The organism is Thermomicrobiales bacterium (assembly GCA_037045155.1).
GTDB lineage: Bacteria > Chloroflexota > Chloroflexia > Thermomicrobiales > CFX8 > JAMLIA01.
In genome coordinates, this window is record JBAOIG010000003.1 from 977,959 (window position 1) to 1,035,629 (window position 57,671).

General features: G+C 62.7%; 41 protein-coding genes and 5 tRNA genes (2 of these 46 only partly in view). 17 read left to right on the forward strand and 29 right to left on the reverse strand.

Going from position 1 to position 57,671, the window contains the following annotated elements:
* On the reverse strand, nucleotides 1-648 hold the 5' portion of the coding sequence (glp, locus tag V9F06_07855; GenBank protein MEI2617532.1) for a gephyrin-like molybdotransferase Glp. The gene continues 597 nt to the left of window position 1, outside the view; only the first 648 of its 1,245 coding nucleotides appear in the window; its start codon is at nucleotides 646-648; its stop codon lies off the left edge, out of view.
* Nucleotides 649-674: 26 nt separating this feature from the next.
* Entirely contained in the window at nucleotides 675-1,610 is a 936-nt protein-coding gene (mdh, locus tag V9F06_07860) for a malate dehydrogenase (protein MEI2617533.1), read from the reverse strand.
* Nucleotides 1,611-1,779: 169 nt separating this feature from the next.
* On the opposite strand from mdh, the gene V9F06_07865 reads away from it, so the two are divergent.
* The 4 genes from V9F06_07865 (at nucleotide 1,780) to V9F06_07880 (ending at nucleotide 4,322) form a co-directional block, all read left to right on the forward strand.
* Nucleotides 1,780-1,864 (forward strand) — tRNA-Leu (locus tag V9F06_07865).
* 22 nt (nucleotides 1,865-1,886) lie between these two features.
* Nucleotides 1,887-1,959: transfer RNA gene (locus tag V9F06_07870), tRNA-Val, on the forward strand.
* A 33-nt stretch (nucleotides 1,960-1,992) separates the two neighbouring features.
* Nucleotides 1,993-2,068 (forward strand) — tRNA-Phe (locus V9F06_07875).
* Nucleotides 2,069-2,234: 166 nt separating this feature from the next.
* Nucleotides 2,235-4,322 (forward strand): sodium-translocating pyrophosphatase, encoded by a 2,088-nt coding sequence (locus V9F06_07880; GenBank protein ID MEI2617534.1) that lies wholly within the window; start codon nucleotides 2,235-2,237, stop codon nucleotides 4,320-4,322.
* Between the two features lie 87 nt (nucleotides 4,323-4,409).
* Here V9F06_07880 and V9F06_07885 read toward each other — a convergent pair whose 3' ends face one another.
* Nucleotides 4,410-5,111 (reverse strand): hypothetical protein, encoded by a 702-nt coding sequence (locus V9F06_07885; protein MEI2617535.1) that lies wholly within the window; start codon nucleotides 5,109-5,111, stop codon nucleotides 4,410-4,412.
* A 174-nt stretch (nucleotides 5,112-5,285) separates the two neighbouring features.
* Here V9F06_07885 and V9F06_07890 point away from each other — a divergent pair.
* Together V9F06_07890 and V9F06_07895 are read left to right on the forward strand one after the other, a co-directional pair.
* Nucleotides 5,286-5,360 (forward strand) — tRNA-Gly (locus V9F06_07890).
* A 42-nt stretch (nucleotides 5,361-5,402) separates the two neighbouring features.
* Nucleotides 5,403-5,485: transfer RNA gene (locus tag V9F06_07895), tRNA-Leu, on the forward strand.
* Between the two features lie 84 nt (nucleotides 5,486-5,569).
* On the opposite strand, the gene V9F06_07900 is transcribed toward V9F06_07895, so the two are convergent.
* The gene (locus V9F06_07900) at nucleotides 5,570-5,899 is read right to left on the reverse strand and encodes a hypothetical protein (protein ID MEI2617536.1); all 330 of its coding nucleotides are present in this window, start codon (nucleotides 5,897-5,899) and stop codon (nucleotides 5,570-5,572) included.
* 207 nt (nucleotides 5,900-6,106) lie between these two features.
* On the opposite strand from V9F06_07900, the gene V9F06_07905 reads away from it, so the two are divergent.
* Complete coding sequence (locus V9F06_07905; protein MEI2617537.1) at nucleotides 6,107-7,255, forward strand: Xaa-Pro peptidase family protein; 1,149 nt, start codon at nucleotides 6,107-6,109, stop codon at nucleotides 7,253-7,255.
* A 177-nt stretch (nucleotides 7,256-7,432) separates the two neighbouring features.
* Here the strand turns inward: V9F06_07905 and V9F06_07910 are convergent, their stop codons facing one another.
* From V9F06_07910 to V9F06_07975, 14 genes are all read right to left on the reverse strand, one after another.
* The gene (locus V9F06_07910; GenBank protein ID MEI2617538.1) at nucleotides 7,433-7,696 is read right to left on the reverse strand and encodes a hypothetical protein; all 264 of its coding nucleotides are present in this window, start codon (nucleotides 7,694-7,696) and stop codon (nucleotides 7,433-7,435) included.
* Nucleotides 7,697-7,816: 120 nt separating this feature from the next.
* Nucleotides 7,817-10,219 carry a CARDB domain-containing protein gene (locus V9F06_07915; GenBank protein ID MEI2617539.1) on the reverse strand — a complete coding sequence of 801 codons (2,403 nt, stop codon included), beginning with the start codon at nucleotides 10,217-10,219 and terminating at the stop codon, nucleotides 7,817-7,819.
* Nucleotides 10,220-10,508: 289 nt separating this feature from the next.
* Nucleotides 10,509-11,873, reverse strand: coding sequence for a hypothetical protein (locus V9F06_07920; protein MEI2617540.1), 1,365 nt, complete (start codon nucleotides 11,871-11,873; stop codon nucleotides 10,509-10,511).
* Nucleotides 11,874-12,011: 138 nt separating this feature from the next.
* Nucleotides 12,012-14,024, reverse strand: a complete 2,013-nt coding sequence (locus V9F06_07925; GenBank protein MEI2617541.1) for a hypothetical protein — start codon at nucleotides 14,022-14,024, stop codon at nucleotides 12,012-12,014.
* A gap of 219 nt (nucleotides 14,025-14,243) precedes the next feature.
* A complete protein-coding gene (locus V9F06_07930) occupies nucleotides 14,244-15,527 on the reverse strand; it encodes a nucleotide disphospho-sugar-binding domain-containing protein (GenBank protein MEI2617542.1) in 1,284 nt (427 codons plus the stop codon).
* Between the two features lie 86 nt (nucleotides 15,528-15,613).
* Complete coding sequence (locus V9F06_07935) at nucleotides 15,614-16,924, reverse strand: glycosyltransferase (protein ID MEI2617543.1); 1,311 nt, start codon at nucleotides 16,922-16,924, stop codon at nucleotides 15,614-15,616.
* Nucleotides 16,925-16,994: 70 nt separating this feature from the next.
* Nucleotides 16,995-17,909, reverse strand: a complete 915-nt coding sequence (locus V9F06_07940; protein MEI2617544.1) for an SDR family oxidoreductase — start codon at nucleotides 17,907-17,909, stop codon at nucleotides 16,995-16,997.
* A gap of 3 nt (nucleotides 17,910-17,912) precedes the next feature.
* Nucleotides 17,913-18,776, reverse strand: a complete 864-nt coding sequence (locus tag V9F06_07945) for an alpha/beta hydrolase (protein MEI2617545.1) — start codon at nucleotides 18,774-18,776, stop codon at nucleotides 17,913-17,915.
* 20 nt (nucleotides 18,777-18,796) lie between these two features.
* The gene (locus V9F06_07950) at nucleotides 18,797-20,404 is read right to left on the reverse strand and encodes an alkaline phosphatase family protein (GenBank protein MEI2617546.1); all 1,608 of its coding nucleotides are present in this window, start codon (nucleotides 20,402-20,404) and stop codon (nucleotides 18,797-18,799) included.
* A gap of 2 nt (nucleotides 20,405-20,406) precedes the next feature.
* Nucleotides 20,407-20,709, reverse strand: coding sequence for a hypothetical protein (locus V9F06_07955; protein ID MEI2617547.1), 303 nt, complete (start codon nucleotides 20,707-20,709; stop codon nucleotides 20,407-20,409).
* A gap of 70 nt (nucleotides 20,710-20,779) precedes the next feature.
* Nucleotides 20,780-21,616: a 4'-phosphopantetheinyl transferase superfamily protein gene (locus V9F06_07960; protein ID MEI2617548.1), complete on the reverse strand. Its 837-nt coding sequence runs from the start codon at nucleotides 21,614-21,616 to the stop codon at nucleotides 20,780-20,782.
* Entirely contained in the window at nucleotides 21,582-22,727 is a 1,146-nt protein-coding gene (locus V9F06_07965; GenBank protein MEI2617549.1) for a polyketide synthase dehydratase domain-containing protein, read from the reverse strand. Before V9F06_07965 ends, V9F06_07960 begins: the two co-directional genes overlap by 35 nt.
* Nucleotides 22,728-22,902: 175 nt before the next feature.
* Nucleotides 22,903-25,761, reverse strand: coding sequence for a beta-ketoacyl synthase N-terminal-like domain-containing protein (locus V9F06_07970; GenBank protein MEI2617550.1), 2,859 nt, complete (start codon nucleotides 25,759-25,761; stop codon nucleotides 22,903-22,905).
* 55 nt (nucleotides 25,762-25,816) lie between these two features.
* Nucleotides 25,817-34,135, reverse strand: coding sequence for an SDR family NAD(P)-dependent oxidoreductase (locus V9F06_07975; protein MEI2617551.1), 8,319 nt, complete (start codon nucleotides 34,133-34,135; stop codon nucleotides 25,817-25,819).
* A gap of 499 nt (nucleotides 34,136-34,634) precedes the next feature.
* Here V9F06_07975 and V9F06_07980 point away from each other — a divergent pair, with 499 nt between their 5' ends.
* From V9F06_07980 to V9F06_07990, 3 genes are all read left to right on the forward strand, one after another.
* Nucleotides 34,635-36,020, forward strand: a complete 1,386-nt coding sequence (locus tag V9F06_07980) for an alkaline phosphatase family protein (GenBank protein ID MEI2617552.1) — start codon at nucleotides 34,635-34,637, stop codon at nucleotides 36,018-36,020.
* A 200-nt stretch (nucleotides 36,021-36,220) separates the two neighbouring features.
* Complete coding sequence (locus V9F06_07985; GenBank protein ID MEI2617553.1) at nucleotides 36,221-37,408, forward strand: hypothetical protein; 1,188 nt, start codon at nucleotides 36,221-36,223, stop codon at nucleotides 37,406-37,408.
* Between the two features lie 312 nt (nucleotides 37,409-37,720).
* Nucleotides 37,721-39,496 (forward strand): bifunctional sulfate adenylyltransferase/adenylylsulfate kinase, encoded by a 1,776-nt coding sequence (locus tag V9F06_07990; GenBank protein MEI2617554.1) that lies wholly within the window; start codon nucleotides 37,721-37,723, stop codon nucleotides 39,494-39,496.
* An 18-nt stretch (nucleotides 39,497-39,514) separates the two neighbouring features.
* On the opposite strand, the gene V9F06_07995 is transcribed toward V9F06_07990, so the two are convergent.
* Complete coding sequence (locus V9F06_07995; protein ID MEI2617555.1) at nucleotides 39,515-41,194, reverse strand: ABC-F family ATP-binding cassette domain-containing protein; 1,680 nt, start codon at nucleotides 41,192-41,194, stop codon at nucleotides 39,515-39,517.
* A 691-nt stretch (nucleotides 41,195-41,885) separates the two neighbouring features.
* Between V9F06_07995 and recN the strand changes: the two genes are divergently transcribed.
* Nucleotides 41,886-43,652 carry a DNA repair protein RecN gene (recN, locus tag V9F06_08000; protein ID MEI2617556.1) on the forward strand — a complete coding sequence of 589 codons (1,767 nt, stop codon included), beginning with the start codon at nucleotides 41,886-41,888 and terminating at the stop codon, nucleotides 43,650-43,652.
* Between the two features lie 59 nt (nucleotides 43,653-43,711).
* A complete protein-coding gene (locus V9F06_08005) occupies nucleotides 43,712-44,014 on the forward strand; it encodes a YbaB/EbfC family nucleoid-associated protein (protein ID MEI2617557.1) in 303 nt (100 codons plus the stop codon).
* A gap of 11 nt (nucleotides 44,015-44,025) precedes the next feature.
* Here the strand turns inward: V9F06_08005 and V9F06_08010 are convergent, their stop codons facing one another.
* Nucleotides 44,026-44,619 (reverse strand): hypothetical protein, encoded by a 594-nt coding sequence (locus tag V9F06_08010; protein ID MEI2617558.1) that lies wholly within the window; start codon nucleotides 44,617-44,619, stop codon nucleotides 44,026-44,028.
* Between the two features lie 112 nt (nucleotides 44,620-44,731).
* Between V9F06_08010 and V9F06_08015 the strand changes: the two genes are divergently transcribed.
* Nucleotides 44,732-44,998 carry a DUF951 domain-containing protein gene (locus tag V9F06_08015; protein MEI2617559.1) on the forward strand — a complete coding sequence of 89 codons (267 nt, stop codon included), beginning with the start codon at nucleotides 44,732-44,734 and terminating at the stop codon, nucleotides 44,996-44,998.
* Nucleotides 44,995-46,347, forward strand: a complete 1,353-nt coding sequence (locus tag V9F06_08020; GenBank protein ID MEI2617560.1) for an MFS transporter — start codon at nucleotides 44,995-44,997, stop codon at nucleotides 46,345-46,347. The genes V9F06_08015 and V9F06_08020 overlap by 4 nt, the downstream gene beginning before the upstream one ends.
* Before the next feature lie 8 nt (nucleotides 46,348-46,355).
* On the opposite strand, the gene pyrB is transcribed toward V9F06_08020, so the two are convergent.
* Together pyrB and V9F06_08030 are read right to left on the reverse strand one after the other, a co-directional pair.
* On the reverse strand, nucleotides 46,356-47,291 hold the full coding sequence (gene pyrB, locus V9F06_08025) for an aspartate carbamoyltransferase (GenBank protein ID MEI2617561.1): 936 nt from the start codon (nucleotides 47,289-47,291) through the stop codon (nucleotides 46,356-46,358).
* Between the two features lie 66 nt (nucleotides 47,292-47,357).
* On the reverse strand, nucleotides 47,358-48,773 hold the full coding sequence (locus V9F06_08030) for a hypothetical protein (protein MEI2617562.1): 1,416 nt from the start codon (nucleotides 48,771-48,773) through the stop codon (nucleotides 47,358-47,360).
* 249 nt (nucleotides 48,774-49,022) lie between these two features.
* Here V9F06_08030 and V9F06_08035 point away from each other — a divergent pair, with 249 nt between their 5' ends.
* The 3 genes from V9F06_08035 to V9F06_08045 all read left to right on the forward strand — a co-directional run bounded on the left by V9F06_08035 (nucleotide 49,023) and on the right by V9F06_08045 (nucleotide 52,004).
* Nucleotides 49,023-50,171, forward strand: coding sequence for a site-2 protease family protein (locus tag V9F06_08035; protein MEI2617563.1), 1,149 nt, complete (start codon nucleotides 49,023-49,025; stop codon nucleotides 50,169-50,171).
* A 143-nt stretch (nucleotides 50,172-50,314) separates the two neighbouring features.
* The gene (locus tag V9F06_08040) at nucleotides 50,315-50,788 is read left to right on the forward strand and encodes an Rrf2 family transcriptional regulator (GenBank protein MEI2617564.1); all 474 of its coding nucleotides are present in this window, start codon (nucleotides 50,315-50,317) and stop codon (nucleotides 50,786-50,788) included.
* Nucleotides 50,789-50,831: 43 nt separating this feature from the next.
* Nucleotides 50,832-52,004, forward strand: a complete 1,173-nt coding sequence (locus V9F06_08045; protein ID MEI2617565.1) for a cysteine desulfurase family protein — start codon at nucleotides 50,832-50,834, stop codon at nucleotides 52,002-52,004.
* Here V9F06_08045 and scpB read toward each other — a convergent pair.
* The 7 genes from scpB to V9F06_08080 all read right to left on the reverse strand — a co-directional run.
* A complete protein-coding gene (gene scpB / locus V9F06_08050) occupies nucleotides 51,994-52,572 on the reverse strand; it encodes an SMC-Scp complex subunit ScpB (GenBank protein MEI2617566.1) in 579 nt (192 codons plus the stop codon). The genes V9F06_08045 and scpB overlap by 11 nt on opposite strands.
* Nucleotides 52,565-53,314 carry a ScpA family protein gene (locus V9F06_08055; GenBank protein ID MEI2617567.1) on the reverse strand — a complete coding sequence of 250 codons (750 nt, stop codon included), beginning with the start codon at nucleotides 53,312-53,314 and terminating at the stop codon, nucleotides 52,565-52,567. Before V9F06_08055 ends, scpB begins: the two co-directional genes overlap by 8 nt.
* Nucleotides 53,311-53,880 carry an HDIG domain-containing metalloprotein gene (locus V9F06_08060; protein MEI2617568.1) on the reverse strand — a complete coding sequence of 190 codons (570 nt, stop codon included), beginning with the start codon at nucleotides 53,878-53,880 and terminating at the stop codon, nucleotides 53,311-53,313. The genes V9F06_08055 and V9F06_08060 overlap by 4 nt, the downstream gene beginning before the upstream one ends.
* The gene (locus V9F06_08065) at nucleotides 53,877-54,527 is read right to left on the reverse strand and encodes a site-2 protease family protein (GenBank protein MEI2617569.1); all 651 of its coding nucleotides are present in this window, start codon (nucleotides 54,525-54,527) and stop codon (nucleotides 53,877-53,879) included. Before V9F06_08065 ends, V9F06_08060 begins: the two co-directional genes overlap by 4 nt.
* 118 nt (nucleotides 54,528-54,645) lie before the next feature.
* Complete coding sequence (locus V9F06_08070) at nucleotides 54,646-55,701, reverse strand: dipeptide ABC transporter ATP-binding protein (protein MEI2617570.1); 1,056 nt, start codon at nucleotides 55,699-55,701, stop codon at nucleotides 54,646-54,648.
* Nucleotides 55,701-56,696, reverse strand: coding sequence for an ABC transporter ATP-binding protein (locus V9F06_08075; protein MEI2617571.1), 996 nt, complete (start codon nucleotides 56,694-56,696; stop codon nucleotides 55,701-55,703). The genes V9F06_08070 and V9F06_08075 overlap by 1 nt, the downstream gene beginning before the upstream one ends.
* 271 nt (nucleotides 56,697-56,967) lie before the next feature.
* Nucleotides 56,968-57,671 carry the 3' portion of a branched-chain amino acid transaminase gene (locus V9F06_08080; GenBank protein ID MEI2617572.1) on the reverse strand. Its footprint extends 223 nt past the window's final position, so the window shows 704 of its 927 coding nt (coding positions 224-927); its start codon lies off the right edge, out of view; its stop codon occupies nucleotides 56,968-56,970.

Here is a 57,671-nt window from a genome sequence, read left to right on the forward strand (position 1 = left end):
CGCCAGCATAGGAGCATTGGAGTTCCAGATGGAGCCCGGCGTGAGAGACCCTCCCACCTCAACCACCTCGTTGCCGGTGGACAGGATCGCAACGCTTGGCCGGCGTCGCGCCATCACATGGGAGATGCCAGCAGAGGCCAGGCTGCCGATCATTGCCGGCGTCACCTCGGCGCCCGCGCCGGCCACGATCGCCCCTGCTGGGATATCCTCCCCGGCCAGCCGGATATTGTCGCCGGCGCGGACCGATCGCGACAGATCGATCCAGTCGCCATGCTCGTGGACATCCTCGAAGCGGACAACCGCGTCCGCATCACGGGGCGTTGGCGCCCCGGTGGTGATGCGGATGGCCTCGCCTGCCGCCATCGGAGGATCGATCGACTGGCCAGCAGCGATCCGACCGACGACGCGCAGCGTCACCGGTGGAGCGACGGTGTCACCCGAACGAATCGCATACCCGTCCATCGCTGAATTGCGAAAAGGCGGCGCGGCGTTCCGTGCGCGGACATCTGCGGCGAGCGCGCGGCCCAGCCCGTCGAGCAGCGGGATGTCATCACCCGGAAGCGGCGAGAAGAACGCGAGAATCCGCGCCAACGCCTCGTCGACGCCAATCGCAGCCTCGTGATTCCGCTGCGTTCGCTCCCGGGTCATGCGACTCCAGACCTCGTAATCGCGCGCTAGAGGCTCTTCATCGCCTCGACAAGCCCGCGGACTGCGTTGGCCGAGCTCTGCAACGCAGCCTGTTCGGCCTCGCTGAGCGTCAACTCGATGATCTGCTCGACACCGCAAGCGCCAAGCTTCACCGGGACACCGACGTACAGCCCATCGACGCCGTATTCGCCCTCCAGGAGGACAGAACACGGGAGCACGCGCTTCTTGTCGAGCATGATGGCGTCCACCATCTCCGCTGCCGAGTTACCGGGCGCGTAGAACGCGGAACCCGTCTTGAGCAGGGAGACGATCTCCGCGCCACCACTGGCCGTCCGCGCGGAAAGGGCGGTGATGCGTTCCTCCGACAGCAGCTCGGTGATCGGAATACCGGAGACCGTCGTGTAGCGCGGCAGTGGAACCATGGTGTCGCCATGTCCGCCGAGGACGAGAGCCTGCACATCCTCAACCGAGACGCCGAGCTCCATCGCCACGAAGGTGCGATAGCGAGCCGAATCAAGCACGCCAGCCATGCCGATCACGCGCTCCTTCGGGAAGCCCGCCGCGTCAAATGCCGCATGACACATCGCGTCGAGGGGATTGGAGACGACGATGATGACAGTATCGGGAGATGCCGCTACAACCTGTTCCGTGACGCTGCGAACGATGCCCATATTCGTCCGCAGGAGGTCATCGCGGCTCATCCCGGGCTTGCGGGCGATGCCGCTAGTGATAACGACAACATCGGAGCCGGCCGTCTCGTCGTAGGAGTTCGCGCCGGTGACAGTCGAGTCGTACCCGACCACCGGGCCGGCCTGCATCAGGTCTAGCGACTTGCCCTGCGGCATGCCCTCGACGATGTCGACGACGACGATGTTCGCGTAATCGCGTTTGGCCAGCTCCTGGGCGACGACGCCGCCGACCATGCCAGCGCCGACAACTGTGACCTTACCGCGTCCTCGCATAGTGCCCACATCCCTCCACAGGTGATTCGTCGCACGGGCGTGGCCCTGGACAGTTGGACAGGCCACGCACATGCATGATAGCATCGGCGCCGCGCCGGTTCGGAATGGCTTGTGCGGTATCCCGGCGTCACGGTATACTCTCCCGTGCTCGCACTCGGAGAGCAAGCTTGCCCAGGTGGCGGAACAGGCAGACGCGCTAGCTTGAGGGGCTAGTGCCCGTTAAGGGCGTGGGGGTTCAAATCCCTTCCTGGGCACCGATAGATCATCAGGTTGTGAGGGCGATTAACTCAGCTGGAAGAGTGCCACGTTTACACCGTGGATGTCAGAGGTTCGAGCCCTCTATCGCCCACCGTTGGGTGAAACAGGTACAATCCACCAACATGCCGAGGTAGCTCAGTCGGTAGAGCATACGACTGAAAATCGTAGTGTCGGCGGTTCGATCCCGCCCCTCGGCACCACCAGAGACGCGGGAGGCCACAATGGCCTCCCGCTCTTCGTTGCTTCCTTGCGCATGATCCATCGCACAACTCGCTGACAGCCCCCCGACCGAATCTGTATACTGGCCGAGGCCTGCGAAATTGGGGGCGGGTTCTTGGTGCGTTCAAGCGGGGGGTTACCAAACGCGTGACAACTGTTGAGTGGGGGTTATTAGCGGCGACCGTTGCCTCGGTGGCCGCGATTGTGTACGGGCTGATTCTTGCCCGATCGGTTCTCAGCCGGCCTGCTGGCAATGCGCGCATGCAGGAAATCGCAAAGGCGATCCAGGAGGGCGCTGAGGCGTACATGCGCCGTCAGTACACACTGGTTCTGCCCGTCGCGATCGTGATCGCAGTCGCGCTTGGCCTCGCGATCAACTGGACGACGGCAATCGGGTTTCTGATCGGGGCGAGCGCCTCCGCTGCTGCCGGCTTCATCGGCATGAGCGTCGCCGTCCGCGCCAACGTCCGCACCGCCGAAGCGGCGCGCACCGGCCTCGGCCCGGCGCTATCCACCGCATTCCAGGGTGGCACTGTCACCGGCCTGTTCGTCGCCGGGCTTGGTCTCGGCTCAGTGACCGTCTTCTACTGGATCACACGCGACGTCAACTCGTTGATCGGACTCGGCTTTGGTGGCTCGCTGATCTCGGTCTTTGCCCGAATCGGTGGTGGCATCTACACCAAAGCGGCCGATGTCGGCGCTGACCTCGTCGGCAAGGTCGAGGCCGGCATCCCCGAGGACGATCCGCGTAACCCCGCCGTCATCGCGGACAACGTCGGCGACAACGTCGGCGACTGCGCCGGCATGGCGGCCGACCTGTTCGAGACCTACGCCGTTACCGCGATCGCGGCGATGCTGCTTGGCGATCTCGTCTTCGCCAACGCCGCCCCGGCAGTCCACGACAAGGCCGTGGTCTTCCCGCTGGTCCTCGGCGCGGCGTCGATCTTCGCGTCGATTATCGGCACGATGTTCGTCCGCACCCGCGAGGGCGGCTCGATCATGGGCGCGCTTTACAAGGGTCTTATCGCCGCCGGTGTGCTGGCAATCATCGCCTTCTGGCCGATTACATCCTGGCTGCTGGGCGACAACGGCGTGATCACCGACGACGCGATCTCGATCTTTCGGCTCGACATCGCGATGTCGGCAACCTGGAAGATCTTCTTCGCCGCTGTGATCGGCATCCTCGTCACAGCCGGCGTCGTCGTCATCACCGAGTACTTCACCTCGACACGCTTCAAGCCGGTGCAGGGTATTGCCGAGGCATCGGAGACGGGCCATGGCACCAACATCATCGCCGGCCTCGCGCTATCGATGAAGTCGACCGCGCCGGCCATCCTCGTCATCGCGTTCGCGATCTATGCCGCCTACGAGTTGGCTTATTCGTCGACTGACCCAACCACGGGCCTCTACGGCATCGCCGTCGCGGCAATGGCGATGCTCTCGATGGCCGGGATCATCGTCGCGATCGACTCGTTCGGGCCGATCACCGACAACGCGGGCGGTATCGCCGAGATGGCTGAGATGCCGGACAACGTCCGTGGTGTCACCGACCCTCTCGATGCCGTCGGCAACACCACGAAGGCGATCACGAAGGCCTACGCTATCGGCTCGGCCGGCCTTGCGGCGCTAGTGCTGTTCGCCTCGTTCTTCCTGGAGCTCCCCGCGGCCGACCGTGTATTTGACCTGTCGAACCCGAGCGTGCTGATCGGTCTGCTCATCGGCGCGGCCCTGCCGTATCTGTTCGGCGCACTGCTGATGGAGTCGGTCGGACGGGCTGGCAGCGCGGTCGTCGTCGAGGTTCGCCGCCAGTTCAAGGAGCTGCCCGGCATTCTGGAGGGCACCCAGCGACCGGAGTATGGCCACGCGGTAGACATCGTCACCCGCGCCGCGCTGCGCGAGATGATCCTGCCGGCGCTCCTGCCCGTCTTCACCCCGTTCATCGTCGGACTGCTGCTCGGCAAGCAGGCCGTTGGTGGCATGCTGATCGGCTCGATCCTGACCGGCCTCTTCGTCGCGATCTCGATGACAACCGGCGGCGCAGCCTGGGACAATGCCAAGAAGTACATCGAGCTCGGCTTCTACGGCGGCAAGAACTCCCTGGCCCACCAGGCTTCTGTTACCGGCGACACGGTCGGCGATCCTTACAAGGACACAGCCGGCCCAGCCATCAACCCGATGATCAAGATCGTCAACATCGTCGCGCTGCTGATGATCGCCATTCTCAACTGGAGCTAGACACTCAAGCAACACGACGAATCGAAAGGGGCGCGCCGGTTGGCGAGCCCCCTTTCGATTCGTAATAGAAACCAGTCGGTTCGTGATTCAGGCGCCCGTGTGCTGCTTGTCCTCACGGTTAGCAGAACGCTCGCGAAGGATGCGATACATCTCCGGCTCCTCACGAGGTTCGCGACCGATCGTCAGCCGGTAAATGAGCGAGACGACAATCGATGCCGGCCCCCAGAGGATGGCGAAGGCGCTGAAAATCAGAATCGCCATCACCGCGTAGAACATGGCGAACCAGATGAGCGTCATCAGCACTTCGCTCACCACGCTCCAGTCCACTCCACGATCCGACAACGGTCCGACAAGCTCGAACCGCATCCGGAAGCTGTTCAGCGCGAAGAACATTACGACACCGGCCGGCGTCACCACCACCGGGATCAGGTAACCCCGCGCATAACGAGCGTAGAGGTATGCCGTGCCAAGGATCATCAGCCCCAACAGGATCCAGGTCACCATCCGGACCGCGTCGGGCGGCGGGGGCAACAGGTAGGGATCGCTGCGCCAGCGCTCCTTCTGGTTCACGAGAAAGCCCAGCAGTTGCCGCCAGTTGTCGACGACCGTTACCCAGAGCAGAAACACGCCGACGGTGCCGATCGCCGTTCGGGACGCTATCCGCGCCCACGGAGTCTTGTCGAACCACATCCACCGCAATGTCGAGGTGTTTCGCCGCCAGCCGAACCACAGCATCACCAGCACGGTGAGCAAGATCGGATAGTCACTCGCCAGGAACCTGAACATCACCGTGTCCCGCATCCGTCCATTTCCGGCGATTCGCCGGCCCACCCCGCATTCAATGTATTGGAGTGTACACCCGGCAAATCCTCGCGGGAGCCTCGCCTGTCGACGACAGTGCTTCGTCGTGGTCTTGACGACTGCCTCGCCCGCTCGGTACAATCGTGCCGCACAGACGAAGACGCGGAAGTGGCTCAGTGGTAGAGCATCTCCTTGCCAAGGAGAAGGTCGCGAGTTCGAATCTCGTCTTCCGCTCCAGGACGGGCCGAAAGGCCCGTTTTTCTTTCCAGTCGCGCTGCCGCGGAAATGGCGGAATGGCAGACGCTGCGGTCTTAAACATCGCTGGGCTTACGCCCGTGCGGGTTCGACTCCCGCTTTCCGCACTCTTCTTTTCGTCGAGAGTTCAGGTTCACAGGCGGCATCACAAGCCGTTCTGCTTCCCGGCCTCGGCTGCTTGCCACGCTGATTCATCGAACACGCGGGATGGCGATCACCTCCACAGCAGCGCGATCTCGGAACTCCTCCAAATGGCGTCGCATCGCGTCGAGTTGTGAGTTCCGGAGGCAACGTGTGGCAATCTGCCACTCCGCGTCGGTCAGGTCACCGTAGACGAGGACCATATTCAAGGCGCCGACGTGTGCAGCAGCCTCGGTCTGGAACTCGTTGGCGCCACCTGGGTGGCGAACGACGTAGCCGTCACCGTCCCGCTTCCCGCGCCAACTGCCGAAGCCGATAACGTTGACTCGCGTGTTGAGATCGCGATCCAATTGTTCGCCGAGTCGCCGTCTTGTCATCATGTCCACAGTTCACTGAAGAGTCGATTCACTTGACTAAGCGGGTCGGTATACGACCGCCCCGCCGCAAATCCAGTGTATGCGTTTCGTCGCTTTCGTCGCTGTCGGTCCGGCCCCTCGATCGAAGCCAGCCCATTCCGCATACCGTCGCATCGCCCTACACTACTCAGCAACCGAACGTATCAGCGACGTGAACGGAGGTCATCACACATGCTCGACGTGACGACTGCGAGGCGCGGCACATTGACCAACATCGAACGACTCACAAGCACCATCGCGAACGGGCCATACGACGCGGTTCTTGTTATGTCTCCTGAAAACGTTCCCTACTACAGCGGCTTCTACAACATGGATCTTCGATCGATTCCGGAGCGCGTGCATCTCGTCATCTGGCCGCGCGACGGAGAACCAGCGTTTGTCGTGACCGAGCGGCGAGCAGAGGCGCTCCAGCCTGGCGACACGTTCCTGTCGGACATCGTCCCCTACCAGGGCGAAGAGCTCGACTCGATGCGGGCAGTCGCCAACACGCTGGCGCGTATGCGCGTCACCTCCGGCCGCGTCGGGATCGAAGGACGCTTCTTTCCAGCCAATCACCTCCGCGAGCTACAGCGATTAGCGCCGGACGTCGAGTTCGTGGACGCGTTCGCGTATCTGGAGTCACCGAGGGCGATCAAGACGCCGGCCGAACGCGACCTGCTGGTTCAGCTTGCGCATTGGACGACGACCGCAATCGACACGGCCTTCGCCGCCGCCCAGGTGGGCGATAGCGAGCGGTCGATTTCCGCCCGGATGCAGCATGAGCTGCTCCGCAACGGAGCGGACATGATCGCCCTGCCCGTGTTCGCCGCCGGCCCGCGCGCCGGGCTGTTCCATCCGCTGGCGACTGACATGCCGGTCGAAGCGGGAATGATGGTAATGACCGACTTCGGTGGCTGGAAGGACGGCTACTTTTCGGACATCGCTCGAACCGCCGTTATGGGCCGCGCGACGGATCGGCAGCGCGACCTTTACGCGCGGATTAGCGACGTGAAGCACGCCGTGGTTGAGTTCATCAAGCCAGGGATGCCCGCGTCGGAGGTCGCGAGATTCGCGCGAGCGGCGTACGCGGCTCGGAATCTGGAGTTCAAGTGGTCGATCGTGGGCCACAGCGTCGGGCTCGGAATCCATGAGTCGCCCCAGATTTATCCCTGGGTGGACGACCCGATCCTGCCGGGGATGGTCATGATGATCGAGCTGGGATATCACGATCATCCACGCGATAGTATCCATGTCGAAGACATGGTCGAGATCACCGACCGGGGCGCCGAGTATCGCACCGACTTCAGTCGGCACGAGACAATCTGGGAGCTCGGCGTCTGATCGGGTCGGGAATAGTGCTGCTGGCAGGCAGACGCGTGCCGGGCGATCCAGGGGGGTGCTTGCCCCTGGGGCCCGGACACGCGTCAACCGGTCGTCTGGCCGGCCGGTTTGCGCTCGGAAGCGCACAGCCAGCCGGCGGTCGGCGTCGCTCGGCGCAACCAGGAGTCCACGTAGTCGCTATGGAAACGCTTCGGTCTTGCTGACGGCCCGATGGTCGAATGCGTCGAAAGCTCGAGCCGCCTGATCGACGCTGATGCCTTCACGCTCGAGATACCACCACCAGCCGCTGCATTCGTACTCAAGAAAGTAGCGACCGTCGGGGGCGAAAAACAGGCCGATCCTCACGACGCCGTCAATGAACGGCTCGACCGTCGAAGCGATCAGGCGGGGCGTGCTGCCGACGATCGGATCGCTCGTTGGACGTGCCTGACGTCTGGTCATTGATTCCTCCGCTTCATCATTGAATCGCTCGGCCCGCCCGGGGTGCGGTATCTGGAATGAGTGTGGTCCGGAGACTATTCCAGCCTCCGGACCACACAGGATAGCGGTAGGGGTAGGTAGTTACTGACTCGGAAGCTGCGCGATGCTACGGAAGTGATCGAGCACCATCTGAGTGTCGAATGGGAGCGTTGTCGTCGTTGCTGCCATGCCGGTCGGCATGTTCGTGCTGATCACGGTGACCGTGAAGTTCGCAGTAAAGCACGACGCACCACAATCGGACTCGCCCTGCTCCCCAGGTATCGAGATGGATCCAAGGGTCAGGTAGTCAGGCGGGAAGGTGACATTGAACGCGAACCCCATGATCTCACCGGGCAGGGGGATGCCAACAACGTCATCATTCTCGTACGCGCCGAACGCGAACACGAGCGGCGTGAACTCCTGAAGAGTCACGGTGATCGATCGGTTAAGGTTCAAGGTGTCGCCATCGTCCACCGCATCGTTGCTGAATACCTGGCACTGGACACCATTGATGGTTTGGCCAGCGAACCCGCAGCTGCCATTGGGGTCGAGGACGGCGAAGACCATCGGATCCCACTCGGCGTTGCCATCAATCCCGTCCTCACCCGCGTGGGAGACGTTGACGGAGTTAAGCGTCACCTTGAGGGTCGATTGTTGCGGGACGACTGTCACCGTCTTGTCCTGCGTGTTGTTCGCTTCGGCGCCCGGACCCGGCTCGACGACGGTATTGAAGACGTCGACGATCGCGCGACTGGTATAGGTGTCGGTCACGTAGTACGTGCCCTTCAGGGTCACGGTCCGCGACTCACCTGGGTTCAGGCCGTTAATGAACTCCAGCGGGCCGAATGCGTCAGTGTTCGAGAGCAGCCACTGGACGGCGAAGTCGTTGGCGGGCCACGGCCCATTATTCTTGACGGTTATCGACGCCGTCGCCTCGACTCCACGCACCGGGGATGCCGGATTGATCGTGAAGCCAGTGATGATCAGATCAATCGGCGCAGGCTGAACCGTCACGTTCAGAATCTTGAGGTTGTTGTTCTCGGCCGGCCCGAACTTGTTGCTCTCAGCGATGTTGTTGAATGCGTCCACATTCCCGAGTAGCCGAACGTTCCCGGAGACCGGGTAGGTGTACTGGAACGACACAGTCGTGGTTGCGCCGGCCGCCAGTCCGTTGACCTGCTTGGAAATCGTCTGCGGGCCAGGCGTGAACAGGAACAGCGAATCCGGGTTCAGCTCGACCATGAAGTTGCCGGCCGGTGTATTCCCCAGGTTCTTGACCGTGAGGTTGACCGTCGCTGGTTGTCCCTGCGTCGGCGATCCGGGGGAGATCGTCATGTTCGTGATCGTCAGGTCGATGTAGTTCGGCCCGACTGTCACGGTGACCGGCTTGGCGTTGTTGTCCTCCTTCATCTCCCAGACAAGCTTCGTGCTATCGACGGTGACTGTCCCGTCGAACTTGCCGGGGAGCCAGTACACGTAGTTGAACGTCACATTCGTCGACGCGCCCTCGGCGAGGCCGTTCACCTGAATCGACACTGGCGAAACGAGCCACCACGGCTGCCATTGCACACGGAATGGTCCGGCGTCGGCGTGGCCGATGTTCTTCACGGTCACCGTTGCGGTGGCGATCTGGCCCGGCACTGGAGCAGCCGGGTTAATCGTGAAGTTTGTCGAGACCAGGTCCGGCAGCGCCGGGTCGACAACGACCGATTTTGCGAACGTGTTATTGGTCTCGTCGGTCTCGAACACCCAACCGCCTGAATCGACGGTTGCCCAACCATCGAAGGTCGCGGCCCACCAATAGGTGTAGCTGAACGTCACGGTCGTTGTCGCTCCAGCGCCCAGGGCGTTGACCTGAGTCGTTAACGGTGACTCCATGAGCCATGGGTACCACTGGAGCTGGAACGGACCGGCATCAGTATTCCCGTTGTTGACAATCGTGATCGTTGTCGTAACGGGGCGGCCGGCGACCGGGATCGGTGGATTGGAGGACGGATTCACCGCCGATACCACCGTGATGTCGGTGATCTGGAGATCGATCGTCGCGGGCTCGACGCTCACCGGGAGAATTTCGAGATTGTTCATCTCGTTGGTCTCGTTGACCGCATTCCCGGTGTCGACGTTGACGATCGTCATGAAGTTCCCCGAGTTGGGGAACGCATACACCAGATCGACGACCATCGTCGCGTTCGCGTTCAGGTTGGCCACGGATGTCGATGGCCCGGCCGGCGCGAACTGGTCTGATTGCCACTGCACGACGAAGGCCTGCGCGGCGCAAGTACCTACGTTCTGAATGGTGATGTGGACTGTCGCGTTCTGGTTCTGAATGGGTTGGTATGGATCTGTCGACATCGCGATGATCCGAAGATCCGCGCAAGGCGTCGCCACCGCGGCCACTGGAGACACGGTCCCGAACACCAGTGAGAGGAGAACAACGACAACAGCAAGACGGCGGAGCAACGCTGCGTGCACCGACCCTACCCGTTCTACTCGGGATGCCCGCACGCAGGACGCAACGCAAATCCGGCGGACACTACCGAGCTACCGTAGAAAGACGTTAAGTACGACGATGGCGTTGTCGGTTTCGACCACCGGAAACGCTCACGTGACACAATTGCCTCGAGACGATCCCACTGTAACGACGACCCGCGCGAATGTCAATAGGGTCGCGTCGCGAGTGGTTACATGCGTTTACCGGGGTCCACGTCGGGCGCTCGATGTGGCAGCCGCGGGGTGAAACGACCGCGCAGACGTCTCTGTGCAAGGTGTCAGCGACACTAAATGCCGCAGGGATTCATTCGTCAGACCGAGCCGGGGTTTCGCCTGGACTCTCCGGCAACGCGTTACGTCGAGCGTCCTGGCTGTTCCCGTCTCCACACACAACGTCGATCTGATCCATGAACAGCCCCAGGAAGCTTCTGGCAGCATCGTCGTCGAACAGCACGTGTCGATATCTGAGTGACAGGCACATGCGGTTGCGGAACCGAACGACACCGATCCCAAGTCCCGGCGGCATCGACGCAGGTGTCGATCCCCACAGCTCGACGATCGAGCCGGCGGTTCCAAGGCTATCGAAACCACGTAGCCGGCCAACGTTCGACATCAACGCGGCCACCTGTCTCCGACGTCGGATGCGGGGCTGGCTGAGCAACAGGATGAAGAATGGGTCCAGGCGTCGCAGCCACGACGGACGGCCACGAAACGCCGCTGCGCTGTACTTTCGCAGGAGCTGGGTCTGGTCACAGACAACGTCCATCAGCACGGTGGGATTCACTCGTTGCTCGGCCGTCGTTTGCACGACGCCATGGCCGACGACGTTGGCAACGACCTCGTGCAGCCACGCCGCAGGACGCAGATTGACCGGCATCAGCACCATCACCCGCTCGGCGGATTCGTGCTGGCGTTGGTTCCACTCGGCGATCGCGAGGTGCAACGCAGCAACGAGGACATCGTTCACCGTGATCGTCGAGCGATGCTCGTGGAGCAACCGCAGGTCGAACGCATCGACGTCACGCGAGGCGTAGCACATCCCGTAGCCGGGCTCGACCGTCGGGCGTAACGGACAAACCAATGTCGGAAGGTCATTCCAGCGGGTCACCGGAGCCGACGGGTCAGCGTTCGCCGCCTGATCTTCCTCCGGATCAAACCTCAGCTCGCGAGCCGCGAGCGGGTCAACGTCCGGGACCGGATCTGCTGCCCCCTCGTAGTGACGCACCACCGACCGGAAGAATCGGATTCCACCCATGCCATCGGCCATCGCGTGGTTCCAGGCGTAGAGCAGCGAATCACCGCCCGGCCGCCGGACGAGTAGCAACCGGATCGCGGGTGGTTCACAGAGATCAATGAGCTGGCTGGTGAACGCGGCTCGAAGCGCGGAAAGATGCTCGTCATTGTCAGCGTCGGTTACCTGGATGACCTTGCCTGGATCGATCTGGCCGGGTGCGCGAAGCTCCCACATCGGTGGGCGCAATACCCGACGGCCCGCTGCTCGTCGAGCGCGTGCCATCGGGTGCGTCGCCACCGCTGCCGCAACTGCGTTCGTGAGCTTCGACACGTCGATCGAGCCCGACACACGAATCTCGATGCAGGCGTTCTGCGGCTGATCCAGCCGATTTCCGAAAGCGAGGATTTCCTCAGTGACGGTGAATGGGAAACGCACGTCGTATGCTCTCGTACTGTTCCGAACCTGTTCCGTCGATCATCCGGCGGATGCGCGGATCAGCCGGATGTGTCGGAGGGGCGTGGGAACATAGTGCCGTCCCCACGCCTCGCCAGTTGATTGACGCCTCAGGTCAACTCAGTGACAGGTGCTCGCTCCGTAGCTCACCTGCCGGCCCAGGCGCATGATAATATCCCCAAGGTCCTCTCGCGTCGTCTCACTCGTGATATTGACTCCCGAACCCGACGTTGCGTACACCTGCTGCTGCAGGTCGTCGAGGGACTTGGCAGCCACGTTGCAAAAATTCTTCGAGGCGGCCCACTCGGCGCGCTTCAGCGTCGCGAGCAGCGTCTGACTTCCGTCAGGCGCCACATCGCCCCGCGCGGCCGCGTCGGAGATGCTGGACCGAACCATCGCGAACGTCACCGCCTGGCTGGCAGTCTGGGACGATGTCGTGTTCGATGGATCCGACGCTGTGCCGGACGCCGACTCAGCGACGATCTGATACGCATACTGATTGCCGGCCGCCGCTGTTGTATCCGTGAAATGCGTGTCCGAGGTTGTCCCGATTTCGGTGAATTGACCCGGGACAAGCACCGCGTTCGTGCTATCGCCGGTCGCGACCGCCGGCGGCGGGAAGTCAGGAACGAATCCCCGGTTGCGCGTCACCGTGCGATCGAAGGCGAAGCCCGGGGTCGACGTATACCCGGCTCGCAAGACCCGATAGTTGGCGGCGCCATCGACCGCGTCCCATGACACGACATTCTTGCCATCGACGACCTCGGTCAGCACCCGGCTCGGAGACTGCAATGTGCCGTCTGTCGTCGTCGCCTGGTCGTTGGCTCTCCCGCCTCGCGTCTGCCGCCACGGGAACGGTGTCCGGCAGAAGCCGAACGAACTCCCCTGCCAGATCGCGGTGCCCTGGCCGTGGTTCGCGCTTCCGACAAACCCGCCGGCCGGTGTGTTCTGCATCGTGCGCGCGCCGAAGTTGTAGGTTCCATCGCCGAACGCATTCATCGTCACCAGGTTCCAGTACTGACCATCGCAGCTACTGTAAATGTCGAACCCGAACTGCCAGGACAACAGCGTATTGAAGATCGGCACATCGCGGAACGACCAGCTCCAGTCGTTCGTCCCGACATAGAGCGCCCCGCCCATGTCTTCCATACGCCAGAAGTGCGCGTTGAACACATTCCCGTAGCCATCGGGAAGGCCGCTGATCGGGTAGACCGTCTTTCCGCTCGAAAGCGTCCGGCTATTGCCGACCACGAGCTGCCACGAGTCATCGGAGGCAATTCGGATCAGCTCCGACCCGGGGAAGACGGTCGAGTACCAACCGCTCGCGCCGACATACAGACGATCACGGAACACGTGCATCGACACCACCGACGTGATTGCCTGCCCCCGTCCGGCGCCGTTGGTCACGATCGGCGTGAAGCTGAAGGCCGAGCCCGGCGTCGAAAGGCTCGCTTTCCAGACTCCGTACCCGGACGTGGCCGACCCGGTGCCGATATACAGCGCGTTATTGAACGTCTCGAGCTCGAAGACGCTGAGGTCCGACGGGCTGACCTGCGTATAGGTCGGACTGCTCCCCAACGGGTCCTGTATCTCGAGGACCGCGCCATCACCGGTGTAGCTCTGGCTCGCTGTCGCGAACAATCGTCCTTGCATGACGATTATGCCGCGATATCCGATGACATCGTATGCGCCATATGACGTGTGAATCTGTCCCGGCGCTCCAGGGACTGCGGTGAACGTTTCACCATCCGTCGACTTGAGGAATCGTGGCGGCGCGGTGGTCAGAAGCTCGGGGATGTATTCCCCGGCAGTCACATCGCCGACAACCAGGGTGTCGTTAATAACCGCCATTCCCCGGTAGCCGATATCGCGAGCAATCTGCTTTCCGGGCGCACGCGGGTTGTCAACTGTTTCCGACTTGTAGACCAGCTTCCATGCGTGTGTTCCTGGCGTGAACTGCCAGATCTCCGCTCGGAGGTCGAGATCGTACTTGTCGGCCGCGCAAGTCAGGTCCGGCGCGGGGTGCTCCGGATACAGCCCATACCCGGGATAGTAGTAGTCGAGCAGCGCGTTTTCGACGCATAGTGGGTTGGCGGCTGTGCCAACGTACAGCTTGCCCTTGAACCATGTCATGGACCAGGAGTAAGCGTTCTCCTTGTTTCCGAAACCTCCGGTAGAGACTTCGGAGACGCCCGGGCGGGCGGCCAGACTCGTGAAAACCTGGACCAAGGACAGCAGCGCAAGCACCAATAATGTGCCGACAATCCTGCGCCGGGACGTCTTAGAACTACGTAGCTTCATGTGTCCCCCACGATCTCTCGATCCACAACCCGATCGACGCTACCTTCTCGCTCACGCTTGAGCCACCATACGCTCGATAAGCTGTGCAGCGCCGGGCGGGCCCGGAGCCGCGTTCAATTCCCTCGCAATTCTTCTGGCATTTTCTCGATAGCCCGAGTCAGATAACACTTGTTCCACTGCTTCGCGTAATCCTTCGGGTGTGCATTTGCGCGGCAATAACCGCACTCCCGCGCCGGCCTCGATCACCCGACGGGCATTATCGGGCTTGTCCCAGGTAGTCGGAACGATGACCAGCGGCACTCCGGCCCGCATGGCGCTCATGACAGTCCCATTGCCCCCCGTCGTTACGAGGGCTGAACAGCGTGGAAGGAGAGTATCATGATTTGCCCACTCCGCGACATGGAGATTCGGCGCCAGATTGTCCCCGCCAGGGACCGCCCGCTCGCGTCCGGCCGTCACGATCACCTGCATCGGCCGGCCAGCGAGGCCCTCGATCGCTGCCCGCAAGACGAACGGGTCTTGATAGTGGGACGTGCCCTCGGTGACATGAACCCATGGCTCATCGGTCGGCACCGTATCGAGCCAGGCTTCGCCATCGACCCTTGCAGGCGGGTGCCACATGAATGGCCCAAGGTAATGGACGGTCGCCGGCAGGTCGTGCCGGTCGTAGTCGAACTCTGGCACGTTCCCGACGAGATACAGCGGCAAACGACCGCCGAATTCGTTGACCGAACATCCGAGTGGCGAAAGCCCATGCTGGGCTCGAAACAAGTCAATGCGTCGTCGGAGGCCGGTCGCCACGAAATCTGTCGAGTGATTCATGACACTCGCAAGCAGACGTGACGCGGACGATCGAGGCGGCGCCATCCCGAACCCCCAGACAGGGGCGTCGGGGCCAGGAATCATCGATCCCATCGACGACACTAACGCAACCGGAATCGGCGTAGCCTCCCACAGGACGACCACCGGACCCCACATCGAAAGGTCGGTGACAATCGCGTCCGCCGGCCACACGTCCAGGATCGCCTGTAAGTCTGCGACCTGCTCCGGGATCGACTCTACAATCCAGTTGCGGAACGCCTGATGGCCGACCCGCAGCGACTGGCGCCGACCTCCGGCGCGCTCCTCCAACTCGTGAATCCGCTCCCAGCGTTCAGAGCGCACAGCCTTGAATGGGAAGAAACGGATTCCCGCCGCTTCCACCACGTCACGAGATTCCTCTGCGGTGTAGAGCGCCACCTCACAACCACGCTCTCGCAACGCCAGCGCGATGCTCATGTGGGGAAAGACATGACCAGGAAATGGCCAGCAGGTGAGGAGAATCCTGGCGCTCATTCCGACTCCAATCGCAGACGCAGTGTGTGCAGTCTTGCCCGAATCATCGCTGACGAAATCCACTTCTACCGATCACGTTACGAGATTCAATTGGCCATTGTTACCGCGGCAGGCGCAAGCTCCTCGAGCAGCTCTGCGGCATGCGCCGGCCCGGGGGCAGCGGCCAGTCGTTGAGCCAGGCTCAGCGCGTTGGCCCGATACCGAGGCTTGCTGATCACCTCTCCCACTGCCGCTCTGAGGCCTGCTGGAGTGCAGCGCTTTGCCGGGAGACGGATACCGACACCCGCGTCGACAATTCGCCGGGCGTTATCGGGCTTATCCCATGTTGTCGGGACAACCACGAGCGGGACACCGGCTCGCAGCGCACTCATCAACGTGCCCGCCCCCCCGGTCGTCACCATTGCGGCACAACGCGGGAGCAACGTATCGTGGTTGATCCAGTCCGCGGTGTGAATGTTCTGGGCGAGGTCGCCGAGGTTGAGGTCGGCGATCGACCGTTGCCGACCACTCGTCAGAATGACCTCCATCGGCAGCCCCGCCAGGCCCTGCGCCGCCGCTCGGAGGACAAATGGGTCGCCATAGCTCAGCGTGCTCTCGGTCACGTGAACCCACGGTCGTTCGGTGGGGATCGTCCCCAGCCACTCGGGATCCGTCGATATCGCGGGTGGATGCCAAACCATTGGGCCGAGATAGTGGACGCTGGCCGGCAGGTCCTTGCGGTTATAGTCGAGCTCGGGCAGGCTGCCGATGAGATAGAGTGGCAGCCTGCCGGTGAAGCGATTCATGGATGTGTCGAGCGCCGGAAGGCCGTAGTTCGCGCGGATCTCGTTCACGCGCGCTCGCAGCCGGCGGCCGGCGATCTCCGTCATACCATTGATCGCTCCGGCCACAAGGCGCGCTCCCGCTGTCCGGGGCGGCGCCATCCCAAATCCCGCCGGCGGCGCGTCTGCGCCCGGCGTCAGGCAGCCCAACAGCGTCGACATGATCGCCACCGGGGTCCTGCCGGATTCCGACAGCACGAGGATCGGGCCCCACATCGCTGTCTCGCTGACGATCACATCCGGTCGCCAGTCCGCGATGATCGGCTCAAGGTCGGCGAGCTGATCCGGTATCGTCTCAACCAGCCAGTCGCGGAAAATCTGCAGGACATTGCCAGCCTCCGGCCTGCCGGACGGCGCGGCGGTGTCCATCGAGATCATGCTCTTGGTCGCCCGTGCTTCGGAAACACGCTCAAATGGAAAACAGGTGAAGCCCGAAGCCTCGACGAGCGGCTGTGCCGTTGAGCCGGTATAGAACGCGACATCGTGACCTCGCTCGCCGAGCGCAAGCGCAAGGCTCATGAACGGGCTGATGTGTCCAGCAAATGGCCAGCAGGCCAGCAGGAACTTCGCCATCATCTTGCCTCTCGATCACCTGCACGCGTTAGCAACGAAAATCCCTCACAACCAGGCATCTCGTCAACACAGGCTATGAATCCGAGCCCGTCGCCACCACTGCCTTCGCATCCATCGTTTCCTTTTCGATCCGTTTGATTAGCCCTCCGAAGTAGACGCGCTCGAAGAATGGTTCCGGCAGCAACCGTCGGAGCTTGACAACGGCGGAGGCGGGGCGTCCGACGATGTACCGCATCTTTGGCTTCTCCGCAGTCAGCGCCAGATGGATAGTCTTCGCAACATCAATCGCCTTCGTTCGCGAGCGGGCGACGACCTCATCGGACATCACTTCACTCACCTGGAACATCCGGTAGTACGGACTCTCCCGATCAAACGCGCCGGCCGCGAGGCCACGGTGCGTTGTCCAGCGAGTGGTGTCGATGATGCCCGGCTCGACGAGAATAGACTGCAGACCGAACGGGGCAATCTCCATCGCGAGCGCCTCGCCGAAGCCTTCGAGCGCGAACTTGCTAGCGCAGTACATCGACACGCCGAACGACGACACACGCCCGCCAACCGACGAGATTGTGATGACCCGCCCACGACCTGCTTCTCGCATGTGCGGCAGTGCGGCCTTCGTCACCGCGATGGTTCCGAATACATTCGCGTCGAAGACCCGCCGGATCTCGTCGTCTGCCAGGTCTTCGAGGCAGCCACGGAGACCGATTCCAGCGTTGTTGACCAGACCGAAGATCGAGCCAGATTCGCGGACAATTTGCTCGATCGCCGCATCGATGCTCTCCTGGATGGTGACATCGAGCTCGAGTATCTCGACGTGGACTCCCCGGGCAGCAGCAGCCGCGCGCACTTTCGGCTCGGACACGATGTCCCGCACCGTCGCGTAGACTTTGAACCCCTTGTCGGCCAGATGGAGGGCGGTCTCTAATCCAAGACCGGTCGAGCTCCCGGTGACGACAACAGTATCGAGTGGCTGTCCGGCACTGCCCATCGATCAACCCTCCTTCTCTGATGAGACGGCATCCGCAACCGTCGAGAATCCAGAAAGCGCGGCAAGGATCTGGTCGGCAACGAGCTCAGGCTGTTCCAGCGGCCCGAAATGTCCCCACTCCGACCGTGGCAGCAGGACTGATTCAACGCTGGGCAGGTGGTCGCGCAAGTACGTATAGGTGCCGAGAAACGCGGACCGGTCGCTAAATATCTGAACGACCGGCGTGGTGATCTCGGCGATCCTGTCCAGCGACAAACTGCCGATCTGCATCGTTTCTTCGGCCATCGAGGTCTCGTCGAGCAGGCGCAGAAATGGCCGCGAGTTGCGCGGGAGGCCATTCAGCGGACCCCACTTCTTAGGCACCTCAAGGCTCAGCCGGAATAGATACTCGACATCCGTTCGTCGTTCGGGGGGAACGACATGACCAGCCCGCGCGAGGACATCGGTCCAGTAATCCCAGCCCTCCCAATCATCGCGTTCACGATCGTAGATCATTGCCGGAAGCGCCGCTTCGATTGCGACGATGCCATGAACGCGCTCGGGGAAGAGGAGCGCGAAGTAGAGCGAGATGTCAGCGCCGTAGCTATGCCCGACCAGTGCCGGCCGCTCGATCTGGAGCGCGTCGAGGAGATCCCGCAGGTCTATCGCCATGTCGTCCGCTGTATACCCGCTGGCCGACACCTCGCTATATCCGTGACCGCGCAGGTCATAGGTCGTAATCCGGTAATGATCCCAGAGTAGCGGGATGATCTTCAGGTGCCAGACGGCCAGGTTTCCGGTGAGGCCATGAATCATGACCACATCTGGTCCGTTGCCCACCTGCTGATAATGGAACTTCAGCCCGCTTCGCACGACGATCTTCGGCATTCGTAATCCTCTGTCTCCGGCTATTCGACGTAGCCGAGTGCCCGGAGGCGACTAAGAATCGTCGCTTCGGCGTCTTCATCGAGGAGCGACTCAATTGGCCCCGCTGGGCCTGCCGCTACGGTCAGGCCGGCCTCCAGCCAGCGCGGCCCACGCCGCGACAGTTGGTCCGGCGCTAACGCAGCCTCGGGAATCCGACCGGCAATATCCGTGGGTATCGGCAGGTCAAGGCTATAGAGCACGAGAGGAGCGACGTCCAGCAACGACACCTCCTCGAGGCGCTGACCGGCGCGAATTCCCGGGCCATTGGCGATGAAGATCCCGTCCCAACGGTGGTTGCCGATCGGGAGATCGCGCTCACGAAACAGCGTGTCGGCCCGCAGAATCGAGATTCCAGCGCCATCCGCGAGCGTCAGGGTCAGGTCCGGGGCAAGCTGCTCGTACGGCCCGGCGAAGGCCGCTTCGCGCGTATGGATGGCAGTGACGAACGGGCGGCCAGAAGACGGGTGTCGAATTGACCGGAGCGCGGCGATCAGCTCTTCACGCACTTCCGCCGGGTCACGACGGTTGCTGCTCGCCGAAGACCCGGGGGCACGCGTAACGATATTGATGCCCATACTGCTCGGCGTCGCGCAGTAGGCGACCGTCCGGTCCCAGTCGAGCTCGAAGACATGACGAGTCATGCTGGCGAACCCGACTTGAGGCGTCGCCTGCGATACCGTCTCAGTCGAATCCTTCCAGGCAAGAAATCCTTCCTGCTCGAGCCAGCTATTGATATAGAACACGTCAGACGATGGGCCGAACCCGTGATCGGAAACCACGATGACGGTGACATCATCCCCGGCCCGACTGACGAGATCCGCAAGCGTCGCATCGAGTCGGTGGAAGTACTGCTCGCAGAGATCGATGATCTCCTGCTCCCATGGCGTCGGATTCATCGGCTTGCTGGCCGGGTCGAGAAACCGCCAGCACAGATGCTGAAGCTTGTCCGCGCCGTCGAAGATGACCCCGACGAGGTCAATGTCGTCCTCGGCCAGCAGAAAGCGCAATATCTCGGACCAGCGCTGTTCGCGACGCGTATGCAGGCGGATCCAGTCGGCATATTCCTCGGCAGCGCAGCCCTCGATCGCCTTGGCCTCGAGCGTCATATCGAGCGCGAGCTCTCGCGGATCGAAGCTCGGCAGCGTCTTGAGCTGGTCGAACAGTCCCGGCGGGTAGCAGCCCAGCCGCAATTGCCGCCACGGCATCCAGCCGCCCGGGACGATGTACCCGGCCACCGGCGGAGGTGGAAACATCAGCGGGAAGTTCAGGCTGACAACCCGCTTTCCGTGGGTGCTAGCGATCGACCAGATCGTCTCGCTTCGGACATCCTGCGAGCTGGCGAAGTGGTAATACTCGCTCTCCGGTGACTCCTTCTGAAAAAAGTCGAACACTCCATGCTGCCCGGGACGCTTACCGGTCATCACTGATGTCCACGCCGGCGGCGTCAGCGGGGGCACGATGGAACGCAGAGGAGCGCGAACTCCACGGTCGACCAGGCCGGCCAGAAATGGCATGAGCCCGCGCTCCATCAATGGATCGAGCACGGTAAACGTCGCGCCATCGAGACCCAGCAGCAGCGTTCTGGCCATCCTCAACGCTCCCTGACCGCTATCGGCCGGCGATACTGGCACACATACTCAACGAGCTCGCCGACGGTGATATCTCGCTCCGCGATCGGGCGATTGCCGATCTCCGCAAGGAACTCAGCGAAGGGGAGCTGTCCATAGCGCTGCTGGAGCAAGGTGCCGAGGATCACCAGATCCAGTGACTCGAGGCCCATATCGGCCAGGAAGCGGGTACCCTCGGTGACTTCACCGGAGTACTCCCAGTCGTCGGCCATCTGATTGATCATGTTGAACACTTCGGCCAACACAGTCGGATCGCTCGTTATCATCGTCGTGCTTCCCTCGTTATGAAATCCATCGACGCGCCCCATCAAGCAGGATCGTGCAGAACCTTGCCCATCACCCAACGGTTACGGCGCTCACCAGGTCACCGTGCAGGGCTGTGTCAGCAATGATTCGCATACTCCGCGCCATGTCATGATTCTCCAGGCGTCCACGGCGCTCGATCTCCAGACGACCGCTCGCGCGATCGATTCCCACGACCGCGAGCGAACGCGGCCCGTCGCGAAGTCCGGTCCCCAGCGACTTTCCCACCGCTTCCTTCGCGCACCAGCCGCGAAGCATCCATTCCGCGTCGCTTGGCGCGCTCGCTATCAACGCCCGCTCGGCGTCATCAAACGCGATCTCGGCATACCCTTCGGGGCGATTCCTGACCCGCTCAATGTCGATACCTGCGCGACGGCCATCCGCCGGGAGCATCGCGAGCGCAACCGCAAGCCCGTTCGTATGGGAGATTGATACGAGTGGCGCCTCACCGACCAACGACACCCAGGGGCCACCGACCAGTGGCTGTCCCTCATCACCGATACCGATTTCGATGTCGGCTGGGCGCAGGTCAAGGCCGAAGTGACGCTTCAGGAGCGTCTGCACCGCCTCCTTGGCGGCGGTTCGCCCACCGAGCCATTCGAGCTGACGGTTGTCAGGAAGGCGCAGCGCGGCAAACAGCTCGCGCTCGGTCCGCCCGAGCACGCGTCTCGCCCAGACGCGTTTCCAGAAGGCATGATCCGACGAGATGGTCGTTTCAACGGCGCGGCAAGCCAGCCAGTCGCTTCCTGCATACGACGCTGCGCCATCTGGCCAGTCGGTTGACACGGTCGCGTCCTCCCGCGTCAGGATCAGCGCGTGAAGGTGGGACGGGACATCAAAGCGCTTGTCTTCCCAGCCCGTCAATCGCATCCAGGGGGTCCCGTCCGCGAGGCAGAGCTCGATATTGGATCGCACAAGCTGGTCGCCAATCAGCCCGATCGCCGCGGCGCAGCCGATCGGGGCGCCGAACCGGCGATGGCGCGCTGAAGATGTCCAGTGCCTTCAGGCGGAAGGGGAAGATCACGCTGGCGGATTCCAGGTGCTCGGTAGTCCAGAAGCCGATAACCTGTCCCGCGGCGTCGAGCGCGACTGGATCCAGCACGAAGTTCGGGACCATGGCGTCATCGAAAAACCGATCGGCCGGCAGGCGCTCCAGCCGGGCAATAATGCCGTCTCGCCCGGTCGATTCAATCGCCTTCACACCTTGCCAGGCCGGCCCGTGAAACATGACATCTGCATAGAGCCGATCGCTGGTCCATCGTGACGGCCGCGCCTCTGTCGGGCCAGAAATCCTGCGACCGTCGGACGTCGGGTACTCATCGGCCAACACGACAACGGCGTCGACGATGGGCGTCGGAGCGACATCGCCTGCGGCCAAATTTCGCAGCTCGACGTGGACAAGGCCGCCATCGAGCTGTGAGGCGGCCACCTGAAGTGTCAGCGGCTCGTCCTCCCACGCCAGCCACTGGCTGGCGTAGACATCGCGCATGCCGACGACGATCTTGCCCGGGCAAAGATACGATGCTGCCTCGGCCAGGATCTCGAGACTCATTGTTAGCGGCATGATCGCGAGCGCGACGAGGCTATCGTCAGTCGTTGACACTGTCCGGCCGAGGGTGTGATCTCGCAGATAACGGTCGTAGTCGAGATCATAGACTCGCTCGGCGACCAGCCGCTTCCCCGGCTCGCATGTGACGACCGTGCCCAGCAGGGGATAGTCACCTGTCGAGCCGTGGGCTGAATCGTCGCAACACCAGATGGCTGAATCATCCTCGGTCGATCCGACCCCACGGAGATATGCCTCCATGATCTCCTGCTGGGAGATGAGGAATCGATCCATGATGCCGAGATGCGCCGCCAACACTCCCTCGACATCCTCGGCGGGAAGTAGCGGCGCCACCCCGAAGACCGGTTCGTCCACGGAAACCAGCGACGGGTCCTCAGGGAACGAGGGCGCCTCGTCGCGCGGGGGCGGGATCACATGAACCTCCGCCGGTGCCGAATCGGTGAGAGGGTCGGCGCTCGCTTTCTGAGGCTCGGTCGTAACGTGCGCCGGCATGGCTCTCACCTGCTCTACGACTGCCTCAGACAAGCGCAGCATCGGCCACGACGAAGAAAGCGGCATCGGACTGGAGCGTCGAGCGACGCCCTCCGGCTCATGCCAGTTGATCTGACGGGGCAGACGGCGAGCGTACAGGTGATCGAAGATTCAGGCTCACTCCATGGGCAACCAGGAGACCGATCAGGTGATTCAGTTGGGTAATGCCCGATCGTCGCATCACATTTGCTGGAACGACGCAGGCCGGCCGGCCGCGAAGAATATCCTCGACAAACGCGGAGAGGTTGCCTCGCGGGCCGACCTCGACGAATACGCGCGCGCCATCCTCGTAGAGTGCGTCGATGGTGCGCTGAAACTCCACGGGGCGCGACCAGTGATCCAGAAACAGTTCCCGAATCGCCCCGGGTTCAGCGGGATACGGACCTGCCGTCGCGCACGAATAGAGCGGGATGCGCGCCTCGCGAATCGGCGCTTGCTCGTAGAGGCGCTGAAGGTCGGCAGCGTACGGGGCGAAGAGCGGCGTATGAACAGCCCTGTCGTAGGCGAGCTGCTCAAAGATGAGACCATCGCGCTTGATGATTGCGATGGCGCGCTCGGCTGCAGCCTGTTCGCCGATCAGGATCGCCTGATGCGGGCAGTTATCCACGGCAAGGTAGATATCACCACCTGCTTCGCGGGCAACCTCTTCTACTCGGTCTCGTGACGCCCCGATCGCCAGCAACACCGCCCTGGGGACGTCGTCGTGCGACTCGGCGTCGGAGTAGTACTGATAGAGCGCCCGCCCCAACGCCATGAAGCGGTCGTCGTCGTCGACATCGAAAACACCTGCCGCGTATGCCGCCGCGTACTCGCCGCTGCTGTGTCCAACGCAGACATCAGCTGGCAGGTCCAGATTGCGAAGCAATGCCAGCATCGCCTGATTTGCCGCCTGAACCGCTTCGATGGCGAGATCCATCTGCATCAGCCGGTTCTCGGCACGTCGGCGATCGGCGTCGGTGAAGGCCGGCCGAGGGAAGATGTAATCACTCGGCAAATCCCCGCGCGGATGGCCGAAGAACATCCGGTCGTACCGATCGAAGACTTCGCGCACCTCCGGAAAATGCAGACACAGGTCGGCAAACATGCCTGGGTACTGCGCCCCCTCACCGGGGAACAGCAGCGCGACCTTGCCGGCCAGCCCAACTGGCTCCGAGAAGTAGTAGATACCCGAAACATCCTTGATCTGCTTGCAGGCCGGGTCTTCGAGTCGCTTGGCGACCCGCTCGAGCTTTGCGCGTAAGTCGGCAATAGACGTCGCGACAACCGCGACGCGCGCGCCACCGCGGGGCTCGCTGCGTTCGAGATTGAGCGTGTAGGCCACATCGGCCAACGCAGGCTCGTCTCTCGCGCCATCCTGTGCATCAGCGAGTATCGTCGACACGTGTTGCACTCGCGCGAGCAGGTCGGCGGGACCGGCGGCGTCCAGGATCACGACCTCGCTATCCCATGGCGGAAGATGGCCCACGTCCGGCAATCTGGCCGGGGAATCCGGCAGATACTCTTCGAGGATGGCGTGAGCATTGATGCCACCGAAGCCGAACGCGTTGATGCCGGCCCGGCGCGGCGCTGGCCCCCCATGGATCCATGGTCGGGTCTCCGTGTTCAGGTAGAAGTGTGATTTCTCCAGCTCGAGCTTCGGGTTTGGCTCGGTCACGTGCAGCGTTGGCGGCAACACCTTGTGATGGAGCGCCAGCGACAGCTTGATCAGGCCGGCCACGCCGGATGCCGGGATCGTATGGCTGATCATCGACTTGACCGTGCCGAGCGCGCAACGAGGCAGCCCAGCCTCGCGCTGCCCGAAAACACGCGTCAGTGCCTGTGCCTCGACGACATCTCCAACCGAGGTTGCTGTGCCGTGCGCTTCGATCAGCCCGATTGTGTCGGGCGACACGCCAGCATCCTCGTAGGCTCTACGCAGCGCAAGCACTTCGCCGTCGATGCGCGGCGCCATGACGCTGACCCCGCGGCCGTCACTCGCGACACCCACTCCGCGCAAGACCGAATAAATTCGGTCACCGTCGCGCTTTGCGTCCGCAAGGCGCTTCAGAACGATCATGCCGATCCCCTCCCCGAGGAGGGTTCCGTTGGCGTCCTTGTCGAACGGGCGGATCTGCTGATCGCGCGAGAGCGCACCGAGCTGACAGAAGACGTTGAGCGCGGCTATCGGCATCCAGACCTGCGAACCACCCGCCAGCGCAAGATCGCACTCGCCATTCAGCAAGTCACGCATCGCAAGCTGGACGGCAACGAGCGACGAGGCGCATGCGGCGTCGACAGTATATGAAGGCCCCATAAGATCGAGGCGATTTGCAATCCGGCCAACGATGATATTCGGGATCAGGCCTGGAACCGTTTCCGGCCCGATCGGCGGCAAGACGCGCTTCATTTCCTGGCGCAATAGCTCGATCTTGTCGTCGCCAAATTCGGGATTCAGCTTCTTGACCAGCTCGAGCGTCTGGCCGACAACCATCGTGCGTTGAATCGCCGTTGCGTTGCCGCCGTTGAGATACGTGCCTTTGCCAAGGACGATCGCGGTGCGATGCCGGACATCTTCGGGCAAGTCAGTGCACCCGGCGTCAGCCATCGCGTCATACGCAAGCTTCAGCGCCAGCCACTGGTCTGGCTCGCCACCGACCGACATGGGTGGAATGCCGTAGGCCAGCGGGTCGAACGACACGAGCGACCCAAGATATCCCCCACGTTGGCAGTACACCTTATCGGGGTCGGAAAACGTCTGATCGTAGTAGATATCTGGATCCCACGCCTCGGGCGGCGGACCCGAGACGGCGTCCACCTTGTTCAAGATGTTCTGCCAGTACGCATCCACGTCTCGGGCGCCGGGGAACAGGCACGACATGCCGATAATTGCGACACCATCGCGCTCACCAGAAAGGTTCGTGTTTCGGCGATCACTCATATTCTTCATTACACCTCCGGACAGGGAGCCGGGCAGCGACGTTGCGTCCGGTCGTTCATTCGTTTGCGACTGCCACACGGTTGAGCGCGCGCGACCCGGCTCCCACCATGTTGGTGATCGTTCCGGCGAGGGTCCCATCATTCAGATAGAAAGCGTGGTCTGCGTGGCACATCGGCATTCTGCTTTCCGGTCGGATGTGGAGTTCGTGCCTGAGAGCCGATTGTGAATTGTCTGCGGTTGCCGCGAACGGAACGAACAGCGACATCGTCCCGAGCTCGTTCGGCAGTGGCGTCATGTCCCAGCGCAGGCGAGTCCAGAGAAGCTGCATCTGCAACGCGCTATCGACGACGACGGGATCGATAATCCAACTCGCGCCCGACACACCCCGAAGGCATGCCGACGGCGTCGACGGTACGATGGACGCCACAGCGCCATCCGCGCTGATACCGTCGATTGACACTACCCCGTGGAACAGCGGACCGTGAAACAGATACGAACGGTAAGCATTCGCGACAGTCATCGGGAATGGCTCGAGACCCACCGGCGTGCCGGCGACAGGAAGCGACCGGGTCGCCTCGCCAAGCTCGACCGTCCCGCGATAGTGGATCCTCGATGACGTTGTCGACGAGAGCGTGACATCGACGATCGCTCGCAACGCGGTGGAGTCAGGCCGCGGTCGGGCAGTGACTCGAATCAGCTGCGGGCTCGCGACGGTGATGCCATTGAGCAGCCGCACGTCGCGCACGACCGCCACCGGGAGCTGTGGGACCGTGACCGCAGCAGCCTCGGCGATCAGCTCCAACGCGACCGCGAACGGGACAACCGGGGCGCCGTCGATCCGATGATCCTGGAGATAGAGGTCGACATCGGGGTCGAAGGCCCGGATGATCTCAACCCCACCGTCGGCCAGCGACATGAGATCACTCTTGATAGACAGCAGCGGCAGCGCCGCGCGAGTCAGCTTCTGCCCGCCCGATGGTTGATCCGAGGCAGGCAGAGTGATCGCGTCGTGGGAGTCACCCCCGCCCAGTGGCTGCCGGCTACCGCCGACAACAACCTCCACCTCGCCCTTTCGGCCGAAGCGCAACTCTTCGATGAGTCGGTCGCAGCCGACCGAGAGCGGGATCAGCTCGACGCCCCGCTCGGCAAACTGACGCTGGACACCCTCCGATACCATGCCGGTCTTCAGCCAGGGTCCCCAGTTGATGGAGGTTACGTGCGCAGCCCAGCGGCCGTCCAATTCCTGGGCAAGCTTGTTGAGAACCTCGCTCGCAGCGGCGTAATCTGCCTGCCCGCGGTTTCCGAACCGACCAGACACGGACGAGAAGAACGTCACGAAACGCAGCGACTCGGGACGAAGCGCAGCCGCCAGAGAGAACGCGCTGTGGGCCTTGGTGGAGACCACACGCTCGAACGAGTCGAGCTGCTTGTCCCGGATCAGCTTATCCTCGATGATCCCCGCGCCGTGGATCACGCCATCGATGCGTCCGTGTCGCAGGTAGATATCATCGATGACCGCGCGGAACGCCTCGGCGTCCCGCACATCACAAGACAGGTATTCAACGCGTGAACCTGCTCGTCGCAGACGAGCGAGGTTCTCCTCCACTTCTCGCTGAGCGATGAGGCGACGATACTCCCGCTCGACCGAGCCAGCCGTCGGTGTCTCGCCGGCTGCGCGCTGACGATCCATGATCGCCTGCTTCAGCCCCCGCTCATCGCTGAACGACGCGGTCGCCGGCTCTTCCTGCTCGATGGGCGTCCTGCCGACGAGCACCAGCGTCGGCCGGTAGCGTTCGGCCAACCTCAGCGCCGCCTCGGCTGTGATTCCCCTCGCCCCGCCAGTGATCAGGACAATCGAGTCATCGTCCAGCGGCTCGACCGCTTCGCGGCCGGTTATCGGCGCTGGCGCGATCGTCACGCCAATCCGCGTGCCGGCCTTGTAGCCCACCTCAGTCAGACCGTCGGCGGCGAACAGCTCGTCCATTACACGCTGGGCGGCGAGACCTGGATCATCCGTTTCGACATCGACGACTTTCGCCCGAACGTCAGCCCACTCCTGCGGAATCGTCTTGATGAAGCCCGAAAGAGCGCCATCTCCGGAAAACGATCCGTCGGGCACACCCCCGATGGCGAGAGCGCTACCCTGCGCAACAACTCCGAGGACCATCGCCCCGCCCCGTGACGCCGCCGACTCCAGATCCGAACGCAGCGCCTGACTGATGAGGAACATGGCGTTGAGGTGATGGTCGAGCTCCTGTGCCGCCAGGTCTGGCTCGCTGAGCGCAATCGATCGATCACGTGCCAGCGTGGCGAGATGCACGAGCGCCACGGCCGGTCCATGTTCGGCGCGAAGTGACGCGACCAGTGAGCTCGCCGTATCGGCGCTATCAACAGCGTTTGCCCGGGTATCGACCCGAACCGCTGTATATCCATCTGCTAGAAGGCTTTCTGCAAGCCTGGTTCCGACTTCACCCCTATCATCGATCAGGACGATGGCCCCGCCTGGCGCGAGCTGGCCAGCTCGGTTCGCAGCGCCAACCGGGTGTGTCTGCACCATGAACCGGCCGATCCGTGCGCCGGCCGGTTCATGGTCAAAAGGGCGGCGATCCTCCTTCGCAGCGACGAGCGATGGTTCTCCATCATCCATCGGCGAAAGCAGATCTTCCAGCGCGTCAACCACCTGATTGAGCGTCTTGCTACTCGTGATCCGTTCGATATCCGGCGTTGATCCGTCCGGGAAAGGCAACGTCTGCATCAGCGTCCCGGCTATCTCAACCCGCTTGATTGAGTCGATACCGAGGTCTGCTTCGAGATCAGCATCGAGCGACAGCATCTCCGGCGGATACCCCGTCCGATCGCTGACGATCGTCAGGAGCCGTTCCAGCAGCTGACCGCGACTCAACACGTCGTGGGTGTCAGCCACCGGAGCCACAGGCGGAGCCGTCGGTTCGGGTGCAGCTTTCGCGGCCGGCGGCGCTGGTGGCGCGACAGACGCCGTTGCCGCAGGTGGGGTCGGTGGCGTGGCTGCCATAGTCACAACTGACGCCGGAATGTCGGTATGCGAATGCCCATTCGTGATCGGCGCTGCTACCACGGGAGCGGGCGGCGGAAGCTCGACAATCCGTTCCCTCGGGGTTGCGCGCGCTTCGATTACCCGCGACTCGGCCGCCGGGCGGTATGCGCCGAGATACGCAAGCATGACGCTTCGCTGTGTTTCAAGGAATTGCTGCATCACCTGCTGGTGCCGATTCACGACATCACTCACGCGATCGGGACCAGCGAGCGGCGCGGGCTGCGAGCCCAGAATTGCGGGCAGGTCGCGCCGATCGATGGGCGGACTCTCGGGCTCATCGGTGTGGGCAGCAGATGCTCCATTCTGCATCGTCGCTATCATCGTCGTGGATCCCTTCCTTGGCGTCATGGGTCCGGGTGGCGACCCATTGGCGTCGAAATGACCGTTTGTCGAACTGATCTGGGTGGTCAACCCGTTCGTGTGACCCGACCTGTCAGACGGAGCGCCGGTCTGGAGAGTCTCGCCTGACGGGCGAGACAGTGAGACTGTCAGCGGCGGCTGCCGGCCGGCTCCTCGTGGCGGCGCGCTTGCGGGCCGCGCGCCGCTGCCATTCACGAACCAGGTTGAGGCAGAAAGCGCCGGCTTGCGATTACTACTGGCGAACGCCGACATATCGACACTCGTGACCGGGCGGCTCTGGAACAGACGATCGAGCCGGACCGGCACGCCTTCAACCACAAGCGCCGCGAGGCAGTGCAGCAACTGGACGACGCCGGGACGGCCCGACTGGTCGACCGAGACCGCCAGATGCGGGCGTCCTTCCAGGATGCTTCCCACGAGGCTGGTCAATACATTCCGTGGGCCGACCTCGACGAAGACCCGCGCGCCCGCTGCGTACATCGCCTCGATTTCTGAGACCCATTCGACTGGGTGCGTCAGGTGCTCGGCGAGCAAGCTCGCGATCGCAGCCGGGTCGTCGGGGTACAGCCCTGCGGTGGTGTTCGAATAGACCGGGATGCGTGGTGGCGAGATGGGCGTCTGCCGAAGCATTTCGGCCAATCTCCCCTGCGCCGGGGCTACATACGGCGAATGGAATGCGCAGGCCACCGGGAGCCGTCGTGCGCGAAGGCTATGGGCATCGCACCACTCGATGGCGCGACCGATTGATACCTCTCCGCCCGAAATCACTGTCTGCTTCGGCGAGTTGAGGTTCGCGAGAGTGATGTCTGGATCTGTCAGCAACGGGGCGAGCGCCTCGCGGGGAGCATCGACGGCCGCCATTGTCCCGCTCTCGCCCGTCGCGCCCTCGCGCATGAAGCGCCCCCGGGCCTCGGACAGCCGCAGCATGTCTTCCTCGGTGATGCTGCCCGCGGCGGCCAACGCCACGAATTCGCCGTAACTATGGCCAGCAGTCATCTGTGGCGTCACCCCAAAGGTGGCCAACAACGAGGCGATGGCAGCATCGACGACGCCTAACGCTGGCTGGGCGACGTTTGTCTCGGTGATCGCAGCGCGCTGTTGCTTCTCCTCTTCGGGCGTGAAGCTCGGCGGGGGGTAGATGTAATGGCTGAGCGGTTGCTGGAAGTGATCCGACAGGAGGTCGTCCGCACGATCCAGCGATTCGCGGACGTCGGGAAACGCAACTGCAACGTCACGCCCCATATTGGCGTACTGCGAGCCCTGGCCGGGGAAGACGAACGCGACCTGGTGGTCTGTCGCAAAGCCACCATCTGCGAAATGAATCCCGACTGGGAGGTGCTGCCTCGACAACTCTCCGACCACAACGCCGCGAGCAGTGCGAAGCTTGGCAACCAGATCGGCGATGGACTCGGCGACGATGGCGAGCGCCGTGCCGCGGTGAGTGTTGTCACCAACAGAGAGCGAATAGGCAAGGTCGGCCAGCGACGGCTCAGCGCCGGCCTCGAGTTGAGCCAGCAGCCCATCGACTGACGCAAGCAGCTCGACACGCGACGCTGCGCGCCAGATCAGAAGCTCGGCAGGAATCCGGCCGATCATCGCAGGAGACCCGGCAAGAAAGTCGCCGTCATATTCCTCGAGCGCCAGGTGGAAGTCGGTGCCACCAAACCCGAAGGCGCTCACGCCGGCCCGCCGCGGATGAGAGGTGGGCCGGATCCACGGCCGCGTCTCACTGTTGACGTATAGCGGGCTGTGCGGGAAGTCGGCCTTGGGGTTCGGGCGGGTGACTCCGAGCGTTGCCGGCAGGACACGATGATGCAGCGCCAGCGACGCCTTCATCAGGCCGGCCACGCCAGCAGTAGCCTTCGTGTGACCTATCATCGACTTGATCGAGCCGAGCGCGGACTCCTGCGTGCCGGCTCCTGCGCGTTCCAGCACGGTTGTCAGTGCCTGCACCTCCGCCTGGTCGCCTGCGACAGTGCCGGTGCCGTGAGCTTCGAACAGGCCCACTGTCGCAGGGGAGTAGCCGGCATGCGCGTAGGCCCGGTCGAGCGCGCGCATTTGCCCTTCAGGCCGGGGCGCAGTCATGCTGCGGTCGCGACCATCACTCGCCGCCCCGACGCCCTGGATCACCGCATAGACCCGGTCGCCATCCCGTTCGGCGTCGCTCAGACGCTTGAGGACCAGCGCCGCGAATCCCTCGCTGATCGCAATCCCGTCGGCATCGGCGTCGAACGGCCGGCATCTGCCAGTTGGTGAGAGCGCCTGCGTTTTGCTGAAGCACAGGTATGAGAACGGATTCTGGATCGCGTCGACACCTCCGACGATTGCCATATCGCTGTTGCCGGTTTGCAGATCACGAATCGCGAGATACACCGCGGCCAGCGACGACGCGCACGCAGCGTCGACGGTGAAGTTCGCGCCACCAAAGTCGAAACGATTAGCGATCCGGCCGGAGGCGACATTCATCAACAGACCAGGGAAGCTGTCCTCAGTCCACTCCGGAAGTAGCCCGTCAGCGTTGCGGTTGACTTCACTGGCGGATTCGCCGAACAACAACGGCAATGTCGAGCGCACCATGTACCCTGCCGTCAAGTCAGCGCCGCCACCACCCGCTCCGAGCACAACAGATGTCCGCTCGCGGTTGAACGGCCGGGTCGCATACCCTGCGTCGGCAAGGGCGGCCTTGACCACTAGCAATCCGAGCAGCTGGAATGGCTCGATCGACTGGAGCGAGCGTGGCGGCATGCCGAACTCAACCGGGTCAAACGGCACATCATCGATGAAGCCGCCCCACTTCGAGTAGATCTTGTCTGGCGCCGAGCGGTCGGGGTCGTAATACTGTCGCCAGTCCCAACGGCTTGCCGGGATCTCGGTCACAGCGTCGACCTTATCAACGATGTTTGCCCAGAACGTGGCGCTATCTGACGCGCCGGGCAGGATGCTGCCCATTCCGACGATTGCAATCTGGGCAGGCGGTTGCGCCGCTTCTGCTGGTCCGTCGGGTAGCGCCAGCTGTCGGAGCGCCTCGGCCGACCCGGACGACACATTCGCATGAAGCGTTGCCATCGAGATCACTTCGTTTCGAAGCGCCGCAACCTGGCCGATCATGTACATCCCGCGAGCCCGTTGCTCGTCGACATCGACCTCGATCAGCTTCGGCGCGGCGGGGTCTCGCCCGTAGTCCGGGTGACGATCGACACCCTTCGACGCGATTCGCAATCGGCCGATGTTCAACTCCTCAAGGCGGTTGCGGATCTCCTCACTCGACGCAGTCGTCTGCAACAACGCGAGCCGCTCGCCGATGAAGTCATCCGCGAAGGGAGTCGGAAGGCACCGCGTCGCGTGGCCGGGACCGCTCTCGAGCAGAACCGTGTCGACGCACGAGACCGCCGCCGACTGAAAGCCCGGGGTAATCGCGGTCGATGCGACAGCCTCCTCAGTGAAGAGGTAGGCAGTGCCGAGCAGCACGCCCACGCGCATCCCACGCGCGACGAGTGGAGCGGCGATTGCCGCAACCATCGCCGCCGACTGCGCATCGTGGATCCCACCAGCAAACAGCACGTGAACTTCAGTCGGGTCGGCCTTGGCCGGAAAATCGGCAAGCAGGCCTCTGACCATCGTATCCCAGAGAACGAAGCTGGTCCGCGGACCGACGTGCCCCCCGCACTCTCGCCCCTCGAAGACGAATCGGCGGGCGCCATCCGCAAGGTACAACGTCAACAGTCCGGGAGACGGGACGTGCAGATAGGTGGCTATCCCGTCGGCTTCCAGCGAGCGAGCCTGGTCTGGCCGGCCTCCGGCGATGAGCGCGAACGGCGGCCGATAGCGCCGGATCACCTCGAGCTGCTCCGCTCGAAGCGCGGCCGGAACGAAGCCGAGCACACCAACTCCCCACGATCGATCGGCCAGCAGGCGCGCTGTCTCATCCAGCAACGTCTCGACCTCATCGGCGCGCATAAGCGCCAACGCAAGGAACGGCAGCGCCCCGGCAGAAGCAACCGCCGCGGCAAACTCCGCCCGGTCACTCACTCGTGTCATCGGCCCCTGGACGATCGGATAGCGCGTCCCGTGGGAGATAGACAGAGACGACCCCTCGACAAGCGGGCTCTCCAGCTGCGCCGCGCGGACATGGTCGATAGCGCCGGCCTGGATCGCGCCAACCACTCCGCCGACAGTGACAAACCTGTCGGCCAGGTGGGCGGCGAATACGGCATCCTGTCCGATGGCCAGTGCCTGGCGATCGGGATCCGACCAGCCAACGGCCCGGAGAAGCTCGCTGCGCCAGCGTTCGAGCGTCTGCGTTCGGTCCTCCGCCACCGCGATCGCCGTCGCGGCAGCGCGGAGATCGTCGACTGCCGCGATGCCGGGTCTCACGTAGACACGGAATTGCGCGCCGAGGTCGCCGCCGAGGCTGGCTGTCTCGCTGCCATCCATCGAGCGAATTCGCTGGCGCGCCGCCTTCCCCAGTGGGGACTCGCGGGTCAGCGCCAGCTGACTGTCGAGGACAACGCCCGCCGCGCCGCCAGCAAAGCACGCCGCCGCTGTGTGGAGCCCCACTCCGCCCCACGCCCAGACTGGCAGTCGTAGCCGGCCAATAAGGCGCTGAAGGAGGACGAAGCTGCTCTCCTCCCCGATCCAGCCGCCAGCCTCGTGGCCCTTGGCAATCACTGCCTCGGCGCCTGCAACCTCCGCCGCGCGACCGATTTCCTCGGATGTCGCGACAACGAACGCACGACGACGAGCGGCAAGCACATCGGCAACGGCCGGCGCGACTGCTTCTGGAGAGCGTGCGGCGATGCACACGAACTCGATAGATTCAGGCAACGTCGCGAGCACCGTCGATCGTAGCTCGGAGTCATCTGCGTCGAGCAAGACTCCGAGCCGACCGCGACCAAATGTCGCCAGCCGGTCGATCGCGGCAATTGCAAGGATGGGGTCCACAACGAACTCGAGGTTGAGGACTCCAATGGCTCCTGCTCGGCTACCAGCTATTGGGAGAGCGGGGTCTGGCGCGCCGGGCAAAGAACAGACAACAGCGTCAAACGCAGAGCGAGAATGCACGGTCATTGTCCTCTTCGTCTGGATTGGAAGGTTGTGTTACGTCTCTACATAGCGTCCTTGAAACATGAGGACACAGAGGTCGGGTGCATCTCCAAAGATGCGGGGCAGCGCCGGCTGGGGTGCCTCCAGCAGTCGCGATCGATCGGGTCGACTCATTCACAATAACACTCATCTTCGCCGTGTCAATCAAATGCGACAATTGCCTTTGCGCCACACTCAGCAGGATCAGGGCCACGACCACGCTGGTTTGACGTATACCTTGCTGGCAGGCGCGCCGTGTCCGTCGAGCGCGCTTCGGCAATCGTTAGCTGCGACACATGCCGATATTCAGCTGGCATAACTCCGATCGCCCGCCGCGCGAAAATGAAGGAGGAGCAACGTGAATCGACGAGTGGCCGTCATCGGTCTCGACTGCGCGGAGCCGTCACTCATCTTCGACCGGTGGATCGAGGACCTGCCGAACCTCCGCTCGCTGATCGAACGCGGCACATGGGGCCAATTGCGGAGCGTTGACCCACCGATCACGGTGCCGGCGTGGAGCTGCATGATGACCAGCCGGGACCCGGGCGAGCTCGGCATCTACGGCTTTCGCAATCGGGCCGACCATAGTTACGACCGACAGTTCGTCGCCGACTCGCGAGCTGTGCCAGTCCCCAGGTTATGGGATCATCTCGGCGAAGCAGGGAAGCATGTGATCGTGCTCGGTGTGCCGGGCACATACCCGCCCGCTCCCGTCGCGGGGGAGCTGGTCTCCTGTTTTCTAACGCCGGATCCCCGTGTCGACCAATACACCGAGCCGGCATCGTTGCGCGATGAAATCGAGCGCCTTGTCGGCCCATATCAAGTCGACGTGCGGAACTACCGCCGCGCGGACCGCGATCGCATCCTCAGCGAGATCTACGAGATGACCGAACAGCACTTCGCGGCTGCCCGGCATCTGCTCGATACGCGCCCGTGGGATTTCTTCATGATGGTCGAGATCGGTGTCGACCGCATCCATCATGCATTCTGGAGCTTCCACGATCCGACCCATCGGAACTATGAACCCGGCAACCGCTACCGCGACGTTATTCGCAACTACTACCAGTACCTCGACGACCAGATCGGAGAGCTCCTGGAACGCTTCGGCGATGACGACACGGTCATTGTCGTCTCGGATCACGGCGCGGAGCCCATGCGGGGCGCGGTCTGCATCAATCAATGGCTCATTGGCGAAGGGTATCTGACGCTGCGGTCGACCCCGGAGACGATTACGCCGTTCGACGTCACGAACGTCGACTGGTCGCAAACGCGCGTCTGGGGTGACGGCGGCTACTACGGGCGTATCTGGCTCAACGTCCGCGGCCGGGAGCCGGACGGGATCGTGGATCCGTCCGAGTACGAAGCGCTTCGCGACGAGCTGATTTCGCGACTGGAGGGACTACCCGATCCCGACGGCCAACCGATCGGGACGCGGGTGTTCCGTCCGGAAGACCTATGGCTGGAGCAACGTGGAGTCGCGCCGGATCTGATTGCCTATTTTGGCAACCTCGCGTGGCGCAGCGCTGGCAGCATCGGCCACGCTGGATATCACACCTTCGAGAACGATACCGGCCCCGACGACGCAAATCACGCCCGCAACGGGGTGTTCATCATGGCCGGCCCTGGCGTCCCAGCCGGCCCTCGCGACGGGCTGAGCATCCTCGACGTTGCGCCGACGATCCTCGGCCGCTTCGGCATACCTCCGATCGAGAGGATGCGCGGCCAGGTCATCGATATCCACTGAGTCACGACAGGGATCCATCTTCCTGTCAACTCGAGATATTTCGCGACCACCAGCCCACTCACACGTTACAATATTGTAAGAATCGGTGTCACGTTGACGCTTCGAGCGGGCGTGGCTCCGTAGTCGTGACCAGGGGGTATGTGTCACGGCGACGCTGCCGCGATGCGCGGCAGGGGTGGGGTAACTGAAGAGGTGGGGTAATGACACAACATACGTGGCGTCTGAGGGACGCCGCCCGATTTGGTGTGCTCATCGCCGTCGTGTTGGCTGGCTGCATGGGGGCAGTTACGCCAACAACAACCGCCGCGCCAGTAAGGCCGGAAATCTCGTTCGTGGACTCGGCAACAGGCGCCTGCAAGGTGACCGAAGCGAAGGCAATGGTCACCGGCGGCGGGGATCAGGACTGGTCGCACACGACAGACCGCATCGTGTACGACCAGCTCGACGCAAACAGGATCTTCCAACTGAACACGATGAAGTCAGACGGATCTGACACGAAGTGCCTGAGCTGCGCCGCCCGGGCTGGCGCTCCAGCGGTGAACCAGCACAAATTCAACCCATCGTGGCACCCATCGGGGCAGTACATCGTCGTCCAGGTCGAGATGAAGAGTCACTGGCTATCCTGGCTGAAGACAGATCCAATGACAACCGAGCTCCTGCAAAATGGACTCTGGAACGATCTCTATCTCGTGAGCGCCGACGGGACCTCGTGGCAGAAGCTGACCAACACCACTGCGAGTGTCACTGATGGGGTGCTCGCGCCGGTGTTTTCTCCGGACGGCACGAAGCTGATGTGGTCGAAGATCATCGCGCCCGCCTCGAAGACCCAGCCATTCGGTGTCTGGCGGTTGATGATCGCGGATTTCGCCATGTCCGGTGGAAAAGCCAGCCTGGTGAATATCCGAGACATCACGCCGGCCGGGGCGACATTCATCGAGGCCCACGGGTTTGCGCCAGACTCCCGATCCGTCCTCTTCACGACCGACATCGGCGTGACAAGCACCTGGGAAAAGCACATCTGGTCGATGGATCTCGCAACGGGCTCGACCCGTAACGTGACGCCCAATGTGCACTGGAACGAGCACGCCTACTACAGTCCGGACGGATCCAGCATCACGTTCATGTCGAGCCTTCCGTTCCTCTGGTCGTTCATGAAGACCGAGGTCATGCTAATGAATGCCGACGGCAGCGGTGTCGTCCGGCTGACGCATTTCAATTCCAAGGGCTATCGAGAATCGACTGCGGAGCAAAGCGCCGCTACCCGGGTGCGCTGGAATGCTGCCGGCACGAAGATGCTCGTCACCCAACAAATGGCAGACACCTATCCGGCCCGCAAGATGTGGATGCTCACGTTCGCGGGCGCATGCGGGATGGCGTCTGGAACATAACACCCAGCAGCCGAGGGTGCGGCGACACACCGCCGCACTCTCGGCCCGCTCTGACCCCCCGATTCGGCTGCGGATATTTACAGATGGCCTGCGAGGTGCGATGATGCGCGAATGAAAACGCACCCGGTCGGTCGACCCCTTGCGATCTCTGGATTACGGCCGAGCGTTTCCAGAGATCGTGTTGTTGTTACTACCAGTGTTTCTGGCGCCCTTTCCTCGGCGAAGCGCTCTGAGCGCCGCCAGCACCACAATTGAATACCCCTCTGACCGTCCAGGGCTGCGACACACCACACCGCGGAGGGAGCCATTCCGATGTCCTCGATATCGAACGAACCACGCTTGATACGACCATACGGCGGCCAGCTCGTCGATCTGATTGCGACCGGCGACGCGGCTGACGAGCTCCGCGCACGCGCGAGAGAGATCCCCTCGATTCAGATCTCGGAGCGAACGGCGTGCGACCTGGAGATGCTCGCGATTGGCGCGTTCTCGCCACTGGATCGATTCATGAACGCGGCAGACCACGCGCGAGTCCTCGATGAGATGCGGCTGGCCGATGGGACGCTGTTTCCGATGCCGCTGATTCTGCCCGTCGAGCCATCGGACGCGATCCGTCAGGGCCGCGATGTTGCGCTGCGAAGCGCAAAGAACGAGTTGCTCGGAATCATGACCATCGACGAAGTGTTCGCGTGGGATGCCGACGAGGTGTCGGACAAGGTGTTCGGGACACGCGATCCTCGCCATCCGCTCGTTTCCGAGATGCGGCGTTGGGGCCCACTGGCAATCAGCGGCCCGCTCAAGGTCCTTCAGCTTCCAGCCCATTACGATTTCCGCGACTTGCGACTGACTCCCGCCGAGGTGCGCGCGCGGCTGGATGCGATCGGCCGGGAAAATGTCGTCGCATTTCAGACACGCAATCCGCTCCATCGCGTCCACGAAGAGCTGACCCGGCGCGCCGCTGAGGCGATCGACGGGGTGCTGTTGCTCCATCCGTCAGTCGGAATGACCAAGCCGGGCGATGTCGACCACTACACACGGGTTCGCACATACGCCGCGCTGGCCGAGCGGCACTACGAGCCAGGTCGCATCCTCCTCTCCCTGTTGCCGCTGGCGATGCGCATGGGCGGACCACGCGAGGCGCTCTGGCACGCGATCATCCGCCGCAATTACGGCGCGAATCACTTCATCGTCGGCCGGGATCACGCGAGTCCGGGCAATGACTCGAATGGCCGCCCATTTTATGGACCATACGACGCCCAGGAGTTGGTGTCCCGGCACAGCGCCGAAGTGGGCGTGACGGTGGTGCCGTTCAGCGAGCTCGTCTATCTGCCGGACGAACAACGGTACGAGGAGGTATCACGCATTCCGGAAGGGACGCGGACTGCCAAGATCTCCGGCACCCAGGTGCGCGAAGAGTTCCTGAATCTCGGGCGCAAGCTGCCGGCATGGTTCAGCCGGCCGGAAGTAGCCGACATTCTGGCCGAGACGTATCCACCACGCCATCGTCAGGGCGCTTGCATCTGGTTCACCGGTCTGAGTGGCGCTGGAAAGTCGACGACCGCCGAGGTGTTGACCGTGCTACTGCTGGAACGAGGCCGGCAAGTGACAGTGCTCGATGGAGATGTCGTGCGGACTCACCTGTCGAAGGGGCTCGGCTTCAGCAAAGAGGATCGCGAGACAAACGTCCGGCGCATCGGATTCGTGGCAGGGGAGATTGTTCGCCACGGGGGCGTCGTGATCTGTGCCGCCATCAGCCCCTACCTCGCCACTCGCGATGAGGTCCGCGAGATGATCGGCGCGGACCACTTCGTCGAAGTGTTTGTCGACACGCCGCTGGATATCTGCGAAGCGCGCGATTCAAAGGGTCTCTACGCCAAGGCGCGGCGAGGAGAGATTTCTGATTTCACCGGCATAGACGATCCATACGAACCGCCCGTCACGCCTGAAATCACGCTCGATACCGTCACAAGCACACCCGAAGAGAATGCAAAACGCATCGTTGCGCACCTTGTTGCGCAGGGGTTCGTTCGGTCCGACGAAGGTTGGGTCACCGAGATCGGCGCCCCCACAGCTGCCCGGTCCGTTTGACTTACCACCGGCGACCGGTCAGCGCTTTTTCTGGCGCTGACCGGTCACTGGTTGATGCGTCAACACAGCGCCACGCCCCCGATGCGTGTCGTAGTAGGTGAAGTTCCCGGGATATTCCCGAACAAGCCCGCCGTCGAGCTCGATAATGCGATTGCAGATCCGATCGAGAAAGTACCGATCGTGCGAAATCGTGAGGATCGTCCCGCCGAAATCGAGCAACGCGGCCTCGAGCTCCTCGATTGATGGCAGATCGAGATTGTTGGTTGGCTCGTCGAGCAGCAGGAAGTTGGCGCCACGGAGGATCAGCAGCGCGATCTGCAACCGGCTGCGTTCACCACCACTGAGCTTCCCGACCTGGGTCAGCGCGTCTTCGCGAGTGAACAACAACCCGACGAGAAAGCCAATGGCCGACTGCTCGGTCATCGCCCGCGCCGAACGCACGAGCTCCAGCGGCGTGCGAGTCGGCTCCAGCGTCTCCTGTTCCTGCGCATAGTAGCCCGTCACAATCGACGGCCCGATCCGCACACGTCCGGTGGTCGCGGGTTCGTCCCCAAGGACAAGCCGGAAGAGCGTCGTCTTGCCCGCTCCGTTGTCGCCGACGATCCCGACGCGCTCACCGTGCGTCAGCTCAAAGTCAAACGGTCGCAAGATCTCACGGTCGCCGTACGATTTCGAAAGCGCCTTCATCTCCAGGACAAGCGACGAGCCGCGGTCGGCAGAGAACTCAACGTCGATACGGCGACGGTCGATCACCGGGACGGGCTTTTCGGCGAGCTTCTCGCGTTCGATCTCGAGGATGCGCCAGCGATTGCCGGCGCGCGCGGCGAACTTGTGATTCTGCCGCGCCCATTGTGTCAGTTGTTCCGCGCTCGCCTTCAGCTTCTTCAGCTCGCGTTGGTGAAGCTCGTACAGTTGGGCGTCGCGCTCCAGGCGCTCCCGCTTCTGCGTGGTGAACCGACTGTAGTTGCCCGCGTATTTCGATACCCGTCCATCTTCCAGCTCGACGATACTGGTTGCGACGCGATCGATGAAATAGCGGTCATGTGAGATGATGACCGTCCCACCCTTGCGGCCGGTGAGATAGCTCTCGAGCCACGTCTTCGCGTTCGCATCGAGGTGATTGTCGGGTTCGTCAAGAAGCAGCAGATCCGGTTCTTCAAGCAGACATTGTGCCAACCCGACGATGCGCTTTTCGCCCCCACTCAGCGTCTCGATCGACAGATCCCAACGGTCGTCGGGCAAGCCAAGGGCGCTGAGCGTCTGCTCGACGCGCGCGCCAACAGGCATGCCCGAAACAGCATCGGCCCGCTCGATCAGCTCAGCATGTTCGACGAGCACTGCCTCCAGCTCAGCATCGGACAGATCCTCCCCCATGCGCCGCTCAAGCTCGTGGAGTCGTTCGTCGAGCGCGGCCGCGTCGCCGCTCGCCAGTGCTACGACATCTCGGACGGTATGACCCGGGGTGAACATCGGCTGCTGCGGAAGGTATCCTGTGCGCAACCCTCGCTGGCGGGCGATCGAGCCTGTGGTGGGCTGAACCTCGCCGGTAAGTAGCCGCAACAGCGTGCTCTTGCCAGCGCCGTTCCCCCCGACGAGGGCGACGCGCTCGTCGTCGCGTACCTCGAAGGTCAACTCCTCGAACACCAGGTGACCACCATAGATCACGCCGACTTCGCTCGCCTGCGCCAGGATAGCCACAATGCCCACGCTTCCCAACAATGCCTGATCAACAGAACGGCCGGCCCTCGCGCTGGCGCTTGATGAGCGTAACACGGCAGGCAGACGAGACGACTGGCTCGGGCGCGAATTCACCCGCCACGGCCGATCGACGAGGATCTCGAAACAACGACCCCCGGCGCCAATTGCTGGACGCCGGGGGTCGTTTGGGTCTGAGCGCGCCGGGGATCGGGGTTAGCGAGCCTTGCGCAGGATGGCGAGCCAGTCGCGCTTGCCTCGGGCACGGTTGAGCTCGGACTGCTTGTGTTCGACCATTCGCTCCAGCAGGTAGTTGTCCATGTTCATCTCCTCGTCTTCTCGTTACTAGCGCATCGTCGGGACGTGCGGATCGGCGGCTCGTTGCAGATAACTGCCTGCCGTCGCCGGAGCCGGCAGATAGTCTGAATCCCATAGAGATTCGGACCGTATCGTCGTAGGCTTTCGGTAGACAATCACTAGCGCCTCCTATCTAGACCAGATCATACGATTACAGGAAGTGATTGTCAACTGTTTCTTATGATTCAGTTCAAGATTGGGAACCATCTGCTGGGAATCAGTCCGAATCACGGCTGACAGCGGCCAATTCGTCATGCGTCGCCCGGTATCGACGGGTTACCATTACGCCGGCTGGCGCGGCCCACCCGCCTGAAGCACCCGGAGGTAAGCGCAGACCGTGCTTCTCGAGCTCACGATCAACAATCTGGCGGTCATTCGCGAGACGCGAATCGCGTTCGGTCCAGGGCTGAATGTGCTGACTGGCGAAACCGGCGCCGGCAAGTCGATGGTGATCGATGCGCTCGGCGCGGTGCTCGGCGCGCGCGCTTCCGCCGAACTCGTTCGCACTGGGACCAGTAGCGCCCGGGTCGAGGCTATCTTCGACATCTCCGAGGACATCGCGCGCGATCGGATCCTTGCCACCCTTGCCGAGGCCGGCATCGATCAGGCCCCTGACGAGCCGCTGATCCTCAGCCGCGATATCAGCGCCGCCGGCCGCTCAACAGCGCGAATCGCCAACCGGGCTGTCACCGCTGGCCTTCTGACGCGCATCGGCGAGCTCCTGGTCGATATCCACGGCCAAAGCGATCACCTGTCGCTCTTACGCCCGGCTATCCAGCTGGATCTTCTCGATCACTTCACCGGGACCTCCGAGCTCCGCGCCGAGGTCGCCTCTGGCGTCACAAGCTGGAGTCAGCTACGTAGCCGCATTCGCGACTTCGACCAGGAACAGCGCCGAACAGCGCAGCGACTCGACCTGCTTCGGTATCAGGCAGAGGAGCTGTCGGCGGCCAACGTCCAGCCAGGCGAGGACGATACTCTCCAGCAGGAGCGCGCCCGCCTCGCCAACGCCGAACGCCTGCTCCGCGCATCCGCGGACGCACAGGCAGCGCTGACAGGTGACTCGTCCGTTGGTGACAACGCCGGCGCGATCGACCGTCTTCGCGCGGCGATCCGGGTAATCAGCGACATCGCCACGCTCGATATCGCGTTCGAGTCAACCCTCACACGCGCGAACGACGCCATCTTTGCGCTAGAAGATGTTGCCGCTGAGGTTCGAGATTATGCGGAGCGTGTCGAGCTCGACCCACGGCGTCTCGAGGCAGTCGAGGAGAGACTCGAGCTACTCCGCCTGCTGAAGCGGAAGTACGGGCCGACGCTTGCGGACGCGCTCATCTACATGGGAGAAATCGCCAGAGAGCTTGCCAGCATCGAATCCGACGAGCACGATATCGACGCGCTGCGAGCCGACGAGGCGAACCTGCGTCAGCGACTGGGAGACACGGCCGCCCGGCTCTCCTCCATCCGTCGCGCGGGCGCTGTGGAGCTCGCTCGTTCGGTGGAGCAATCGATTCGGGACCTGCAGATGGGGAGCGCGATCTTCGAGGTGCGCTTCGAGACGCTACCGGACGACGACGGGGTGCCTCTGGCCGACGGTACGCGCGTCGCGATCAACCACACCGGCGCCGATCGCATCACGTTCTACCTCGCCACAAACAGAGGCGAAACGCTCCGTCCTCTGGCGCGAGTTGCTTCTGGCGGGGAGACTGCGCGGCTGATGCTCGCGCTGAAATCGATCCTCGCGACTGCCGATGACACGCCGGTGCTGGTGTTCGACGAGGTGGACGTCGGGGTCGGCGGACGCAGCGGCCAGGTCGTCGGCGAGAAGCTCTGGAGACTGAGCGATCGCCATCAGGTGATCGTGATCTCCCATCTGCCCCAGATCGCTGCGTTCGCCGACCACCACATCATCTTGATAAAGCAAGAGGAAGAGGACAGGACAGTGACCACCGCAATCACCGTTTCCGGCGACGCTCGCATCGATGAGGTCGCCGCAATGCTCGACGGGTTGCCGATCACGTCCGAATCACGCGCCAGCGCGAACGCGCTCCTTCAGCGAGCAGCAGGCTGGAAGACCGCGGATCGGTCTGCCGCGACGCGCTGATATAATCGCGGCGCCGTCGCCCGAGGCGACACGCCGCGCGACAGAAAGGACTGTCCCTGATGCAGCCGAATATGCGGATGCTGCAACAGATGCAGAATCGGATCCAGAAGATCCAGGAGGAGCTTGGCGAGACAATCGTCGAGGGCACTGCTGGCGGAGGAATGGTCACCGTGCAGGTGACCGGAATGAAGGCAGTCGTCGGCGTCAAGATCGCGCCGGACGCCCTGGGCCCGGACGACGCCGAACTACTCGAAGACACGATCCTCGCCGCGATCAACGACGCAATGGAGAAGGCCGAAGAGCTTGCTGCCGACAAGATGTCGGCCGTGACCGGAGGCATTCGCATCCCCGGGATCATGTAATTCCAGGCAGCTCAGGCCCGAGATCGATAGCCGGCGACGCGCTCGTTCGCCGGCTTTCCGTTGCTCCGCGACAGCGAAAATAGCTCTGCCAACACGACCAGAACGAGAAGGAGTGTCCCGCTGGTCGGAGTGAGCGTGCCGATCCCGTGAAAGATGAGCAGCGCAACGACGAAGCTGGCCGCCAGATATCCCTGCCTGCGGGCGCGAACAACATCGTATCGGCGCGCATCATGTCGATAGAGCCGCAACCCTACAAGGAACGACGCGAGCGTGCAGACGGTTGCGAGCGCGGCCGTCAGCGCAAGAGTGAAGAACAGAAACTGCCCCATCGAAGGGGGTGAGTCCGGCCGGAGGAAGATGAGAGCGAAGCCGAGCGTCGACCAGGCCGCAATCCCCTCCAGATCGTATAGGGGGATGCGTGTCCATCTCCGCAGTGGGATGAATGTCGCGGTCGGAGCGGCGAAGAGCAAGAGATAGGCAATGATCGCACGACCAGAGCGCATGCCATCGACGCCCGCGTCCGTCACTGCAACGAGCCGCCCAAGCGTGATCCATATCAGGCTGATCATGATCAGCGCGATAGCGCCGCCGATGAAACGCTTCATGTGTACGTACTCCCGGTGCGGAAGTGTAACAGGTCCACCATCCCCTCGGCCGATCATCTGGCTATACTTGAGCGATCGTCCATACGCCTATCCGTGGAGTCTTGACCGACCGATGCCAGCCAGCGAACCGCTCCAGGTCTTCATTGGTGATGTGGTCAGGTTACGGAAACCACATCCATGCGGTTCGCACGAGTGGACCGTCGTCCGGCTCGGCGCGGATATCGGGCTTCGCTGTCATGGCTGCAACCGCCGCGTGCTTCTCCCCCGCCGCGAGCTCGAGCGTCGGCTGAAGGGGTTCACCTCACGTGGGCCCGATTACCTGCCGATCCCACATGCGGCGGCAGAGACTGATACTCCCACCGAAATCACCAGCTCGTGACAGCTCGACGCGACGCGGGCGTTGTCGAGGTGCTCCGAAATCAGGCATTCCTGCGGCTCTGGGTGGTCCAGGCAATGTCACAGACGGCCCAGAACATGATCAACTTCTCACTCCTGATCCTGGTTCGTCAGATCGTTGAGACTCAACACCTGTCTCAGGCGAATACCGCAATCTCACTCCTCGTGCTGGCCTTTTCGTCGCCGGCCGTCCTCTTCTCGGCGGTTGCCGGCGTTGTCGTCGAACGCGCCGACAAGCGAACGGTCATGATCGCCTCGAATGCGCTGCGGGTAGTCGGCGTCCTCGGGTTCCTCGTCCTCAATCCTGACTGGCCACCGCTGCTGACGCTTGCTGTGCTCTATTTCCTCACGTTCTTCCTCGGCACAGTAGGGCAGTTCTTCGGTCCGGCGCAGGCGGCCGCGATTCCGGTGATCGTGAATCCGCGCGAGCTGATGAGCGCCAACGCGCTGTTCAACCTGACCTTCACCGGCTCGCAGATCATTGGCTTCGCCGCGCTCGGGCCGATCGCGATCAAGGTGCTGGGCGTGCAGAACACGCTCATCGGTATCCTCGTGCTCTATGTGCTATCCACCGGTCTCGCCTTACTGCTCCCGAAGACTCCCCCGATCCCCCGCGACGAGCCAGACGAAACCGCGGCGCTCCGTCGCTTCATCGATGACGCGCGCGAGGGCGTTGTGTTTGTGCTCCAGAGTCCGTTATTGATAAAGGCGATCGTCTACCTGACGATGGCAACGACGACGTACCTGATGATCGCTGCCCTCGGGCCGGAGTTCATCGTCACGGTATTGAAGCTACCCAGCGAGGACATCGCCTACGTCGTCGCGCCGGCCGGCCTGGGCGTGGTGGCGGGCGCATTGCTGGTGAACAGGGTCGCGCGGTTCATCAGGCCAGTTCGGCTGGTCGACTATGGGTTGATCTCGGCGGGAATCTGGTTGGCGCTATTCGCGCTCAGCGAGCCGATCGGCGGGATCTTCGGCTTCGGCGGCGAAAATGTCGCGCGGGGGATCATCCTCTTCGCCGTCGGTTGCGCGGCGATGCTCGGCATCTCGAACGCATTTGTCCTGGTGCCAAGCCAGACGTTGCTGCAGGCTGGTAGTCCGCAGGAAGGTCTGGCGCGAGTTTATGCCACCTACTTTACGATCTCGAATGTGGCGTCCTTCGCCCCGGTTCTCTTTGCCGGCGCGTTCGCTGATCTGTTTGGCGTGCTGAAAGTCATCATCTTCATCGCGGTATTGCTGGTGATCATCGGCGTCTACAACCTGCGCCACACGATCCCCGGCTTGCCAGATCACCCCGCCACAACGCCCGCAACGCCTGATCCGACCGGCTGACAGGCAGGTCAGGCAGTCAGCAACCGCGGCCCTAGCAGCAGATCCAGCAACGCCATGCGGATGTAGACGCCGTTTCGCGCCTGTCGAAAGTACGCCGCACGCGGGTCTGAATCGACGAGCGTGTCGATCTCGTCAACACGGGGAAGCGGGTGCATCACGATCGCATTCTCGCCAAGCAGCTTCATGTGCTCCGACCCGAGTCGGTAGGAGCCGCTGACTCGGCGGTAGGATTCGACGCTCGGAAATCGCTCTTTCTGGACCCGTGTCATATAGATGACATCTGCGCGCGGCAGCGCCTCTTCGAGATCGTGAAGCTGTTCCCAAGCCACGCCATGAGTCTCCATGTAGGCCAGCACATCGCCGGACATTTCGATGCCGGGTGGCGCTACCAGCAGAACACGCGCGTTCTCGGTTCGCGTCAGGAGCATCGCCAGCGAGCGCGGAGCGCGGCCAAAGCGCAGGTCGCCAACGAGCGCGACCGTCAGGTCGTCAATCCTGCCAAGCTCGTCATAGATCGTATAAAGGTCGAGCAGTGCCTGGGTCGGGTGTTCCCGCGGACCATCCCCAGCGTTCAGAATCGGCACCGACGCGACGGAGGCGGCCGTTTCGGCGGCGCCGGCGAGCGGATGCCGGATGGCGATCGCGTCGGCGTATGCCTCAACGATGCGAATCGTGTCCTCGATCGACTCCCCCTTGACCGCCGATGACGTATGTTCGGCACTCTCGGAGGAGATGACGTTGCCGCCGAGGCGCAACATCGAGGATTCGAAGCTCAGCCGCGTGCGGGTGCTTGGCTCGAAGAAGAGCGTCGCGAGGATCTTGCCGTCCAGACGTTTGTCCCCGCCGGCCGCCACGACCCTGCGCATCTCGGCTGAGTGAGCTAGCAGCTGAAGCAGATCGCCCCGGCTGAACTGGTCGACCCTCAGGATATGCCTCGGTAGCATCGCGCCCCACACTTCCTTCACATTATCGGCCGAGCCAACGTCGATTATATCGGCGGCCCGGAATTTCTAGCGCAGGGTGCTGGGAAGAATATTCAGCTCGGCCCGATACTTGGCAACGGTGCGCCGGGCGATGCGCACCCCGCGACGGTTCAGCAGCTCGACAATGCGCTTGTCTGTGAGTGACTGCTCCTCCGTGCCGACCATCTCCTTGATCATGTCCTTCACGCTCAGCGACGGCGTGAAGAAGTTACTGAATGGGATGACCTGGCGAGTCGGAAGCATGACGAACTTGTTTGCGGTCGCGCGGCTAACGGTCGATTCGTGGACGCCGACCTGTTGCGCGACAGTGGCCCGAGTGAGCGGGTGCAACTGGCGGACACCGGCGCGGAGAAAATCCTCCTGTATCTCTGCGACGCAACGTGAGATACGCCCCAGCGTCTCGTGGCGCTGCTTGACGTTACCGAGAAACAGTCGCGCCCGGGCGACGTGATCGCGGACATGCGCCCGCGTCGCGGCATCCATGTCGCCCGCCGTCCGATTCGTCTGCGCAACGTGTGCCATCCTGTCGTAAATATCGTTGACTCGCAGCCGAGAGTGACGGGATTCGACCACTTCGACGATCAGCTCATTGTCGACGATGCTAATGACGACATCTGGCGCAACGTAGGCGGATTCCACCGGCGATCTCCACTCCTGGGCTTCCTGCCGCTGGAGTGGGAATGGGGTCAGATTACTGCGGATGAAGTCCCGCGCGTCGTCGACGACCTCGGGCGTCACCCCAAGCTCACGGGCGATCAACCCGAACTTGTGCCCGCCGAGCTCATCGAGATATCGATCGACGATCTGTTCGACAGCCATCGGAATCTCGACTCCATTGTCATCGAGGTGGTGAAGTTGGAGGACGAGACACTCGCGCAGATCTCGCGCACCGACGCCAACCGGGGCAAGCGCCTGCACCGCGGCCAGTGCCCACTCAATATCGGTTGTCTCGACGCCGAACAGCGTCTCGACCATCTCCATGTCGGCATCGATGTAGCCCCGCTCGTCGAGCGAGTCCAGCAGATAGTTACCGATTCGCAGCAGGTCGTCGCCAAGGAGTGTCGGGAGGTCGAGAGCGATGCGATCGCGGAGACTGACTGCTTCTCCGACGAGCGTCATCGGATCAAAATCGTCGGAGTCATCCCGGGTGATCGAACTCTGGTAGGCAATCTCCGGGTGGTCCTCCCATGACTCCTGAAACGGCAACTCGGCATGGTTGATCATGCAGGTGGCACAGAAGGTTCCTTCGAGAATGCCACCGCATCGCGGACAGATCGCTTCGTCGGAGACCTCGAGCGCAGGATTCGAGTCGAGCTCCTGGTTGATGACGACTTCCAGCTCCTGGCGGGAGAGGCTCAGAATGTAGTTGGCCTCGATCAGGCTGGGCGACACCCACTGGCGTTGCTCGATATTGAGATCGTACCCGGCCTCCATACGCCTCATCGCGAATCGCCCCCTTCTCCCACAGTCCCGGCTCATCGCTCTGAACGCGGGCTGTATGGACATCGTATCATAGCGCTGGCGCGATTCTTGCTATAGGTAATTCACTCGCTTCATCATCGCTCTGTCAGCGCAGGATGCCGCGCAGGAAACCCCCGAGAACGGGCATAGTGAGTCGTCTGCTATGATGACTTGACAAGTCAGACGCGCGGGCTGGGCCGGCGCGTCCAGCTCAGTAGTGGATCGAGGAACGTGTTCGGCAGAACGATTCCGCTTGGCAGCGCGCGTGGAATCCCGATCAGGGTCCATCCGACGTTCCTGATCGTGATGCTCTGGGCGGTCTACCAGTGGGGAATACGCGCGGAAGCCGGCCCGGCCGGCGTTATCTTCGGGCTCGTGACGCTGCTTTGCGTGTTCGGCTGCGTGCTATTACACGAATTGGCCCACGCAATCGCAGCATTGCGCTACGGAGTCCGCGTGAGAGACATCACGCTCCTACCGGTCGGTGGGGTCGCGCGAGTCGAATACGCGCCGCTGACTCCCCGATCCGAGACAGTCATCGCGTTGGCCGGCCCGGCCGTTAATCTGGCGATCGTCATCCTGTTGCTACCAATCGTCATGGTGATCGCGGCGACGCGCCATGTCAGCGATCCCCTTTCACTGGTGCTTCTGATCGACGAAATCTCGCCGGCCGGCTTTGTCATCTATATCTGGATCGCCAATATTCTGTTGGCCACATTCAACATGCTGCCAGCGTTCCCGATGGACGGCGGCCGCGTCCTCCGCGCCATCCTCGCATCGTTTCGAGGTCAACTCCAGGCGACGCGCATCGCGGTGGCAGTCGGTGGCGCCATCGCCATCCTGCTCGCCACTGCCGGACTGATGATCGGTGACTATTTCATGCCGATGATCAGCCTGTTCGTGGTCGTCGCCGCGTACATGGAGTTTCGTCACGTCACAACCGAGTCGTCACTGCGAGGGCTTCCAGTCGGTCAATATGCGCTGTGGGATGGAGGCGGGATCGGGCCAGACGAGCCATTGGCCCACGCTATCTCCGGTGGGCCGCGCGACCTCGTCGTCGTCGACGGCGGTGTGGTTGTCGGAATGCTCTGGCGGCGTGACCTGCTGGACAATCTGGCCGGCGGCCACCGTCACCTGAAGGTTGCCGACCTCATGGACCGCAAGGTCCATGTCGTCGAATCAATGGATTCACTCTACGATGTCCACCTCTGGCTCAACGAGTCCGAGCTGCCAGCAGTGCCGGTCGTCGAACAAGGACGCTACCGTGGTGTATTCACTGCTGATCGGTTCTGGCATCTCTACGACCACATTCAGGGTCGCAAATTCGGGCGATATCGGCAGCGCATTCTCACGCTGCGGCGTCGGCTGGGGCAGGTCTGACGGCACAGCGCAGGCGACTGGATCCGTGAGACGGCAATGAGACTCAGTTGCAGGAGACAATCATTCGCGCTTGCCCACCCGAACGAACAGGTGTACGATTCGACGAGCACCATCCTGGCGGGATCGCGAAAGGACGCCGCCGCATGAAGATTTCCACACGTGGAGAATACGGGCTGCGGGCAATGGTCGCCCTTGCACGGTCGTACGGCAGCGGGCCGAACGCGCTAGCCTCCGTCGCACACGATTCCGCCGTGCCGCCAGCCTACCTCGAACAGTTGCTCGGCATGCTTCGTCGGGCCGGCCTTGTTGCTTCAACTCGCGGCGCGCACGGTGGTTATGCGCTCGCGCAGCCCCCGGAAGCAATCCGAATCGGCGATATCTACCGCGTGCTCGAAGGTCCGATCGCGCCGATGGAATGCGTGTCCGAAGTCGAGCCGGACGAGCAATGCCCATTGATCGATGGCTGCGCGACACGAGTCGTCTGGCTCAAGGTGCGAGACAACATCATCGACGCACTGGACTCGACGACGCTGGCCGATCTGACCGCGCCTCACGCCGTCCGATCTTCGGAGTCGGTCACAGCCGACGTAGATGCCACCAGTCACGTCCCCGCCTGACAACGTTCGATCCACCGTTGAACAGCCGATAAGGAATATGCCGGTGGAGCGCGCCGACATTTACCTTGACCATGCCGCCACGACCCCGGTCGATCAGCGCGTGCTCGAGGCGATGATCCCGTTCTTCAACAGTCGATTCGGTAATCCGTCCAGCCCATATGCGCTCGGAAGGGACGCCCGCGCTGCGGTCGATTGGGCACGTGGTACATTGGCGGCCATCATCAACTGCGCGCCGTCGGAGCTGATTATGACCAGCGGCGCGACGGAATCAGACAACATCGCCGTCAAGGGTGTTGCCTGGCGGAGTCGCGACATTCAGCCACAACGTAATCGAATCCTCGTGTCCGCGATCGAACACCATGCCGTCCTCCATGCCGCAGATGCGATGAGCGCGCATGGCTTCGTGGTCGATGTCGTCCAACCCGATTCTGAGGGCATCGTTCAACCCGAGGCGGTCGCAGAGATGCTCTCGCCGGAGACATGCCTCGTCTCTATCATGCTGGCGAACAACGAGATTGGCACGATCCAGCCGGTTCGCGAGATCGCGACGATCGTGCGGGAGGCCGGCGCCGTGATGCACACGGACGCGGTGCAAGCCGCTGGCGCCGAGCGGCTTGACGTGGAGAGCCTCGGCGTCGATCTTCTCTCATTGAGCGCGCACAAGTTCTACGGCCCGAAGGGGACGGGTCTACTCTATTGCCGCCGAGGAACACCGATCGTCTGGCAACAGCACGGCGGCGCACAAGAGGGATCCCGCCGGGCCGGAACCGAAAATACGCCCGGTATCGTTGGCATGGCAGTCGCCTTGCTTCTCGCCACCGAGGAGATGGATGCCCGAAACGCACATTGCGCGGCGCTGCGAGACCGGCTGGTCGAGGGCATCCTCGAACGGGTGCCGGATGCGCGACTGAATGGCCACGCCGCCTTGCGGCTGCCGAACAATGCCAATCTGACGTTCGCTGGCGTGGATGGCGAGGCGCTCGTGCTCAGTCTCGACCTCGCCGGCATCGCTGTGTCGAGCGGCTCGGCCTGCACAACCGGCTCTACCGAGCCATCCCACGTCATCACCGCGCTCGGCGTCAGTCAGAATCTCGCAGGCGGCTCGCTCCGGCTGACCGTTGGCAAGGACAACACTATCGCAGAGATCGACGCGGCCATCGTCGCGATCGCCGAGACTGTCGCCCGTGTACGCGAAATCACGAGCATCACAGATTGATTCCCGTCGTGTCGCCGGCCTGTGTCTCCTCGAGCGGCGGCAAATCCTCTAGCGATGTCATCCCGAAAAACCGCAGGAAGGCCCCGGTCGTTCCATATTCCACGGGATTGCCGGGTCCAGGCCGACGCCCACGCGCCTCAACCAGCTCTCTCGCAACAAGCGTCGCCAGAACTCCACTGGAATCAACCCCACGAATCGCCTCGATCTCGGGTCTGATGACTGGTTGTCGGTAGGCGACAATTGCCAGCGTCTCCAGAGCAGCGCTGGACAGCTTCACCTGTCGCTCGATGCCGAGCAACCGCTCAACTGCCCGGCCGTATCGCGCAACGGTAACCAGCTGAACGCGATCGCCGTTGCGCTGAAGCGCGATGCCGCGAGGGTGGGCGCGGAGTTCTTCTTCGAGTGCGCTCAGCGCGCGACGAACGTCACTCTGGCCCCACTCCAACGCTGCGGCAAGCGTTGGCACGTCCTCGGAGCCGCCAGAGGCGAACAACAACGCCTCCAACGCTGGAACGGCCTCTTCGATTGGAACAATCTCCAGCGACAGCTGGCGATCGGCGTCAACCATCCGTGGCCTGCGATTCCAACGCCGATGGAACCACGTGGATGTCGGAGAACAGCCCATCCTGATGCACATCAACCACTCCGCGACGCCAGAGCGTTAGCAGTGCGATGAATCCGACGACTGTCTCGTCACGATCGCGCGGTTCGACAAGGTCGTGGAAGCGTTGAGGATGGCGAAACCGCGCCACTCGGCCGGCGATTCGATTCAGCATCTCGTCAAGCGAGATCACCCGCCTCAACGGGATCGCTTCCGCCTCGTCCCGGACACGAGCCAGCGTTCGCAGCAACGCGCGTCGCAGATGCCCGACGGGAGGAGCAACCAGCACCAGACGGGTCGGAAGGATCGCGGCGAATGGCGGGCGCCCGAACGATCGCCAACCCTGCTCTTCCGTCGCTCGCAATGTCGCCGCCACGAGCTTGAGCTGCTGGTACTCGCGGAGCTGTCGCGCGAGGTCATCGAGGTCCTGCTCCTCGTCGGTCACTGCCGGCCGTGGGAGCATCGCTCTCGACTTCAGCACGAGTAGCCTCGTCGCAATTCCCACGAACTCCGCCAGCAGTACAGCAGGCGGGTTATTCATCGCCTCGATATAGGCGATGAATCCATCGGTGACCGAAACCAGCGAGAGATCGGAGATGTCCATCCGCTCGCGCTCGATCAGCGTCAACAACACGTCCAGCGGCCCCTCATAGCTCGGCAACCGCAACTGGTAACCAATCAGCAAACCATCGCCCCTGGCAGCGCTCATACGACGCTCCCTTCGTCGGCCCGTCGCAGAGCGGATAGTCCAGTGTCGTCGGCAGCGCCACCGGCGCCATCGTGCCACCGGATCAGCTCGCACACCCGCCGGTTCGCGCCAGCCTCGTGTGCCAGCGCAGCGCCTTCTTTCGCGTGGTGGATGGAAAGCCAGACTCCACGCCGCAGCCAGCGGCCGTGCTCGCGCGCAACTCGGCCGAGCAGAGCCGGCATCCAGCGCTCACCGAGGACGTAGATAACTCGGTGCGCCAACCAGACACGCCCGCGATCGTTGGCCTTGCCGACATCGTGCAGAAGCGCCGCCCTGAGGACATCCTGGTCACCACATCCGCCAGCCACCAACGTGTCGTAAACGGCCAGGTGGTGCGCACGGTCGAAGCTCGAAAGCCGAGCCAGTAACGTCCACTGCCGCTCGTCGACGACGAGCGAGCACAGTCGTGCATCGACTTCGCGATCCGGCCGGATTGTGAGTGCCGTGAGTCCCTGCCTGAAGCGTCTAATCGCCGCAACGTGGGCGGCGTCGCGCCAGGGCCATCTCGCTGGTCGAATGTCACTCACAACGGCAGCGACCCAACGATCACGGTATGCAGAAGATCGAAGACGGGGGCATACATCGCGCCGATCACCTCGGCGCCAGCGCGACCGCCGATGATGACAACGGCGAACAACACCACAAATCCGTATCGTTCCATCGGCGCCGTGAACTGATACCAGAACGGGGGAAGAATCCCGTTCAGGATCTTCAGACCATCGAGCGGCGGTATCGGGATCATGTTGAACGCCGCCAGGAGCAGATTAACGAAGATCATCTGGGTAACAAGGACATCGGCGAAGCCAACCGGCTGGGTACTCAGCAGCCGGAGCGGCAACACAAACAGGATCGCCAGCACGACATTCGAAAGCGGGCCCGCCAGCGCCGTCAACGCCATCCCACGATGACCCCAGCGCAGCAGATTCGGATTGACTGGCACAGGCCGACCCCAGCCAAACGCCGGCCAGCCAATCGCAATCATCATCAACCCGATGAACCCGATCGGCTCGAAGTGCGCAATCGGGTTGAGTGTGATGCGGCCCATGCGCGCGGCCGTCGGGTCGCCAAGCTGGTAAGCAGACCAGGCATGACAGAACTCATGGATTGTGACTGCGACGACGAACGCGATAACCCTCGCGAGAATCACGTCGCCCGGCAGAGTCGTGCCGAACATGACCTGGTGCCTCCAGCCTCACGGACGATCGTGCGCCATTCCGAGTAAACACCAGACATGACGACGAGTGCCACGGTTCTTCTCCGTGGCACTCAGTCGTTGTCGCTGGTTGCGGCTGCTAGGCGCTAGCGCCAGTCGCCTGATCGGCGCCAGACCCTGGGTAGAGATGGCAGGCAACAAAGTGCCCGTTCCCCTGGTCAGAAACGAGCGGATCGATCTCTCGGCACACCGGCATCGCGTACGGGCAACGGGTATGGAAGTGGCAGCCAGATGGCGGATTGATCGGGCTTGGCACATCTCCCGTGAGGATGATGCGCTCGCGACGCCTCTCGACGACCGGGTCGGGAATCGGCACAGCCGAGAGGAGTGCCTTCGTATACGGGTGAAGCGGATCCTCGTAGAGCGCGGCTCGGTCGGCAAGCTCAACGATTTTGCCGAGATACATCACCGCGATACGGTCTGAGATGTGCTTCACGACAGACAGATCGTGGGCGATGAACAGATACGTCAGGTTGAACTGCGACTGGAGATCCTCCATGAGGTTGACGATCTGTGCCTGGATCGACACGTCGAGCGCCGAGACAGGCTCGTCGGCGACGATGAAGTCCGGGCTTGCCGCCAGCGCCCGTGCGACGCCGATCCGCTGCCGCTGCCCACCCGAGAATTCGTGCGGGTAGCGGTTTGCGAAGTACGGGTTCAGGCCGACTGTTTCCAGCAGCTCCTGAACGCGTCGGTTTCGCTCCTCGCGCGCGACGAGATTGTGAATCTGCATCGGCTCGGAGATGATCGATCCAACTGTCATGCGGGGGTTAAGCGATGCATACGGATCCTGGAAGATCATCTGCAGGTGGCGACGCATCTTCCGCATCTCGCCACTGTCGAGCTTCGTCAGATCTCGACCCTGATAGAGGACCTCGCCAGATGTTGGCTTGTAGAGCTGGAGGATCGCGCGTCCGGTCGTGCTCTTGCCGCAACCCGACTCGCCGACGAGGCCGAGCGTCTCACCCTTGCGGACTGAGAACGACACGCCATCGACCGCCCGCACTGCGCCAACCTTGCGTTGAAAGATAATGCCCTGGGTCAGCGGAAAGTGCATGAAGAGGTTCTTGACATCGAGCAGAACCTCCTGATCCTTCACGTCCGCGTTCGCCTGCTCTGGTGCCTGCGTTGCCATTATGTTCGCGGTCCTTCCTTGCTGACTTCCTCCCAGAACCAGCACGCAACCCTGTGGTCCGCGTTCACGTTCGTGAGCAACGGGTTCTGCTGTCCACATTTTTCGCGAGCATAGTCACAGCGCGGCATGAAGGGGCACATGTCGGGAAGATCGATCAAGTCGGGCGGGAGACCCCGAATCGGCTCCAGCTTTTCCCTGCGCGTGGAGTCCAGACGTGGGATCGAGTTGAGCAAGCCGACCGTGTACGGGTGCCGCGGGTTCGCGAACAGCTCCTCGGTCGATGCCGTCTCGACGATATGACCTGCGTACATCACCTGGATGCGGTCGGACATGCCGGCCACAACTCCGAGGTCGTGGGTGATCAGCATGAGTGCTGTATCGTGCTCGGCCTGCAGGTTGCGCATCAGGTCGAGGATCTGCGCCTGAATCGTCACGTCGAGAGCCGTCGTCGGCTCGTCGGCGATCAGCATCTTCGGGTTGCATGACAGCGCCATCGCGATCATCACACGCTGACGCATACCACCAGAGAACTGGTGAGGATATTGATCGACGCGCTGCTCGGCATTCGGGATACCGACCATCTTGAGGAGCTCGATCGCGCGGTTGCGCGCCTGCCCCCTGCTCATGCCCATGTGCAGCTCGAGCGACTCGCTGATCTGGCGATTGATCGAGAGCACCGGGTTGAGCGATGTCATCGGATCCTGGAAGATCATTGCGATCTTGTTGCCCCGGACGTGACGCATCTCCTCGTCGCTCATGCCGAGGATATCTTCGCCCTCAAACATGATCGACCCGTTAGCGATCTTGCCAGGCGGGCTTGGAATCAGACGCATCAGCGACATCGCGGTGATGCTCTTTCCGCAGCCCGATTCGCCCACGACGCCAAGCGTCTCACCAGGCATGATCTCGAACGACACGTCATCGACGGCTCTGACAACGCCGTCCTGCGTGTGGAACTGGGTCATCAGGTTTTTCACCTGGAGTAACGGTTCCATCGTTGCCCCTTCGCCTCCCGCCCTACACGTCGAGGGTGATTGTGCGACCTGCCACCAACCAACCGAATGTTACTCAACTCGTCACCACCGCGATGGCTATGCCTGCATGTGGCGACTCGTTGCAGCGCGACCACCGGTAGCGCCGACTGCGTATTATCCGGATATCGTTCTGTGCTGGCCTCTGGCGCAGTATAGCACGGTCCCAAAAAGGCCAGCAAACGAATGAAAGCCACGATCCCGCCATGACGGAAGCCCCCGGAGAGGTGACCGTCTACGGCCGAACCGGCACCTTTGTCAACAAGTCACGATACTTGTTGTCCTCGCCTCGGACACAGGAGAAGAACACCTCCTGGATCCGTGCGGTCAATGGCCCTCGCGCGCCATTTCCCACTGGCCGGCCATCGATATCGCCAACGGCAACGACTTGCGCCCCTGTGCCACACAGGAACGCCTCGTCGGCAATGTAGAGCTCGGATCGGTCGATCTCTCGCTCCTCAATGGCGATTCCCATGTCCTCGGCGAATTTCAGAACCGAGCGCCGGGTGATCCCTTCAAGGATATCGCCGGTCACCGGGCTCGTGATGAGTGTCCCGTTCCGGACGATGAAGAAGTTCGCTCCGCTCGCTTCGGCGATCTTGCCACGCTCGTTAAGCATCAGCGCGTCATCGAAGCCGGCTTCAGCCGCCTGATCCTTCGCGAGGCTGGAGTTGATGTAGCCGCCGGTGATCTTCGCGCGACTGGGGATGATATTGTCGGCGATCCGCGTCCACGACGACACCATCAGACGCAGCGGATGATCCATCGCGAAATAGTCGCCGAATGCGATGACGTAGATAGCGATATCGTCTCTGACCCCCTTCAGATGGGGTGTCAGCTCAATACCGGCCTTATAGATGAAGGGCCGGATATAGATATTGACCTTCGGATTGTTCTTCGCAACCAGATCCTGTATTACCTGTCCGAGACCATCCGCAT

Excerpts from the sequence above, each read along its gene's own strand:
- V9F06_07970 (MEI2617550.1), bottom strand. The coding sequence starts at position 25,761 with ATGAGTGATCGCCGAAACACGAACCTTTCTGGTGAGCGCGATGGTGTC.
- V9F06_08075 (MEI2617571.1), bottom strand. The coding sequence starts at position 56,696 with ATGGAACCGTTACTCCAGGTGAAAAACCTGATGACCCAGTTCCACACG.
- V9F06_08010 (MEI2617558.1), bottom strand. The coding sequence starts at position 44,619 with ATGAAGCGTTTCATCGGCGGCGCTATCGCGCTGATCATGATCAGCCTG.
- V9F06_07990 (MEI2617554.1), top strand. The coding sequence starts at position 37,721 with ATGTCCTCGATATCGAACGAACCACGCTTGATACGACCATACGGCGGC.
- V9F06_07955 (MEI2617547.1), bottom strand. The coding sequence starts at position 20,709 with ATGATAACGAGCGATCCGACTGTGTTGGCCGAAGTGTTCAACATGATC.
- V9F06_07925 (MEI2617541.1), bottom strand. The coding sequence starts at position 14,024 with ATGACATGGTTCAAGGGCAAGCTGTACGTTGGCACAGCCGCCAACCCA.
- V9F06_07960 (MEI2617548.1), bottom strand. The coding sequence starts at position 21,616 with ATGCGATTGACGGGCTGGGAAGACAAGCGCTTTGATGTCCCGTCCCAC.
- pyrB (MEI2617561.1), bottom strand. The coding sequence starts at position 47,291 with ATGCTACCGAGGCATATCCTGAGGGTCGACCAGTTCAGCCGGGGCGAT.
- V9F06_07900 (MEI2617536.1), bottom strand. The coding sequence starts at position 5,899 with ATGATGACAAGACGGCGACTCGGCGAACAATTGGATCGCGATCTCAAC.
- V9F06_07905 (MEI2617537.1), top strand. The coding sequence starts at position 6,107 with ATGCTCGACGTGACGACTGCGAGGCGCGGCACATTGACCAACATCGAA.
- V9F06_08065 (MEI2617569.1), bottom strand. The coding sequence starts at position 54,527 with ATGTTCGGCACGACTCTGCCGGGCGACGTGATTCTCGCGAGGGTTATC.
- V9F06_07945 (MEI2617545.1), bottom strand. The coding sequence starts at position 18,776 with ATGCCGAAGATCGTCGTGCGAAGCGGGCTGAAGTTCCATTATCAGCAG.
- V9F06_07950 (MEI2617546.1), bottom strand. The coding sequence starts at position 20,404 with ATGGCCAGAACGCTGCTGCTGGGTCTCGATGGCGCGACGTTTACCGTG.
- V9F06_07985 (MEI2617553.1), top strand. The coding sequence starts at position 36,221 with ATGACACAACATACGTGGCGTCTGAGGGACGCCGCCCGATTTGGTGTG.
- V9F06_07940 (MEI2617544.1), bottom strand. The coding sequence starts at position 17,909 with ATGGGCAGTGCCGGACAGCCACTCGATACTGTTGTCGTCACCGGGAGC.
- V9F06_07930 (MEI2617542.1), bottom strand. The coding sequence starts at position 15,527 with ATGAGCGCCAGGATTCTCCTCACCTGCTGGCCATTTCCTGGTCATGTC.
- V9F06_07910 (MEI2617538.1), bottom strand. The coding sequence starts at position 7,696 with ATGACCAGACGTCAGGCACGTCCAACGAGCGATCCGATCGTCGGCAGC.
- V9F06_07935 (MEI2617543.1), bottom strand. The coding sequence starts at position 16,924 with ATGATGGCGAAGTTCCTGCTGGCCTGCTGGCCATTTGCTGGACACATC.
- V9F06_08015 (MEI2617559.1), top strand. The coding sequence starts at position 44,732 with ATGCCAGCCAGCGAACCGCTCCAGGTCTTCATTGGTGATGTGGTCAGG.
- mdh (MEI2617533.1), bottom strand. The coding sequence starts at position 1,610 with ATGCGAGGACGCGGTAAGGTCACAGTTGTCGGCGCTGGCATGGTCGGC.
- V9F06_08055 (MEI2617567.1), bottom strand. The coding sequence starts at position 53,314 with ATGAGCGCTGCCAGGGGCGATGGTTTGCTGATTGGTTACCAGTTGCGG.
- V9F06_08040 (MEI2617564.1), top strand. The coding sequence starts at position 50,315 with ATGAAGATTTCCACACGTGGAGAATACGGGCTGCGGGCAATGGTCGCC.
- V9F06_08030 (MEI2617562.1), bottom strand. The coding sequence starts at position 48,773 with ATGAGGCGTATGGAGGCCGGGTACGATCTCAATATCGAGCAACGCCAG.
- V9F06_08005 (MEI2617557.1), top strand. The coding sequence starts at position 43,712 with ATGCAGCCGAATATGCGGATGCTGCAACAGATGCAGAATCGGATCCAG.
- V9F06_08070 (MEI2617570.1), bottom strand. The coding sequence starts at position 55,701 with ATGGCAACGCAGGCACCAGAGCAGGCGAACGCGGACGTGAAGGATCAG.
- scpB (MEI2617566.1), bottom strand. The coding sequence starts at position 52,572 with ATGGTTGACGCCGATCGCCAGCTGTCGCTGGAGATTGTTCCAATCGAA.